The 53,679-nt window shown below is 60.3% G+C and carries 69 protein-coding genes and 1 tRNA gene; 49 read left to right on the plus strand and 21 right to left on the minus strand.

All coding sequences use genetic code 11. The features are described 5' to 3' along the window. The 6 genes from ACR0LD_RS18170 to ACR0LD_RS18195 form a co-directional block, all read left to right on the plus strand. On the plus strand, window positions 1-98 hold a 98-nt coding region (locus ACR0LD_RS18170), incomplete at its 5' end, for an EF-Tu C-terminal domain-related protein (RefSeq protein WP_480636862.1). Between the two features lie 235 nt (window positions 99-333). Next, window positions 334-1,281, plus strand: a complete 948-nt coding sequence (locus ACR0LD_RS18175; RefSeq protein ID WP_480638348.1) for an aldo/keto reductase — start codon at window positions 334-336, stop codon at window positions 1,279-1,281. A gap of 222 nt (window positions 1,282-1,503) precedes the next feature. Beyond that, entirely contained in the window at window positions 1,504-1,818 is a 315-nt protein-coding gene (gene rpsJ, locus ACR0LD_RS18180; protein WP_008756422.1) for a 30S ribosomal protein S10, read from the plus strand. An 18-nt stretch (window positions 1,819-1,836) separates the two neighbouring features. Beyond that, complete coding sequence (gene rplC / locus ACR0LD_RS18185; RefSeq protein WP_170343454.1) at window positions 1,837-2,562, plus strand: 50S ribosomal protein L3; 726 nt, start codon at window positions 1,837-1,839, stop codon at window positions 2,560-2,562. Beyond that, a complete protein-coding gene (gene rplD, locus ACR0LD_RS18190) occupies window positions 2,559-3,176 on the plus strand; it encodes a 50S ribosomal protein L4 (protein WP_170342972.1) in 618 nt (205 codons plus the stop codon). The genes rplC and rplD overlap by 4 nt, the downstream gene beginning before the upstream one ends. Continuing rightward, window positions 3,173-3,469 (plus strand): 50S ribosomal protein L23, encoded by a 297-nt coding sequence (locus ACR0LD_RS18195; RefSeq protein WP_093965341.1) that lies wholly within the window; start codon window positions 3,173-3,175, stop codon window positions 3,467-3,469. Before rplD ends, ACR0LD_RS18195 begins: the two co-directional genes overlap by 4 nt. Window positions 3,470-3,521: 52 nt before the next feature. Here the strand turns inward: ACR0LD_RS18195 and ACR0LD_RS18200 are convergent, their stop codons facing one another. After that, complete coding sequence (locus ACR0LD_RS18200) at window positions 3,522-4,727, minus strand: hypothetical protein (RefSeq protein WP_480638351.1); 1,206 nt, start codon at window positions 4,725-4,727, stop codon at window positions 3,522-3,524. Window positions 4,728-5,305: 578 nt separating this feature from the next. On the opposite strand from ACR0LD_RS18200, the gene rplB reads away from it, so the two are divergent. From rplB to ACR0LD_RS18235, 7 genes are all read left to right on the plus strand, one after another. Then, window positions 5,306-6,148 carry a 50S ribosomal protein L2 gene (gene rplB / locus ACR0LD_RS18205; protein ID WP_480638353.1) on the plus strand — a complete coding sequence of 281 codons (843 nt, stop codon included), beginning with the start codon at window positions 5,306-5,308 and terminating at the stop codon, window positions 6,146-6,148. A 3-nt stretch (window positions 6,149-6,151) separates the two neighbouring features. Then, window positions 6,152-6,430 (plus strand): 30S ribosomal protein S19, encoded by a 279-nt coding sequence (rpsS, locus tag ACR0LD_RS18210; protein WP_005980699.1) that lies wholly within the window; start codon window positions 6,152-6,154, stop codon window positions 6,428-6,430. Between the two features lie 3 nt (window positions 6,431-6,433). Continuing rightward, window positions 6,434-6,814 carry a 50S ribosomal protein L22 gene (gene rplV / locus ACR0LD_RS18215; protein ID WP_039538267.1) on the plus strand — a complete coding sequence of 127 codons (381 nt, stop codon included), beginning with the start codon at window positions 6,434-6,436 and terminating at the stop codon, window positions 6,812-6,814. Then, window positions 6,814-7,524, plus strand: coding sequence for a 30S ribosomal protein S3 (rpsC, locus tag ACR0LD_RS18220; RefSeq protein WP_093965346.1), 711 nt, complete (start codon window positions 6,814-6,816; stop codon window positions 7,522-7,524). Before rplV ends, rpsC begins: the two co-directional genes overlap by 1 nt. A 12-nt stretch (window positions 7,525-7,536) precedes the next feature. Then, the gene (gene rplP, locus ACR0LD_RS18225) at window positions 7,537-7,950 is read left to right on the plus strand and encodes a 50S ribosomal protein L16 (RefSeq protein ID WP_005980704.1); all 414 of its coding nucleotides are present in this window, start codon (window positions 7,537-7,539) and stop codon (window positions 7,948-7,950) included. Between the two features lie 126 nt (window positions 7,951-8,076). Further along, a complete protein-coding gene (locus ACR0LD_RS18230; RefSeq protein WP_170367996.1) occupies window positions 8,077-8,478 on the plus strand; it encodes a YybH family protein in 402 nt (133 codons plus the stop codon). Window positions 8,479-8,552: 74 nt separating this feature from the next. Continuing rightward, the gene (locus ACR0LD_RS18235; protein ID WP_480638355.1) at window positions 8,553-9,173 is read left to right on the plus strand and encodes a 2OG-Fe(II) oxygenase family protein; all 621 of its coding nucleotides are present in this window, start codon (window positions 8,553-8,555) and stop codon (window positions 9,171-9,173) included. Between the two features lie 16 nt (window positions 9,174-9,189). Here the strand turns inward: ACR0LD_RS18235 and ACR0LD_RS18240 are convergent, their stop codons facing one another. After that, window positions 9,190-9,825, minus strand: coding sequence for a thermonuclease family protein (locus ACR0LD_RS18240; protein ID WP_170343459.1), 636 nt, complete (start codon window positions 9,823-9,825; stop codon window positions 9,190-9,192). A gap of 262 nt (window positions 9,826-10,087) precedes the next feature. Between ACR0LD_RS18240 and rpmC the strand changes: the two genes are divergently transcribed. From rpmC to ACR0LD_RS18400, 32 genes are all read left to right on the plus strand, one after another. Beyond that, window positions 10,088-10,294 (plus strand): 50S ribosomal protein L29, encoded by a 207-nt coding sequence (rpmC, locus tag ACR0LD_RS18245; RefSeq protein WP_093965352.1) that lies wholly within the window; start codon window positions 10,088-10,090, stop codon window positions 10,292-10,294. 4 nt (window positions 10,295-10,298) lie between these two features. Further along, window positions 10,299-10,529: a 30S ribosomal protein S17 gene (gene rpsQ, locus ACR0LD_RS18250; protein ID WP_170342963.1), complete on the plus strand. Its 231-nt coding sequence runs from the start codon at window positions 10,299-10,301 to the stop codon at window positions 10,527-10,529. Between the two features lie 76 nt (window positions 10,530-10,605). After that, window positions 10,606-10,974 (plus strand): 50S ribosomal protein L14, encoded by a 369-nt coding sequence (gene rplN, locus ACR0LD_RS18255; RefSeq protein WP_005621870.1) that lies wholly within the window; start codon window positions 10,606-10,608, stop codon window positions 10,972-10,974. A 2-nt stretch (window positions 10,975-10,976) separates the two neighbouring features. Further along, on the plus strand, window positions 10,977-11,288 hold the full coding sequence (rplX, locus tag ACR0LD_RS18260) for a 50S ribosomal protein L24 (protein WP_093965356.1): 312 nt from the start codon (window positions 10,977-10,979) through the stop codon (window positions 11,286-11,288). Continuing rightward, window positions 11,281-11,841, plus strand: a complete 561-nt coding sequence (gene rplE, locus ACR0LD_RS18265) for a 50S ribosomal protein L5 (protein WP_093965358.1) — start codon at window positions 11,281-11,283, stop codon at window positions 11,839-11,841. The genes rplX and rplE overlap by 8 nt, the downstream gene beginning before the upstream one ends. A gap of 19 nt (window positions 11,842-11,860) precedes the next feature. After that, window positions 11,861-12,166 (plus strand): 30S ribosomal protein S14, encoded by a 306-nt coding sequence (gene rpsN, locus ACR0LD_RS18270; protein WP_093965360.1) that lies wholly within the window; start codon window positions 11,861-11,863, stop codon window positions 12,164-12,166. A gap of 13 nt (window positions 12,167-12,179) precedes the next feature. Then, the gene (gene rpsH / locus ACR0LD_RS18275) at window positions 12,180-12,572 is read left to right on the plus strand and encodes a 30S ribosomal protein S8 (RefSeq protein WP_093965361.1); all 393 of its coding nucleotides are present in this window, start codon (window positions 12,180-12,182) and stop codon (window positions 12,570-12,572) included. Between the two features lie 11 nt (window positions 12,573-12,583). Beyond that, window positions 12,584-13,117, plus strand: a complete 534-nt coding sequence (gene rplF, locus ACR0LD_RS18280; protein WP_093965363.1) for a 50S ribosomal protein L6 — start codon at window positions 12,584-12,586, stop codon at window positions 13,115-13,117. A gap of 11 nt (window positions 13,118-13,128) precedes the next feature. Then, a complete protein-coding gene (gene rplR / locus ACR0LD_RS18285; protein WP_010437103.1) occupies window positions 13,129-13,488 on the plus strand; it encodes a 50S ribosomal protein L18 in 360 nt (119 codons plus the stop codon). A 114-nt stretch (window positions 13,489-13,602) separates the two neighbouring features. Beyond that, on the plus strand, window positions 13,603-14,166 hold the full coding sequence (gene rpsE, locus ACR0LD_RS18290) for a 30S ribosomal protein S5 (RefSeq protein WP_093965365.1): 564 nt from the start codon (window positions 13,603-13,605) through the stop codon (window positions 14,164-14,166). Between the two features lie 12 nt (window positions 14,167-14,178). Beyond that, entirely contained in the window at window positions 14,179-14,367 is a 189-nt protein-coding gene (rpmD, locus tag ACR0LD_RS18295) for a 50S ribosomal protein L30 (RefSeq protein WP_093965366.1), read from the plus strand. Between the two features lie 235 nt (window positions 14,368-14,602). Next, window positions 14,603-14,938 (plus strand): ArsR/SmtB family transcription factor, encoded by a 336-nt coding sequence (locus tag ACR0LD_RS18300; protein ID WP_480638361.1) that lies wholly within the window; start codon window positions 14,603-14,605, stop codon window positions 14,936-14,938. Then, window positions 14,931-15,386 (plus strand): SRPBCC domain-containing protein, encoded by a 456-nt coding sequence (locus ACR0LD_RS18305; RefSeq protein WP_480638362.1) that lies wholly within the window; start codon window positions 14,931-14,933, stop codon window positions 15,384-15,386. The genes ACR0LD_RS18300 and ACR0LD_RS18305 overlap by 8 nt, the downstream gene beginning before the upstream one ends. A 150-nt stretch (window positions 15,387-15,536) precedes the next feature. After that, window positions 15,537-15,752, plus strand: a complete 216-nt coding sequence (locus ACR0LD_RS18310) for a DUF1127 domain-containing protein (protein ID WP_170343462.1) — start codon at window positions 15,537-15,539, stop codon at window positions 15,750-15,752. A 184-nt stretch (window positions 15,753-15,936) separates the two neighbouring features. Further along, window positions 15,937-16,767: a hypothetical protein gene (locus tag ACR0LD_RS18315; RefSeq protein ID WP_254429032.1), complete on the plus strand. Its 831-nt coding sequence runs from the start codon at window positions 15,937-15,939 to the stop codon at window positions 16,765-16,767. Between the two features lie 149 nt (window positions 16,768-16,916). Beyond that, the gene (rplO, locus tag ACR0LD_RS18320; protein WP_170342955.1) at window positions 16,917-17,390 is read left to right on the plus strand and encodes a 50S ribosomal protein L15; all 474 of its coding nucleotides are present in this window, start codon (window positions 16,917-16,919) and stop codon (window positions 17,388-17,390) included. 109 nt (window positions 17,391-17,499) lie between these two features. Continuing rightward, window positions 17,500-18,864 (plus strand): preprotein translocase subunit SecY, encoded by a 1,365-nt coding sequence (gene secY, locus ACR0LD_RS18325; protein ID WP_093965375.1) that lies wholly within the window; start codon window positions 17,500-17,502, stop codon window positions 18,862-18,864. Next, window positions 18,861-19,505 (plus strand): adenylate kinase, encoded by a 645-nt coding sequence (locus ACR0LD_RS18330; protein WP_170343464.1) that lies wholly within the window; start codon window positions 18,861-18,863, stop codon window positions 19,503-19,505. Before secY ends, ACR0LD_RS18330 begins: the two co-directional genes overlap by 4 nt. A 199-nt stretch (window positions 19,506-19,704) precedes the next feature. Continuing rightward, entirely contained in the window at window positions 19,705-20,073 is a 369-nt protein-coding gene (gene rpsM, locus ACR0LD_RS18335) for a 30S ribosomal protein S13 (RefSeq protein ID WP_093965378.1), read from the plus strand. Window positions 20,074-20,088: 15 nt separating this feature from the next. Next, complete coding sequence (rpsK, locus tag ACR0LD_RS18340) at window positions 20,089-20,478, plus strand: 30S ribosomal protein S11 (protein ID WP_008757289.1); 390 nt, start codon at window positions 20,089-20,091, stop codon at window positions 20,476-20,478. 116 nt (window positions 20,479-20,594) lie between these two features. Next, a complete protein-coding gene (locus ACR0LD_RS18345) occupies window positions 20,595-21,611 on the plus strand; it encodes a DNA-directed RNA polymerase subunit alpha (RefSeq protein ID WP_170342951.1) in 1,017 nt (338 codons plus the stop codon). A gap of 118 nt (window positions 21,612-21,729) precedes the next feature. Continuing rightward, complete coding sequence (gene rplQ, locus ACR0LD_RS18350) at window positions 21,730-22,155, plus strand: 50S ribosomal protein L17 (protein WP_093965383.1); 426 nt, start codon at window positions 21,730-21,732, stop codon at window positions 22,153-22,155. Window positions 22,156-22,326: 171 nt separating this feature from the next. Then, the gene (locus ACR0LD_RS18355; protein WP_170368008.1) at window positions 22,327-23,712 is read left to right on the plus strand and encodes a trypsin-like peptidase domain-containing protein; all 1,386 of its coding nucleotides are present in this window, start codon (window positions 22,327-22,329) and stop codon (window positions 23,710-23,712) included. A gap of 4 nt (window positions 23,713-23,716) precedes the next feature. Further along, complete coding sequence (locus tag ACR0LD_RS18360) at window positions 23,717-25,030, plus strand: replication-associated recombination protein A (RefSeq protein WP_480638365.1); 1,314 nt, start codon at window positions 23,717-23,719, stop codon at window positions 25,028-25,030. Window positions 25,031-25,126: 96 nt separating this feature from the next. Continuing rightward, window positions 25,127-25,933, plus strand: a complete 807-nt coding sequence (locus ACR0LD_RS18365) for a crotonase/enoyl-CoA hydratase family protein (RefSeq protein ID WP_480638367.1) — start codon at window positions 25,127-25,129, stop codon at window positions 25,931-25,933. A 133-nt stretch (window positions 25,934-26,066) separates the two neighbouring features. Further along, window positions 26,067-27,110: an RluA family pseudouridine synthase gene (locus ACR0LD_RS18370; protein WP_480638369.1), complete on the plus strand. Its 1,044-nt coding sequence runs from the start codon at window positions 26,067-26,069 to the stop codon at window positions 27,108-27,110. Further along, complete coding sequence (locus ACR0LD_RS18375) at window positions 27,107-27,790, plus strand: HAD-IA family hydrolase (protein ID WP_480638371.1); 684 nt, start codon at window positions 27,107-27,109, stop codon at window positions 27,788-27,790. The genes ACR0LD_RS18370 and ACR0LD_RS18375 overlap by 4 nt, the downstream gene beginning before the upstream one ends. Beyond that, window positions 27,783-28,490, plus strand: coding sequence for an ATP12 family chaperone protein (locus tag ACR0LD_RS18380; protein ID WP_480638373.1), 708 nt, complete (start codon window positions 27,783-27,785; stop codon window positions 28,488-28,490). The genes ACR0LD_RS18375 and ACR0LD_RS18380 overlap by 8 nt, the downstream gene beginning before the upstream one ends. Window positions 28,491-28,700: 210 nt before the next feature. Continuing rightward, the gene (locus ACR0LD_RS18385) at window positions 28,701-29,717 is read left to right on the plus strand and encodes an amino acid ABC transporter substrate-binding protein (RefSeq protein ID WP_093965393.1); all 1,017 of its coding nucleotides are present in this window, start codon (window positions 28,701-28,703) and stop codon (window positions 29,715-29,717) included. 126 nt (window positions 29,718-29,843) lie between these two features. Further along, the gene (locus ACR0LD_RS18390) at window positions 29,844-31,076 is read left to right on the plus strand and encodes an amino acid ABC transporter permease (RefSeq protein WP_170361668.1); all 1,233 of its coding nucleotides are present in this window, start codon (window positions 29,844-29,846) and stop codon (window positions 31,074-31,076) included. Between the two features lie 3 nt (window positions 31,077-31,079). Beyond that, window positions 31,080-32,378, plus strand: coding sequence for an amino acid ABC transporter permease (locus ACR0LD_RS18395; RefSeq protein ID WP_480638374.1), 1,299 nt, complete (start codon window positions 31,080-31,082; stop codon window positions 32,376-32,378). Between the two features lie 12 nt (window positions 32,379-32,390). After that, window positions 32,391-33,182, plus strand: a complete 792-nt coding sequence (locus tag ACR0LD_RS18400) for an amino acid ABC transporter ATP-binding protein (RefSeq protein WP_170361666.1) — start codon at window positions 32,391-32,393, stop codon at window positions 33,180-33,182. A gap of 49 nt (window positions 33,183-33,231) precedes the next feature. On the opposite strand, the gene ACR0LD_RS18405 is transcribed toward ACR0LD_RS18400, so the two are convergent. From ACR0LD_RS18405 to rpmH, 15 genes are all read right to left on the minus strand, one after another. Further along, complete coding sequence (locus ACR0LD_RS18405; RefSeq protein ID WP_170361664.1) at window positions 33,232-33,729, minus strand: SixA phosphatase family protein; 498 nt, start codon at window positions 33,727-33,729, stop codon at window positions 33,232-33,234. Continuing rightward, window positions 33,726-34,439: a ferredoxin gene (locus ACR0LD_RS18410; RefSeq protein ID WP_480638376.1), complete on the minus strand. Its 714-nt coding sequence runs from the start codon at window positions 34,437-34,439 to the stop codon at window positions 33,726-33,728. The genes ACR0LD_RS18405 and ACR0LD_RS18410 overlap by 4 nt, the downstream gene beginning before the upstream one ends. Further along, window positions 34,376-35,170, minus strand: a complete 795-nt coding sequence (locus ACR0LD_RS18415) for a sterol desaturase family protein (RefSeq protein ID WP_170442260.1) — start codon at window positions 35,168-35,170, stop codon at window positions 34,376-34,378. The genes ACR0LD_RS18410 and ACR0LD_RS18415 overlap by 64 nt, the downstream gene beginning before the upstream one ends. A 52-nt stretch (window positions 35,171-35,222) precedes the next feature. Next, entirely contained in the window at window positions 35,223-36,086 is an 864-nt protein-coding gene (gene argB, locus ACR0LD_RS18420; RefSeq protein WP_170361663.1) for an acetylglutamate kinase, read from the minus strand. Between the two features lie 155 nt (window positions 36,087-36,241). Then, window positions 36,242-37,645: a PepSY-associated TM helix domain-containing protein gene (locus ACR0LD_RS18425; protein ID WP_480638378.1), complete on the minus strand. Its 1,404-nt coding sequence runs from the start codon at window positions 37,643-37,645 to the stop codon at window positions 36,242-36,244. Between the two features lie 66 nt (window positions 37,646-37,711). After that, window positions 37,712-38,068 carry a DUF2946 family protein gene (locus ACR0LD_RS18430; protein WP_254437162.1) on the minus strand — a complete coding sequence of 119 codons (357 nt, stop codon included), beginning with the start codon at window positions 38,066-38,068 and terminating at the stop codon, window positions 37,712-37,714. A gap of 8 nt (window positions 38,069-38,076) precedes the next feature. Continuing rightward, complete coding sequence (gene yihA, locus ACR0LD_RS18435) at window positions 38,077-38,730, minus strand: ribosome biogenesis GTP-binding protein YihA/YsxC (RefSeq protein ID WP_170361658.1); 654 nt, start codon at window positions 38,728-38,730, stop codon at window positions 38,077-38,079. Then, on the minus strand, window positions 38,727-39,464 hold the full coding sequence (locus ACR0LD_RS18440; RefSeq protein ID WP_170368027.1) for an MOSC domain-containing protein: 738 nt from the start codon (window positions 39,462-39,464) through the stop codon (window positions 38,727-38,729). The genes yihA and ACR0LD_RS18440 overlap by 4 nt, the downstream gene beginning before the upstream one ends. Beyond that, a complete protein-coding gene (yidC, locus tag ACR0LD_RS18445) occupies window positions 39,461-41,287 on the minus strand; it encodes a membrane protein insertase YidC (RefSeq protein ID WP_170372835.1) in 1,827 nt (608 codons plus the stop codon). The genes ACR0LD_RS18440 and yidC overlap by 4 nt, the downstream gene beginning before the upstream one ends. 116 nt (window positions 41,288-41,403) lie before the next feature. Beyond that, on the minus strand, window positions 41,404-42,954 hold the full coding sequence (locus ACR0LD_RS18450) for a putative bifunctional diguanylate cyclase/phosphodiesterase (protein WP_480638380.1): 1,551 nt from the start codon (window positions 42,952-42,954) through the stop codon (window positions 41,404-41,406). Window positions 42,955-43,022: 68 nt separating this feature from the next. Continuing rightward, window positions 43,023-43,916 (minus strand): tRNA 2-thiocytidine(32) synthetase TtcA, encoded by an 894-nt coding sequence (ttcA, locus tag ACR0LD_RS18455; protein WP_170601345.1) that lies wholly within the window; start codon window positions 43,914-43,916, stop codon window positions 43,023-43,025. 42 nt (window positions 43,917-43,958) lie between these two features. Continuing rightward, a complete protein-coding gene (locus ACR0LD_RS18460) occupies window positions 43,959-45,581 on the minus strand; it encodes an acyl-CoA dehydrogenase family protein (RefSeq protein ID WP_480638382.1) in 1,623 nt (540 codons plus the stop codon). Between the two features lie 78 nt (window positions 45,582-45,659). Further along, the gene (gene yidD, locus ACR0LD_RS18465) at window positions 45,660-45,899 is read right to left on the minus strand and encodes a membrane protein insertion efficiency factor YidD (RefSeq protein ID WP_149775064.1); all 240 of its coding nucleotides are present in this window, start codon (window positions 45,897-45,899) and stop codon (window positions 45,660-45,662) included. Then, a complete protein-coding gene (gene rnpA, locus ACR0LD_RS18470) occupies window positions 45,896-46,318 on the minus strand; it encodes a ribonuclease P protein component (protein WP_170342922.1) in 423 nt (140 codons plus the stop codon). Before rnpA ends, yidD begins: the two co-directional genes overlap by 4 nt. A gap of 26 nt (window positions 46,319-46,344) precedes the next feature. After that, window positions 46,345-46,479: a 50S ribosomal protein L34 gene (gene rpmH / locus ACR0LD_RS18475; protein ID WP_005980833.1), complete on the minus strand. Its 135-nt coding sequence runs from the start codon at window positions 46,477-46,479 to the stop codon at window positions 46,345-46,347. Window positions 46,480-46,747: 268 nt separating this feature from the next. Between rpmH and ACR0LD_RS18480 the strand changes: the two genes are divergently transcribed. From ACR0LD_RS18480 to ACR0LD_RS18495, 4 genes are all read left to right on the plus strand, one after another. Beyond that, window positions 46,748-47,506, plus strand: a complete 759-nt coding sequence (locus ACR0LD_RS18480; RefSeq protein ID WP_480638384.1) for a TVP38/TMEM64 family protein — start codon at window positions 46,748-46,750, stop codon at window positions 47,504-47,506. A gap of 3 nt (window positions 47,507-47,509) precedes the next feature. Beyond that, window positions 47,510-48,928: a dihydrolipoyl dehydrogenase family protein gene (locus tag ACR0LD_RS18485; protein ID WP_480638386.1), complete on the plus strand. Its 1,419-nt coding sequence runs from the start codon at window positions 47,510-47,512 to the stop codon at window positions 48,926-48,928. An 18-nt stretch (window positions 48,929-48,946) separates the two neighbouring features. Further along, the gene (locus tag ACR0LD_RS18490; RefSeq protein ID WP_480638388.1) at window positions 48,947-50,329 is read left to right on the plus strand and encodes a sensor histidine kinase; all 1,383 of its coding nucleotides are present in this window, start codon (window positions 48,947-48,949) and stop codon (window positions 50,327-50,329) included. 64 nt (window positions 50,330-50,393) lie between these two features. Beyond that, window positions 50,394-50,470: transfer RNA gene (locus ACR0LD_RS18495), tRNA-Arg, on the plus strand. A 111-nt stretch (window positions 50,471-50,581) separates the two neighbouring features. Here ACR0LD_RS18495 and ACR0LD_RS18500 read toward each other — a convergent pair. From ACR0LD_RS18500 to ACR0LD_RS18515, 4 genes are all read right to left on the minus strand, one after another. Further along, window positions 50,582-50,959 carry a hypothetical protein gene (locus ACR0LD_RS18500; RefSeq protein ID WP_170368052.1) on the minus strand — a complete coding sequence of 126 codons (378 nt, stop codon included), beginning with the start codon at window positions 50,957-50,959 and terminating at the stop codon, window positions 50,582-50,584. A 117-nt stretch (window positions 50,960-51,076) separates the two neighbouring features. Then, window positions 51,077-51,352, minus strand: coding sequence for a hypothetical protein (locus tag ACR0LD_RS18505; RefSeq protein WP_480638390.1), 276 nt, complete (start codon window positions 51,350-51,352; stop codon window positions 51,077-51,079). A gap of 102 nt (window positions 51,353-51,454) precedes the next feature. Beyond that, a complete protein-coding gene (locus ACR0LD_RS18510) occupies window positions 51,455-52,609 on the minus strand; it encodes a Gfo/Idh/MocA family protein (RefSeq protein WP_480638392.1) in 1,155 nt (384 codons plus the stop codon). Then, window positions 52,609-53,664 carry a sugar phosphate isomerase/epimerase family protein gene (locus ACR0LD_RS18515; protein ID WP_170368056.1) on the minus strand — a complete coding sequence of 352 codons (1,056 nt, stop codon included), beginning with the start codon at window positions 53,662-53,664 and terminating at the stop codon, window positions 52,609-52,611. Before ACR0LD_RS18515 ends, ACR0LD_RS18510 begins: the two co-directional genes overlap by 1 nt. Window positions 53,665-53,679: the final 15 nt, after the last annotated feature.

A 53,679-nucleotide genomic window follows, 5' to 3' on the forward strand; every position in this document is an offset into this window, starting at 1 on the left:
TGATCGCCCCGATCGCCATGGAAAACGGTCTGCGCTTCGCCATCCGCGAGGGCGGCCGCACCGTCGGCGCCGGCGTCGTGTCCAAAATCATCGAGTAAGGCGCGCTTGTCGCGCCCGGTTGCGGCAGGCGGTTTTCCAAAGCGAAGCCAGCTGAAAGCTACTTGGTGAGAAACCAAAGAAGGCCGTCCCAAACCGGGGCGGCCTTTTTCGTTAAGTCCCCAAAACATTGGTTGCACACATCTTGGTGTTGCACGCGAATACGCCAAGCTTGCGTTGAGCGGCGCCCCTCGACACAATTGCAGTCAGAATTGTCCAGTAGGGGAGGATGGTGGGATGACCAAGCATGTTGAAATCGGCCGGACTGGGGTCAGGTTGCCGCAAATAGGGTTCGGTTCAACAGGGCTGGGAAGCATTCCACAGATATATGGATACGAAGTAGACGAAAGCCGTGCACTGGATACCATCAGGGCAATTCTACAGCGTCCGGACGGCTTCATTGATACAGCGCGCGGGTATGCGTTGGGCCGAAGCGAAGAACGTATCGGGCAAGTCATTCGCGAATTGGGCGGGTGGCCCGAGGGTCGGGTTCTGTCCACGAAACTGGACCGGGATATGGAGAGCAACAGGTTTGATGCGACACAAGCGCGAAGGTCGCTTGAAGCAAGCCTTGAAGCCCTTGGCGTCGACCAGGTGGATATTCTTCACCTTCATGACCCTGAATACGCCGCAGATCTTTCCGAAGTGACCGGCACGGGCGGCGCGCTTGATGAGCTGTTTCGGATGAAGGAAGAAGGCCTGGCCAAAGCTGTGGGGCTTGCCGGTGGTCGAATTGACGTCCTGATGCCTATGCTACGCGATCGTGAGTTCGACGTCCTTCTGACGCACAACAGGCATACAGTCGTCAACGTGAATTCCGCTCCGCTGATTGAACTCGCGCGTTCCAAGGGAGTGACCGTTCTGAATGCGGCGCCCTATTCCGGAGGAATATTGGCCAAGGGAAGTTCCGCGCATCATTTCTATGTCTATCAGCCGGCGACCGAAGCTGTTCTGGGTCCGGTTCGTGCGGTCGAGAGTATCTGTTCCCGCTACGATGTCCCGTTGGGGGCGCTTGCGTTGCAGTTCTCGGTCAAAAACGCAGATATAGCTTCGACAATCTGCGGCGCGACATGGCCGCAGCACGTGGACCAAACATTCGAATGGTCCGACTGGTCTATCCCGGATGCGGTCTGGACAGAGCTGGCGGAAATGGGGCAATCCCAAAACGATCCTGAAGCCGGGTAGGGTCTTCAAGATTCAGCGCGGCGGCCTATCACTTGTTGGACAATCCGCATTTGGAGCTTGGTGGCATTTCCCCCTTGCCAAACAGCGCCAACCCCACTAAACCGCGCGAGTTCTCGGTGAGAACGTGAAGGCGGGGTGATTCCCGCCTTTTGGGTTCGATGAGGGTTGGCGATGAGCGCCCGTCCTCCTCTCAACTCCAACGCCTGAAAAAAGGCTGTTAATATGCAAAGCCAAAACATCCGTATTCGGCTGAAGGCATTTGACTATCGCGTCCTGGATGCCAGCACGCAAGAGATCGTCAACACTGCAAAGCGGACCGGCGCGAACGTGCGCGGCCCGATCCCGCTGCCGAACAAGATCGAGAAGTTCACGGTTCTCCGTGGCCCTCACGTTGACAAGAAATCCCGCGATCAGTTCGAGATCCGTACGCACAAGCGTCTCTTGGACATCGTAGATCCGACCCCCCAGACCGTGGACGCGCTGATGAAGCTCGACCTGGCCGCTGGTGTGGACGTCGAGATCAAGCTGCAGTCGTAAGATCGGAGGGTATTGATGATGCGCTCTGGTATTATCGCAAAAAAAGTCGGCATGACCCGCCTGTTCATGGAAGACGGCAAGCAGATCCCTGTGACCGTTCTTCACCTGGACAATCTGCAGGTCGTTGCACAGCGTACCGCTGACAAAGACGGCTACACCGCCGTTCAGCTGGGCGCCGGTGCCGCCAAGGCAAAACGCACCTCGAAGGCCATGCGCGGCCACTTCGCCGCCGCCAAGGTCGAGCCCAAGCGCAAGCTGGCCGAGTTCCGCGTGTCGGAAGACGCGCTGATCGAAGTGGGCGCCGAGATCTCGGCAGATCACTTCCTGGCTGGTCAGAAGGTTGACGTTTCGGGCACCTCGATCGGTAAAGGTTTTGCCGGTGCAATGAAGCGCCACAACTTCGGTGGTCTGCGCGCCTCGCACGGTGTTTCGATCAGCCACCGTTCGCACGGTTCGACCGGTCAGTGTCAGGACCCGGGCAAGGTGTTCAAAGGCAAGAAGATGGCCGGTCACATGGGTGCTGCCCGTGTTACCACCCAGAACCTCGAGGTCGTCAAAACCGACGCCGACCGTGGTCTGGTCTTCATCAAAGGCGCCGTTCCCGGACCGAAATCGGGCTGGGTTACCGTCAAGGACGCCGTCAAGAAGAAAGCACCGGAAGGCTTGCCTTTCCCGGCTGCTGTGAAATCGGCTGCAACCGAAGCACCTGCGGAAGAAGCACCCGCGGAAGGTGGTGAAGCATGAAACTTGATGTAATCAAACTGGACGGCAAGAAAGCCGGCAACATCGAGCTGGATGCGGACCTGTTCGGCCTGGAGCCGCGCGCGGACATCCTGCACCGTGTGGTCCGTTGGCAGCGCAACAACGCGCAGGCTGGCACCCACAAGGTGAAGACCCGCTCGGAAACCAGCTACTCGACCAAGAAGATCTATCGCCAGAAGGGCACCGGTGGCGCACGTCACGGTGACCGCAACGCGCCGATCTTCCGCAAGGGTGGCATTTACAAGGGTCCGACCCCGCGTTCGCACGGCCACGACCTGCCGAAGAAGTTCCGCAAGCTGGGCCTGCGCCACGCACTGTCGGCCAAGGCCAAAGCCGGTGAGCTGGTCGTGATCGAAAGCGCCGAAGCCGAAGGCAAGACCGCCGCACTGGCCAAGCAGGTTGCAAACCTGGGCTGGAAGCGCGCTCTGGTCATCGACGGCGCCACCGTGAACGAAGGGTTCGCCCGCGCAGCCCGCAACATCGAAGGTCTGGATATCCTGCCGTCGATGGGCGCAAACGTCTATGACATCCTCAAGCGTGACACCCTGGTGCTCACCAAGGCGGGTGTCGAAGCACTGGAGGCTCGACTGAAATGAGCGCGAAGGCAGAACACTACGACGTGATCCGCAAGCCGATCATCACCGAGAAAACGACCATGGCCTCTGAGAACGGCGCGGTTGTCTTTGAAGTGGCGATCGACAGCAACAAGCCGCAGATCAAAGAGGCCGTCGAGGCGCTGTTTGGTGTGAAGGTCAAGGCGGTGAACACCACCGTGACCAAAGGCAAGGTCAAGCGGTTCCGCGGCCAGCTGGGCAAGCGGAAAGACGTCAAAAAGGCCTATGTGACCCTGGAAGAGGGCAACACCATCGACGTGACCACCGGTCTCTGATCGGACCCGTCCTTGGAGAGAGGTGAGAGCCCCCGCGAAAGCGGGGGCTTTTTTACGATATTATCTCTCGAAATTTCTGGTGAAGAATTTCACCTAGAGCCTCTTCTTCAAGCTTAGACTTTGCTTCTAGTAGCTTTCTGAAATCATCATCTGTTAGAACCAAGATGTAAGCTTGGCCGCCCTTCGCTAAATCCCGCTGACGCTCTAAAAGACGGTCTCTGTCTTGCACTCCGCGGCAAGTGATAATTCCGAAACGGCCTCTGTTATTGTCGAAGCGGCCCAACAATTGGTCGACCTCTGGGTTAGCAATGTCTTTTGTATAATTCTTGCACTCGACAACAACCATGGTAGCAGCGGTATTGTTCGCATCCCTTCGATGAGCAAAAAAACCGTTGTTTGCAGCGTTGGTGAATACAATATCGATACGTTTTCGACCTTGGTTTATTTCCCATTCCTTGTGAGGTTGAATGAGGTCTGGGTAAAAACAAACAGTTAACGCGTGCATGGCCCAGATGTGGTAAGCGTCTGCACCTTTCATTCCGGCTGGAATTTTTTCAAGCTCGGCTATCAGATCTATGCAGGATTGAGAAACAGACTGATCGGTGTCACTTGTGTTGACCATAATTCGGGCTTCGCTGCTTGCTAAGCGTTTGTACAGGTCCAGCAAACCAGGATTTTGGGCAACCAAGTCAGTTATGAGCTTCTTAGACTTTGGATGCTTTTCCCGTACGTCTTTTTTGTAGACCTTAGGCTTGCCCTTCAAAAGTGTTACCAAACTACTGTTGGCTTGAATGTGCTCCGAGACCAAAAAATCGGTAATATGTTTATTGTAAAACTCTTGGCTATCAAGCGACAGCCGTTTTCTAACTATATACTTTGGGATCAGGAGCACTGGTGCGTCTTCTATGAATGGAAGGTCTACGTACTGGCTTCGCCAATTGCGGAGGTTGGCATCCCAAAGTGGAGGCCCATTATACTTATTTGTAGGAATGCTATATAGTGCGCACTGCTCTTGGGTGTATTGCACCAAGCGCTCTCTAATGACGTTGGTGGTCAGGTCAGAAATCTTGTCACGATCCACATGCTCAACGAACAAGGCCATTTCTGAAAGATCGGATAGTAGACCCGATTGAAAGGCAGCGCTGTTTTTGATCGCTGCGATTAGCTGGCGTGACTGTTTTTGCCCTACTCCTTTGCCTTGCGGTTTGGCTGAGGAGACTCCAAGGTAGGTTTCGTAAGGCTCATGCAGATGAGACATCAAGTTCCGTGCCCTGAGGTCGTCTCCTGCTCTAAGCGCATCCAAAACTTCAACAAAGAACGCTCTAATGAGATTCGAAGCTTCCGCAGACCATACATCGTTTCTAATTTCAATGGCGTAGGGGTCTACGTAAACGGGTGTGTCGAAGTCTGTACTGATATCGACAAAATCGAGTTGAGATTGTGGAGCATTAATTTTAAATACTCAGAGAATTTTGGCACAAATGTTCCTTTCAACTTGGTTGTGCCGAAAGCTATCTACTCATTTCTGGATTGCAATAGGTATCTTTGTGACACCTTTAGCTTGCCTTCAAAGCTCGTCAGTCAGGTTGGCCGCTAATTCTGAAGTAAGTCTTGAGATGCCTGTTGGTTCTTAAATTTGGTGGAAAGCACCTAGAGCGCTATAGACACCCACCCCCAACCCTGCTAAACGCTCCCAATCTTGCGGCCTCGGATTCGTTCCGGGGCCTCTGATATTTGAAACCGGGGACCTTCGGGGCCCTATAAACTGGGCACCTACGGGGGCCTCTCACATAGCGGGGATTGATCCTCGCGCTTGCTAAACGGAAGACAGAAAGCATGGCACTCAAGTCGTACAAACCGACGACGCCGGGCCAGCGCGGGCTGGTGCTGATCGACCGTTCGGAGCTTTGGAAAGGACGTCCGGTCAAGTCTCTCACTGAGGGTTTGACCAAATCGGGCGGCCGGAACAACACCGGACGGATCACTTCACGCCGCCGTGGCGGTGGCGCAAAGCGTCTCTACCGGATCGTTGACTTCAAACGGAACAAACTGGATGTGGCGGCAACCGTCGAGCGGATCGAATACGACCCGAACCGGACCGCATTCATCGCACTGATCAAATATGACGATGGCGAGCAGGCCTATATCCTGGCGCCGCAGCGTCTGGCGGTTGCCGACAAGGTCATCGCTTCGGCCAAGGCTGACATCAAGCCCGGCAACGCGATGCCGTTCTCGGGTATGCCGATCGGTACCATCGTGCACAACATCGAGATGAAGCCCGGCAAGGGCGGTCAGATCGCGCGTGCCGCGGGCACCTACGCCCAGTTCGTCGGCCGTGATGGCGGCTATGCCCAGATCCGTCTGAGCTCGGGCGAGCTGCGTATGGTGCGCCAGGAATGCATGGCCACCGTCGGTGCCGTGTCGAACCCCGACAACAGCAACCAGAACCTCGGCAAAGCCGGTCGTATGCGCCACAAAGGCGTGCGTCCGTCGGTCCGTGGTGTTGCCATGAACCCGATCGATCACCCCCACGGTGGTGGTGAAGGCCGGACCTCGGGTGGCCGTACGCCGGTTACGCCTTGGGGTAAGGACACCAAGGGTAAGCGTACCCGCAACAAGAACAAAGCGTCCCAGAAGCTGATCATCCGCTCGCGGCACGCCAAGAAGAAAGGGCGTTAAGACATGTCTCGCTCTGTTTGGAAGGGTCCTTTCGTCGACGCTTACGTGCTGAAAAAAGCCGAAGCTGCGCGCGAGTCGGGCCGCAACGAAGTCATCAAGATCTGGTCGCGTCGTTCCACCATTCTGCCCCAGTTCGTGGGTCTGACCTTTGGTGTGTACAACGGCCAGAAGCATATCCCGGTAAACGTCTCGGAAGACATGATCGGTCAGAAGTTCGGTGAGTACTCGCCGACCCGGACCTATTATGGCCATGCCGCAGACAAAAAAGCGAAGCGGAAGTAAGTCATGGGCAAGGAAAAGAACCCCCGCCGCGTGGCTGAAAACGAAGCAATGGCAAAAACCCGTATGCTTCGCACCAGCCCGCAGAAACTGAACCTGGTTGCGCAAATGATCCGCGGCAAGAAAGTCGAGAAGGCTCTGACCGACCTGACTTTCTCGAACAAGCGTGTCGCGCAGGACGTCAAAAAGTGCCTGCAGTCCGCAATCGCGAACGCCGAAAACAACCACAACCTGGACGTGGACGAGCTGATCGTCGCCGAAGCATGGGTTGGCAAGAACCTGGTCATGAAGCGCGGTCGTCCGCGTGCTCGTGGCCGTTTCGGCAAGATCATGAAGCCGTTCTCGGAGATCACCATCAAGGTGCGTCAAGTTGAGGAGCAAGCCTAATGGGACATAAAGTCAATCCGATCGGCATGCGCCTTCAGGTCAACCGCACCTGGGACAGCCGTTGGTACGCAGATACCAAGGACTACGGTGATCTTCTGCTGGAAGACCTCAAGATCCGTGAGTTCATCAAGAAAGAGTGCAAGCAAGCCGGCATCGCCCGTGTGATCATCGAACGCCCGCACAAGAAGTGCCGCGTCACGATCCACACCGCGCGTCCCGGTGTCATCATCGGCAAGAAAGGCGCGGACATCGAAGTTCTGCGCAAGAAAATCGCGCAGATGACCGACAGCGAACTGCACCTGAACATCGTCGAAGTGCGCAAGCCGGAACTCGACGCGCAGCTGGTTGCCGAGTCGATCGCTCAGCAGCTGGAGCGCCGCGTTTCGTTCCGCCGCGCGATGAAGCGGTCGGTTCAGAACGCCATGCGCATGGGCGCCCTGGGTATCCGGGTGAACGTCGCTGGTCGTCTGGGCGGCGCCGAAATCGCACGGACCGAGTGGTACCGCGAAGGCCGCGTGCCTCTGCACACCCTGCGTGCCGACATCGATTACGCACATGCCGAAGCGATGACCCCCTACGGGATCATCGGGATCAAGGTCTGGATCTTCAAAGGTGAGATCATGGAGCACGATCCGCAGGCACGTGACCGTAAAGCACAGGAACTCCAGGACGGCCCTGCACCTCGTGGTGCTGGTGGCGGTCGTCGCTAAGGAGGGAAAGATATGCTTCAACCAAAGCGTACAAAATTCCGCAAGATGCACAAAGGCCGGATCAAGGGTGAAGCCAAGGGCGGCTCTGATCTGAACTTTGGCACCTACGGTCTGAAGGCTCTGCAGCCCGAGCGCGTCACTGCACGCCAGATCGAAGCTGCGCGTCGTGCCATGACCCGTCACATGAAGCGTCAAGGTCGCGTCTGGATCCGGATCTTCCCGGATACCCCCGTGACCTCGAAGCCTACCGAAGTCCGTATGGGTAAAGGTAAAGGCTCGGTCGACTATTGGGCAGCCAAAGTGAAGCCCGGTCGCGTGATGTTCGAGATCGACGGCGTCAACGATGAGATCGCGCGCGAGGCTCTGCGCCTGGCTGCGATGAAGCTGCCGATCAAGACCCGCGTGGTGGTCCGCGAGGACTGGTAAACCGGTCTTGCCAAGACTTCAGAAAACCCCGCCGAACCGGCGGGGTTTTTTGTTTTTCGGATGGTTTGGGTTAGGCTCCGCTTCAGCTTTTGATATTTTGGAAAAGCCTAGAACAGGGGGCCTCAAATGGTTTCGACGTCAGAGATAGAAAAGATTGACGACGGCTTCTTTGCCGCACTGAACGCTATGTTCGAGGGTGACGTTGTACCGATGGAGGCGCTGTGGTCGCATGCGGACGATGTCATCTATATGGGGCCGTCACCCGATCTGTTCCACGTCGGGTGGAAAGTCACGGATCAGGATTGGGTCGCGCAGGGTCGGGCGCATCTGGGCGGGTCGATCAAAGTGCTGAACCGGCATGTTGTGGTTGGGGATACGCTTGCCACTGTGCACCATGTCGCCGAGGCATCGGGGCAGGGCGATGGGGCCGGTATCCGGATGCGCGGCACGAATGTCTATCGCCTTGAAGGTGGAGCGTGGAAGCTGATCGCGCATCACAGCGACCCGTTGCCCTATATTGACTTGTGACAGCAGCAGGGGTTTCCAAATTCGAAGAAAGTTCCTCTATCGCGCCTGGGCGTCGAATAGGGTAATGGACGCCCATGGCACAGATTGAATCACTCTTCGTTACCCGTCTCTACCGCGCCGCTCTGTCTGAGTTCGATCCAAGGATCGATCCGGAGGAGCTGGAGAACTCGTGCCTTGTCATCGCTGAGGATGACGAGGCCGGGCAGGAGTGGTGCGAAAAAAACGGCTATCCGGGTTACACCAGCTATGCCTCGTTGACTGACCTGCCCTGGCGGTTTCCGATCTTTCAGGACTTGGTGAAGACTTTGGATCAGCACGTGGCTGCATTCGCGAAAGACCTTGAGTTTGATCTCGATGACCGGGAATTGAAGCTGGAGGATCTTTGGATCAACATCCTGCCCGAGGGTGGAATGCATGCCAGCCACATCCATCCGCACAGTGTGATTTCTGGAACGACCTATGTGTCAATGCCGGAAGGCGCCAGCGCGCTGAAGCTGGAGGACCCCCGCTCAGGCCGCATGATGGCCGCGCCGGTGCGCCAGAAGGGCGCCCGACGCGAATTGCAGCCCTTCATTTATATGAAGCCGAAGGTCGGCGACGTTCTGCTGTGGGAAAGCTGGCTGCGCCACGAGGTGCCCATGAACATGGCCGAAGAAGAACGGATTTCGGTGAGTTTTAACTATAAGTGGGAGTGAACTCCTTGGGTCGTATTCAACTGCCGGCATTGTGCCGGTTTGATCTGCGCCCATAGGCGACGACTGTCGTCGTCCTGCGAACCGAAATCGATGCGTGACCGAAAGCCCCATTCCGCAGCCGTTCTCTGGCGCCGGTCGGTTCGAGATGCCTATACCTTCCCTGTGAAAATAAAGGCAGGTCCAGCGCAAGCCCCCTTTTGATCAGCTCCGCGCCGATGTCCTGCCCATTGGGTAGGTATGCAATTCCAACTAACCGGTCATAGGATGTTTCGCCGTTCAGCTTGACGGTAATCTCCTGACCCTTGCAGATTTCGACCATCGTCCACTTTGCCTTTAGGCCCCATGGCATGTCCAGCTCGGGCGCATCAATGCCGGCTAGACGGATCTTTGTTCCACGGACAATGATTGTGTCGCCATCGATCACATAAGCGCGCCCCGTCAGAACGCGGTTGGAGGGAACAACACTCGGCTGTTGTCGCGGGATTGCGCGGTTCCGTGTGGAGGCTTGCGGAGGTTTTTGATGGCCTCTATGACGGGCGACAAGGCGTGGCTTTCTTGATTTTAAAACAACTAGAAGTGCCGCAAACCCAATTAGGACAACCAGTTCCATTTTTTCCACCGTTCCTAAGTCAGCGGGATAAAGATACTTCAAGGGTTTCACGTGTCTTTTGAGTTTCGGCCAAACCCGTTTCCACAGAAGACAACGCGCAAGTGGTCAGGTTCTGACGTGACCCGTTGGTTGCCCGGTTCTGGTTGCAAAACTTCCTCTTGCCACCAACCCACCAAACCCTTATACGGCGGCATCCTGCGGTCTCCCGGCGTTGTCGGGCGATTCGCATGTCTATCATTCATCCACCAGGTCCAAGGTGACCCGTGTACGGGGCCTTCTGGTGTTTTGAGCAAAGGAAAAGGCGATGAACGCCCAAGAACTGCGTGAAAAGACCCCGGACCAGCTCCGCGAGGAACTGGCCAACCTGAAGAAAGAAAGCTTCAACCTGCGCTTTCAACAGGCCACCGGTCAGCTGGAAAACACTGCTGGTATCAAAGCGGCCCGCCGCAATGCTGCCCGCGTCAAAACCATTCTGAACGAAAAGGCCGCTGCCGCGGCATCCGAGGAGTAATCAGATGCCCAAGCGTATCCTGCAAGGCACCGTGACCAGCGACGCCAACGAACAGACCATCACCGTTCTGGTCGAGCGCCGTTTCAAGCACCCTCTACTGCAGAAAACCGTTCGTAAGTCCAAGAAATACCGGGCTCACGACGAAAAGAACGCCTTCAAGGTCGGCGACACCGTACGCATCATCGAATGCGCGCCGAAATCGAAGACGAAACGTTGGGAGGTTCTGGAGGCCTAAGCCTCCGGGACTTTTCCATTTGTCGAAACCCTGGGGGATTTAACAAGACCAGCCCCCACAGGTCGGGAGAAACCACATGATCCAGATGCAGACCAATCTGGATGTCGCTGACAACTCCGGCGCCCGCCGAGTTCAGTGCATCAAGGTCCTGGGTGGTTCCAAGCGTAAATACGCCTCCGTCGGCGACATCATTGTCGTCTCGGTGAAGGAAGCCATCCCGCGCGGCCGCGTGAAGAAAGGTGATGTCCGCAAGGCCGTCGTCGTGCGCACCGCCAAAGAAGTCCGTCGCGAAGACGGCACCGCGATCCGCTTCGATCGCAACGCCGCCGTCATCCTGAACAACAACAACGAGCCCGTCGGCACCCGTATCTTCGGCCCCGTTGTTCGTGAACTGCGCGCGAAGAACTTCATGAAGATCATCTCGCTGGCTCCGGAGGTGCTGTAATCATGGCTGCTAAACTCCGCAAAGGCGACAAGGTCGTCGTGCTGGCCGGCAAGGACAAGGGCAAAGAGGGGACTATCACCTCGGTCGACCCCAAAGCCGGCAAAGCTGTCGTTGATGGCGTGAACATCGCCATTCGCCACACCCGCCAGTCGCAAACGTCGCAAGGTGGCCGCCTGCCCAAAGCTCTGCCGATCGACCTGTCGAACCTGGCCCTGCTGGACAAGAACGGCAAGGCAACCCGCGTCGGCTTCCGCATGGAAGGTGACAAGAAGGTTCGTTACGCCAAGACCACGGGGGACGTGATCGATGCTTGATGCTGCAACCTACACCCCGCGTCTGAAAGCTCAGTACGCTGAAACCATCCGTGCCGCTCTGAAAGAAGAGTTCGGCTACAAGAACGATATGCAGATCCCCAAGCTGGAGAAGATCGTTCTGAACATCGGCTGTGGTGCCGAGGCGGTGAAGGACTCGAAGAAGGCGAAAGCCGCGGTCGAGGATCTGACGGCGATCGCCGGTCAGAAGGCCGTTTCGACCAAGGCGAAGAAGTCGATCGCGGGTTTCCGCGTCCGTGAAGACATGCCGCTGGGCGCCAAGGTGACCCTGCGCGGCGACCGGATGTACGAATTCCTGGACCGTCTGATCACCATCGCGATGCCTCGCGTACGTGACTTCCGCGGTGTGAAACCGTCCTTCGATGGCCGTGGCAACTTTGCCATGGGCATGAAAGAGCACATCGTGTTCCCGGAAATCGACTTCGACAAGGTCGACGAGGTCTGGGGCATGGACATCGTAATTGCCACCACAGCGAAAACCGACGCTGAAGCAAAGGCACTGTTGAAAGCTTTCAACATGCCGTTCAACGCGTAAGCGCCGGGAGGATTGAGACATGGCTAAAAAAGCAATGATCGAACGCGAGAAGAAGCGCGCACGCCTGGTGGCACAGTATGCCGAAAAGCGTGCGGCTCTGAAAGAGATCGCGAATGACGAGAGCAAGCCGATGGAAGAGCGCTTCAAAGCGCGTCTGAAACTGGCGAAACTGCCGCGCAACAGCTCGGCTACCCGTCTGCACAACCGTTGTCAGCTGACCGGTCGTCCCCACGCTTACTACCGTAAGCTGAAGGTCAGCCGTATCGCGCTGCGCGAGCTGGGTTCTGCTGGTCAGATCCCCGGCATGGTGAAATCGAGCTGGTAAGGGAGAGACAGATATGAACGATCCTATCGGCGATATGCTCACCCGCATCCGCAACGCGCAAATGCGCGGCAAGTCCACCGTGATCACTCCGGCGTCGAAACTGCGCGCCTGGGTTCTGGACGTGCTGGCGGACGAAGGCTATATCCGCGGCTATGAAAAGACGACCGGTGAAAACGGTCATCCGGCTCTGGAAATCAGCCTGAAATACTACGAAGGCACCCCTGTCATTCGCGAACTGAAGCGGGTCTCGAAGCCCGGCCGTCGCGTATACATGGGCGTCAATGACATCCCGCAGGTTCGTCAGGGCCTGGGCGTGTCGATTGTCAGCACTCCGAAAGGTGTGATGTCGGACGCAAACGCTCGCTCCAACAATGTTGGCGGCGAAGTGCTCTGCACCGTCTTCTAAGGAGGTCTGCAATGTCTCGTATTGGTAAGAAACCGGTCGAGCTGCCCAGCGGCGTTACCGCCTCTGTGTCGGGTCAGACCATCGAAGTCAAAGGTCCGAAAGGCACCCGCAGCTTCACCGCAACCGATGACGTCACCCTGACGGTCGAAGACAACGTGGTCAAAATCGACCCGCGTGGTTCGTCCAAGCGTGCGCGTCAGCAGTGGGGCATGAGCCGCACCATGGTCGCCAATCTGGTGACCGGTGTGACCGAAGGCTTCAAGAAGGAACTGGAAATCCAGGGTGTGGGTTACCGCGCTCAGATGCAGGGCAACACCCTGAAGCTGAACCTGGGCTACAGCCACGATGTTGATTTCGTTGCTCCGGAAGGTGTCACCATAACCGCGCCGAAGCAGACCGAGATCGTTGTGGAAGGCATCGACCAGCAGCTGGTGGGCGAAACCGCGGCGAAAATCCGCGAGTGGCGCCGCCCCGAGCCGTACAAAGGCAAGGGCATCCGCTACAAGGGCGAGTTCATCTTCCGCAAGGAAGGCAAGAAGAAGTAAGGACGAACACAATGGCAAACAGCAAAAGAACCCTGTTTCTGAAGCGCCGCCTGCGCGTTCGGAACAAACTTCGCAAGGTCAACGCGGGTCGTCCGCGTCTGTCCGTACACCGTTCGAACAAGAACATCTCCGTTCAGCTGATCGACGACGTACGTGGCGTGACCCTGGCCTCGGCCTCGACCCTGGAAAAGGATCTGGGTGTTGTTGGCAAGAACAACGTCGAAGCGGCCACCAAAGTGGGCGCAGCCATCGCCGAGCGGGCCAAGAAGGCCGGCGTCGAAGAGGCTTATTTCGATCGTGGCGGCTTCCTGTTCCACGGCAAGGTGAAGGCAGTTGCCGACGCTGCGCGTGAAGGCGGCCTGAAAATCTAAGGCCTGTGGGCGGGTTTCGATCCGCCCCGATGATCCGGGGGCCTCGGCGTCAGTCGAGGCTCACTTGGATTGAAGAAAACGGCGCCAAGCGCCACATGAGAAAAGGGATGCCAAATGGCAGAACGTGAAAACCGTCGGGGCCGTGGCCGCGACCGTGAAGAAGCACCGGAATTTGCCGATCGTCTGGTCGCAATCAACCGCGTGTCGAAAACCGTAAAAGGTGGTAAGCGCTTTGGCTTCGCCGCTCTGGTGGTTGTTGGCGATCAGAAAGGCCGCGTGGGCTTTGGCAAAGGTAAAGCGAAAGAAGTACCTGAAGCCATCCGCAAGGCGACCGAGCAAGCCAAGCGTCAGATGATCCGCGTGCAGCTGCGCGAAGGCCGGACCCTGCACCACGACATCGAAGGCCGTCACGGCGCCGGTAAAGTGGTCATGCGCACCGCACCGGAAGGTACCGGTATCATCGCCGGTGGTCCGATGCGTGCCGTGTTCGAAATGCTGGGCGTAAAGGACGTTGTGTCCAAGTCGCTGGGCTCGCAGAACCCGTACAACATGATCCGTGCCACCATCGACGGCCTGAAGAAAGAACAGAGCCCGCGTTCGGTTGCCGCGCGTCGTGGCAAGAAGGTCGCCGATATCCTGCCCAAGCGGGATGAAGCACCGGCTGAAGCCGAAGCGTAAGGAGAGCGAGCAATGGCAAAAACCATCGTCGTCAAGCAGATCGGTTCCCCGATCCGTCGCCCCGCCGAACAGCGCGCAACCCTGATCGGTCTGGGCCTGAACAAGATGCACAAGACCCGCGAATTGGAAGACACTCCGTCGATCCGCGGCATGGTCAACAAGATCCCGCATCTGGTTGAGATCATCGAAGAGCGCGGCTAAGCGCCAACTTCGAAAGCCTAATGAACGCCTCCGATTTGATCGGGGGCGTTTTCATTTTTGGCCGTCGCCTGCGCGGAATGTCGGAAGACCGCCTTTTGCGGTGAACTAGGTCAAGGCCTGGCCAGGAATTTGCAGGTAGACACCTTTTTGCCCTCCGTCCTGACCCTGAAATTAAAACATAGCCAAACGGCTAACTTTTTCTTGACGCGGGTGGTGCGTTGAAATACTTAGCCTTATGGCTAACAAACTCGATACTTTTTTTTCTGCGCTGGCCGATCCGACCCGGCGTGCCGTGATCGAGCGGCTGATCACTGGCCCAGCGGCCGTGTCAGAGCTGCACGAAGCGCATGACATGGCTCTTCCTTCGTTTCTGAAGCATCTCGGCAAACTGGAATCCGCGGGAATGATCCGTTCGGAGAAGATCGGTCGGGTTCGCATGTTGCATATCGAAGCCGCCCCGATCGCCGAGGCGGAAGGTTGGTTGAAACAACAACGTCACCTCTGGGAAGGCCGGCTGGATCGCCTGTCCGCACTTGCCGAGCAAATTGGAAAGGAATCCGATGATGGCTGATTACGAAACTTTGATCTTGGAACGCGAGATTGCCTGCGCTCCTGACCGGCTGTTTCAGGTGTTGACCGACCGCGAGTTGCGCCAGAAATGGGCCGCACCAGACGATGAAAGCGTAGTTTTGATCGATGTGTTCGACTGTCGACCCGGAGGCCGTGAGGAAACGCGGTGTGGACCGAAAGAAGCGCCCGAGTTCAATACGACCAGCCTGTTCCACGTAGTCTCGCCGGAGTTTCTTTCATTGACCGAAACACTGGTCATTCAGGGAGAGTTGGTCTCGGTCTCGCTGTGCGGACACGAAATCATGCCGAATGGCCACGGCAGTACGCTGCGCGTCACGTTGCAGATCACAAGCCTGGCCGGGCCAGAACTATTTCAGGACTACAAAGGTGGCTGGTCTGCTGCTTTGGACAACCTGTCCCGGCTTGCGGCCGGTGGCGGTCACTCCTGATTTGCGCCGCTATGCCAAAAATGCATAGCGGCCAGTCCAAAACCATCGTTGTTAGCGATAACTGAACTCCCTATCTCAACCCTGTCCAAGACAGGAACCAAGTAAGTGACATCGGGGAATACGCCCCGACATTCGAAAGGAAATGAGATAATGGCACACACAGCGACCCTGACACATGGCGGCTTCAACCTGACCGCCCGTATCGCAAACCTGATCGAGCGCGTGAAAGAAAACCGCGCCCGGGCCAGCGAATACACCCGCACGTATACCGAGTTGCAGCGTCTGAGCGACCGCGAGTTGAACGACATCGGCATCCGCCGGTGCGACATCGCCGACATCGCCCGCGAGCACGCCTACTGCTCGTAAGATACGGGACGACAACATATGAAGCAGAGGCGCCCAAGTGGCGCCTCTTTTGTGTTTACGGATCCCACACGGGCAGGAAAATAGTTGTTACCACAACTGCGACGTTGCGCGGCGCCGGGAATTGGGTCACTCCAATGCAGGCAAGCCGTCAAGGCATGAACACATTGGGCAGAGAGGGCAGAACATGGCACGGGACTTCCAGATTGCAATGCTGTGGGTCGAGGGGCCGCTCAGCTTTTTGGAACTGCTGTGCATCCAGTCGTACTTGGATATGGGCCACAGCGTGCGGATTTATACCTATAGCAATGTGACGAACATCCCCGAGGGTGTCGAGCACCGTGATGCCCGCGAGATCCTGCCGGATTCCGAATTTATCACTCATGAGCGGACCAATAGCCCCGCGCCGCATTCCGACAAGTTCCGCTACCGGATGCTGGCTCAGGAGCCCGACCTGATCTGGGCCGACACCGATGCCTATTGCCTGAAACCCTATTCAACGGCGAATGGTCATTACTATGGGTATCTCGAGGGTGAGGTGGCGATCGGGGTTCTGGGCCTGCCGCAGGACAGTGAAACTCTGGCCAAGCTGATCGAGTACACGAATGATCCCTACCTTATTCCTCCTTGGTTACCGCCGCGCCACCGCCGACCGCTGGAAGAGGCGCGGGACGCCGGGAACCCGACCAACGTTCCCGAGGCGTTGTGGGGCGTGTGGGGGCCAAAGGCATTCACCTGGGCGCTGAAGGAAACAGGCGAGATAAAATACGCCCTGCCAGAGCATGTTTTTTACCCGATCAACTTTTCGCGGCGCCGGGCCCTTGCCCGGCCGAACGAAAATCTTGACCGGTTTTTTCACGAGGATACCGTCTCGATCCATCTATACGGGCGCCGGATGCGGGCGATCATGCGCAAGAACCATGGTGGAATACCACATCCTGACAGCCTGGTCGGGCGACTTGTGGCCAAACATGGAATTGTGCCCCAAGACGCGCCCATTGCTGGCCGCGACGACTGAGCCGCTGCGGCAGGGCAATCAAAACTTGCAACTCGGGGCGCGAGGCTGTACTGCGCTCCGGTGGCGTGTTTGCCACGAGAATCAAAACCAAGAAATGCCGTGTTTGGCCCATCACGCTTCGGGGTCATATCCGGCTTAGGAGAAGCGACATGAAACTGCACGAATTGCGCGACAATCCCGGCGCCGTCAAGAAACGCACCCGCGTTGGCCGTGGTCCCGGCTCTGGCAAGGGTAAAATGGGTGGCCGCGGTATCAAAGGCCAGAAATCTCGTTCGGGTGTGGCCATCAACGGCTACGAAGGCGGCCAGATGCCGCTGTATCAGCGCCTGCCCAAGCGCGGCTTCAACAAGCCGAACCGCAAGGAATTTGCCGTCATCAACCTGGGCCTGATCCAGAAATTCGTCGACGCCGGCAAACTGGACGTTAAATCGGCCATCACCGAGGACGCACTGGTCGCCTCGGGTCTGGTGCGCCGCAAGCTGGACGGTATCCGCGTTCTGGCCAAAGGCGAAATCAGCGCCAAGCTGAACCTGGAAGTGACCGGCGCCTCGAAAGCGGCGATCGAAGCCGTGGAAAAAGCGGGCGGTTCACTGAAGGTCACAAAAGCCGCTGCGGCAGAGTAAGCGCTTGTGAGCGGGCGCCGACCCGCTTACATAGACCTCAGAGTTTTCCAAGACGCCGCCCGAGCCGGAAAACGGTTCCGGGCGGCGTTTTCATAAGAGAGACCGATTTATGGTATCAGCAGCAGAACAAATGGCAGCCAACACAAGCTGGGCTGCTTTGGGCAAGGCCACCGATCTGCGCAACCGCATCCTGTTCACGCTGGGTTTGCTGATCGTCTATCGTCTGGGCACCTTCATTCCGGTGCCGGGGATCGACGGTCAGGCGCTGCGCGAGTTCATGGAACAAGCGGGGCAGGGCATCGGTGGGATGGTTTCGATGTTCACCGGCGGGGCGCTGGGGCGGATGGGTATCTTTGCCCTCGGCATCATGCCCTATATCTCGGCATCGATCATCGTACAGCTGCTGACCTCGATGGTGCCCGCGCTCGAACAACTCAAGAAAGAGGGCGAGCAGGGCCGCAAGAAGATAAACCAGTACACCCGTTTCGGCACCGTCGCGCTGGCCACCGTTCAGGCCTATGGCCTGGCGGTTTCGCTGGAATCGGGCGATTTGGCGACCGATCCGGGTCTGTATTTCCGCCTGTCGACGATGATCACTCTGGTCGGTGGCACCATGTTCCTGATGTGGCTGGGTGAACAGATCACCGCGCGCGGCATCGGCAACGGCATCTCGCTGATCATTTTTGTCGGCATCATCGCCGAGGTTCCTGCCGCGCTGGCCCAGTTCCTTGCCTCGGGCCGTTCGGGCGCGATCAGCCCGGCCGTGATCGTCGGCGTGATCGTGATGGTGATCGCCGTTATCACCTTCGTGGTGTTCATGGAACGCGCGCTGCGCAAGATCCACATCCAGTACCCGCGCCGCAATGTCGGCATGAAGGTCTATGAGGGCGGCTCGAGCCACCTGCCGGTCAAGGTCAACCCGGCCGGCGTGATTCCGGCGATCTTCGCCAGCTCGCTGCTGCTGCTGCCGGTCACGATCTCGACCTTTTCGTCGGGCGCTGCAAACGGACCGATCATGTCGTGGCTGCTGGCCAATTTCGGACCGGGACAGCCGCTTTATCTGCTGTTCTTTGCGTCGATGATCGTGTTCTTTGCCTACTTCTACACGTTCAACGTGTCGTTCAAACCGGATGACGTGGCGGACAACCTGAAAAAGCAGAACGGCTTTGTGCCCGGCATTCGCCCTGGCAAAAAGACCGCCGAATATCTGGAATACGTCGTCAACCGCGTGCTGGTGCTGGGTTCGGCCTATCTTGCGGCGGTCTGCCTGCTGCCTGAAATTCTGCGCGGCCAGTTCGCCATTCCGTTCTATTTCGGCGGCACCTCGGTTCTGATCATCGTCTCTGTGACCATGGACACGATCCAACAGGTTCAGAGCCACCTGTTGGCGCATCAATACGAAGGGCTGATCGAAAAGTCCCAGTTGCGCGGTAAAGGCAAGAAACGCGGCAGGAAGGGACCCGCTCGTCGATGAATATCATTCTTCTGGGCCCCCCGGGGGCAGGCAAGGGTACGCAGGCACGTCACTTGGTTGAAACGCGGGGCATGATCCAGCTCAGCACCGGTGACATGCTGCGCGAGGCCCGCAGCTCGGGAACCGAGATGGGCAAGAAGGTGGCCGCGATCATGGACGCGGGAAAGCTTGTCACCGACGAGATCGTGATTGGCCTGATCGAAGAGAAACTGACCACCGAAAAGGGCGCAGGCTTCATCTTCGACGGCTTCCCGCGAACCTTGGCCCAGGCTGACGCCTTGTCGGCCCTTCTGACCAAGCTAGGCCAGTCGCTGCACACCGTGATCGAAATGCGCGTGGATGACGAGGCCCTGGTTGATCGGATCACTGCCCGGTCGACCTGTGGCGGTTGCGGCGAGGTCTACAATGACAAGACCAAACCGATCCCGGCCGATGGTAAATGCACCAATTGCGGCAAGGAAAACGACTTCGTTCGTCGCGCCGACGACAACGAGGAAAGCCTGCGCACCCGGCTTATGGAATATTACAAGAAGACCTCGCCGTTGATTGGCTATTACTACGCCAAGGGCGATCTTCGACCGGTGAACGGGCTGGCGGACATCAAGGAAGTCCGGGCCTCGATCGCAGCCATATTGGGTTAAGCTTGCAAAGGGCTTGACGCCAAGCCCAAAAGCCCATATCGACCCCCATCCCTTTGGGGAATCAATCGCGCACGCGGGATTCGTTCCGCATGTATAGACCACCTCGAATAATGCTGAACCCTCTGGCCACACTGCCACGGTTAGGCGTTGTGAAAAAAGGTTCTGGAACTACGGAACCGCAACGAAAGGAAAGTGACACGTGGCACGTATTGCCGGCGTAAACATCCCGACTGCAAAGCGGGTACCAATCGCCCTCACATATATCACCGGTATCGGCAACACCTCGGCCAAAGCGATCTGCGAAGCCGTTGGCATCGACACGACCCGTCGCGTCAATGAACTGTCGGATGCCGAAGTTCTAGCCATCCGCGAATACATCGACGCCAACTTCACCGTCGAAGGTGACCTGCGTCGCGAAGTTCAGATGAACATCAAGCGTCTGATGGACCTGGGCTGCTATCGCGGTCTGCGTCACCGCCGCAACCTGCCGGTTCGCGGTCAGCGTACCCACACCAACGCTCGTACCCGCAAAGGCCCCGCAAAGGCCATTGCTGGTAAGAAGAAATAAGGGAGGGTCTGACTGATGGCACGTGACAAGACTCGCGTTAAGCGCAAAGAGCGTAAGAACATCGCATCGGGCGTCGCCCATGTGAATTCGACCTTCAACAACACCAAGATCCTGATCTCGGACGTGCAGGGCAACGCCATTTCGTGGTCGTCGGCCGGCACCATGGGCTTCAAGGGATCGCGGAAATCGACCCCCTACGCCGCTCAGATGGCTGCAGAAGATGCAGGCAAGAAAGCGCAGGAACATGGCGTCAAGACGCTGGAAGTCGAAGTTCAGGGCCCCGGTTCGGGTCGTGAATCGGCTCTGCGTGCGCTGGCTGCCGTGGGCTTCAACATCACGTCGATCCGCGATGTGACCCCGATCGCCCACAATGGCTGCCGCCCGCCGAAGCGCCGCCGCGTCTAACCGATCGAATTACCAGGCTGGGGCCGTGTTTTTACACGGCCCCGGTTCGCCGTTTTGAAACCTCGGGCGTCTGCACCTGATTGGTCATGGGGCGCAGACAGGAATGGAGGGATTACATGATCCACAAGAATTGGGCAGAATTGATCAAGCCGACCCAACTGGAAGGCAAGCCGGGCAACGATCCCGCGCGGCAGGCAACCCTGGTTGCGGAGCCGCTTGAGCGTGGCTTTGGTCTGACCCTGGGCAACGCGCTGCGCCGTGTTCTGATGAGCTCGCTGCAAGGCGCCGCCATCACCAGCGTCCAGATCGACAACGTACTGCACGAGTTCAGCTCGGTCGCAGGCGTTCGTGAAGACGTCACCGACATCATCCTGAACCTCAAGCAGGTCGCTCTGCGCATGGAAGTCGAAGGGCCCAAGCGCCTGTCGATCAATGCCAAAGGCCCCGCAGTTGTCACCGCCGGTGATATCAGCGAAAGCGCCGGCATCGAGGTTCTGAACCGTGATCACGTCATCTGCCACCTGGACGATGGCGCCGAGCTGTTCATGGAACTGACCGTCAACACCGGCAAAGGCTATGTCTCGGCCGAGAAGAACAAGCCCGAAGATGCACCCATCGGCCTGATCCCGATCGACGCGATCTACTCGCCGGTCAAGAAAGTCGCCTATGACGTTCAGCCGACCCGTGAAGGCCAGGTTCTGGACTATGACAAGCTGACCATGAAGATCGAAACCGACGGCTCGATCACGCCCGAGGACGCGCTGGCCTTCGCCGCCCGCATCCTGCAGGATCAGCTGTCGATCTTCGTCAACTTCGACGAGCCGGAATCGGCCGGTCGCCAGGACGAGGACGATGGTCTGGAGTTCAACCCGCTGCTGCTGAAGAAAGTGGACGAGCTGGAACTATCGGTCCGTTCGGCAAACTGCCTGAAGAACGACAACATCGTCTACATCGGCGACCTGATCCAGAAGACCGAAGCCGAGATGCTGCGCACCCCGAACTTCGGCCGCAAGTCGCTGAACGAGATCAAGGAAGTGCTGTCCGGCATGGGTCTGCACCTCGGCATGGATGTCGAGGATTGGCCGCCCGACAACATCGAAGATCTGGCCAAGAAATTCGAAGACGCGTTCTAAACGCGTCTTCGCCAATGCCCGGGCTGCCGGGGACCGTATGGGCATTTCCGCCCCAAGGAGAGCCGGTGACACGCATCGCCGGCCAGACAAAGCAAAACGCGAAAGAAGGAATTGAAAAATGCGTCACGCACGTGGTTACCGCCGCCTGAACCGTACTCATGAGCACCGCAAGGCCCTGTTCTCGAACATGGCCGGCTCGCTGATCGAGCACGAACAGATCAAGACGACTCTGCCCAAGGCAAAAGAACTGCGCCCGATCGTTGAAAAACTGATCACCCTGGGCAAGCGCGGCGACCTGCACGCCCGCCGTCAGGCCGCAGCTCAGCTGAAGGAAGACAAGGACGTCGCCAAGCTGTTCGAGGTTCTGGGCCCGCGCTACAAGGACCGTCAGGGCGGCTATGTCCGTATCCTGAAAGCTGGCTTCCGCTATGGCGACATGGCTCCGATGGCGATCATCGAATTCGTTGATCGTGACATCGACGCCAAAGGCGCAGCCGACAAGGCCCGCGTCGCCGCTGAAGAAGTGGACGTTGACGAAGAATAAGAACCGGCTGCATTGCCGTTTCATGGCCCCTGTCCGGATATCCCGGTCAGGGGCTTTTTCTTATGGATCGCCACGCTTGCGGCGGACATGGCAGCGGTAAGGTTTCGCGTGCTCTATTGCATTCGCGTGCCGACCTCCGCATATCTTCGGCGGATGATGAACGGAGCTGTCATGATACGCACGATCCTGGCCGTATGCCTGATGACACTGGCCACCCATGCCGGTGCCGAGACACGGGTTCCTCAGTCACAGGTCGAGATTTCCATGGGTTTTGCCCCGGTGGTCAAAAAGGCTGCCCCGGCGGTGGTGAACATCTATGCCAAGATCGTCCGGCCTGGGCGCAGCAGCCCGATTTTCACGGATCCGTTCTTTCGCGACTTTTTCGGCGGTGGGTTCGGTGCACCGCGGCCGCGGGTTCAAAACTCGCTGGGGTCGGGCGTCATCCTGACCGAGGACGGCTATGTCGTCTCGAACTATCACGTTGTCGGGACCGCGACCGAGATCCGGGTCGTGACCACGGATCGTCGCGAGTTCCAGGCCGAGGTCGTTCTGGGCGACGAGGAAAGCGACATCGCCATCCTGCGCCTGCAGGATGCCCAAGGACTGCCGTTTCTGCGTCTGCGGGATTCTGACCATGTCGAGGTGGGGGAACTGGCTCTGGCCATCGGCAACCCGTTCGGCGTCGGGCAGACCGTGTCGTCTGGCATCATCTCGGGGTTGGCGCGGTCTGGCACCGCCACCGGCAATGCACGGGGCTATTTCATCCAGACAGACGCGCCCATCAACCCGGGCAATTCCGGTGGCGCCCTGATCGACGTGAATGGTGACCTGATCGGCATCAACACCTCGATCCTGACGCGGTCGGGTGGGTCCAATGGGATTGGCTTCGCCATTCCGGCCAATCTGGTCGCAGAGTTTCTGCGGCAGGCCCAGGAAGGAAACGAAGGTTTCGTCAGCCCTTGGGCAGGTATGGCCGGACAGACCATGAGCGCCGACATCGCCGAATCCCTTGGGCTTTCGTTGCCGCAGGGAGTTGTGATCTCGGACCTCCATCCGCTCAGCCCGTTGGCCGAGGCCGGGTTGCGGGTTGGCGATATCGTGACCCATGTGGATGGCGAGGAGGTGAATTCTCCGGCTGAGATGAAGTTCCGCATGTCTGTGGCGGGTGTTGGTGGGACATCCGTTCTGACCCGGCTCCGCGGCAGCGAACGTGCTGAGGTCGCCGTCGATCTGGTGCCCGCGCCCGAGACGCCTCCGGCCGAGGAAACCACTCTGGACGATCGCACGGTTCTTCCGGGAATGACGGTTGCGCGCATCAACCCGGCAATGATTGCCAAGATGGGTCTGCTGCTGTCGCAGACCGGTGTGGTCGTGGTCGACCCCGGCCCCTATGGCGCGCGGGCCGGGTTGCGGCCCGGCGATGTCATCAATGCCGTGAACGGGCGAAAGGCTGAACGCCCGCGTGACGTCGTTCGGGCGCTGCGCGATCCGGGTCGGCGGGTGCAGATCGACCTGGTGCGCGGCGGCAAACCCGTGTCGTTGCGGTTCAGGCTGTGACCGCATGAGTGACCTGTTCGACACCGAAGGCCAGGCCTCGGAACCGGCCCCGAACCGCCCGCTGGCCGACCGGCTGCGGCCCCAGGCGTTGTCCGAGGTGATCGGGCAGAAACAGGTTCTGGGCCCCGAGGCGCCGCTGGGGGTGATGCTGGCGTCGGGCAGCCTGTCCAGCCTGATCTTCTGGGGACCGCCGGGGGTGGGCAAGACCACCATCGCGCGGTTGCTGGCCAAGGAAACCGACCTTCATTTCGAACAGATCAGCGCGATCTTCACCGGCGTTCCCGACCTCAAGAAGGTGTTCGAGGCCGCCAAGTTGCGGCGGCGGAACGGTAAGGGGACACTGTTGTTCGTGGACGAGATCCATCGATTCAACAAGGCCCAGCAGGACGGGTTCCTGCCGCATATGGAGGACGGGACGATCCTTCTGGTGGGCGCGACCACCGAAAACCCCTCGTTCGAGTTGAACGCCGCCGTGCTCAGCCGCGCGCAAGTGCTGGTGCTGGAACGGCTGGATCTGGCCGATCTGGAACGCCTGACACAGCGTGCCGAAAAAGAGCTGGGCAAGGTGCTGCCCCTGACACCCGCGGCGCGGGACGCGCTGCAGGAAATGGCGGATGGCGACGGTCGGGCGCTGTTGAACCTGATCGAACAGATCGCGGCCTGGTCGGTGGACGCGCCACTGGACCCGGACGCGCTGGCCAAGCGCCTGATGCGCCGCGCCGCGAAATACGACAAGTCGGGGGACGAGCACTACAATTTGATCTCGGCGCTGCACAAATCGGTGCGCGGGTCCGACCCGGATGCGGCGCTGTACTGGTTCGCCCGGATGCTGACTGGGGGCGAAGATCCGCGATACTTGGCCCGCCGCATCACCCGAATGGCGGTCGAGGATATCGGCCTGGCCGACCCGCAGGCCCAGTCGATCTGCCTGCATGCGTGGGAGGTGTACGAGCGGCTCGGGTCGCCCGAGGGTGAGTTGGCGCTGGCGCAGGCGGTCGTGTATCTGGCGCTGGCGCCCAAATCCAACGGAGCCTATGTGGGCTACAAGGCGGCGATGCGCCTGGCCAAACAGTCGGGCAGCGAGCCGCCGCCCAAACACATCCTGAACGCGCCGACCGGGTTGATGAAGGATCAGGGCTACGGCGCGGGCTATGCCTATGACCACGATGCCGAGGACGGGTTCTCGGGGCAGAACTACTTTCCCGAGACCATGAAACGCCCGGTCCTGTACCAGCCGGTCGAACGCGGGTTCGAGCGCGAGTTGAAAAAGCGTCTGGACTACTTTTCGAAACTGCGCAGTCAACGCAAGGGGTCGTGACGCAAGGTCAGATCAGGCCGTGCCGTCGCGTTTTGCGCGACACTCAAGGCGGGCCCGGGTTTCCCTTAGGTAACATGCCGCCAAGGAGGAGCGCAGATGCCCGTTTCCATCGACAAGACAGACGACGTGTGGACCATCATCCACGACCGGTCCCAGGCCAGAAACGCCGTGGATGCCGAACATGCAGCCGCCTTGGCCGAGGCCTTCATTGCCTTCGAGGACAGCGCGGCCAAAGCCGCCGTGTTCTGGGGCAAAGGCGGTAATTTCTGCGCGGGCTGGGACCTCAAGATGGCAGCCACGCTGTCCGACCCGGACCTGCGTGAGCCGTATTTCGACAAGCACGCCTTTCCGGTCGGGGCGGCGCCGTCGTTGCTGGGGCCGATGGGTCCATCGCGGCTGGAATTGTCAAAGCCGGTCATCGGCGCGATCGAGGGTGCCGCAGTGGCCGGCGGCATGGAACTGGCCCTGTGGTGCGACATCCGGGTGATGGCCGAGGACGCCTATATGGGCGTCTATTGCCGCCGCTGGGGGATCACGCTGATGGATGGCGGTTCGGTGCGGCTGCCGCGGCTGGTCGGGCAGGGCAAGGCGCTCGAGATCGCGCTGACAGGGCGCAAGGTCAAGGCTGACGAGTGCGAACGGATCGGACTTGCCGAGAAAATCGTGCCGCAGGGTGAAACCCGAATGGCGGCTGAAGCGATGGCGCAAGAGATTGCCCGGTTCCCGCAGGAGGCCGTCCGCGCCGACCGCCGCTCGATCATCGAAACCCGGGGGATGCCGATGCACGAGGCGTTGAAGGTCGAATGGGCCAACGGGCTGGACGCCATCCGCCGCGAGGGCACATCCCTTGCGGCTCGGTTCCGCGATGGGGCCGGGCGGCACGGGGATTTCACCGATATATGAGCGGCCTTGGCCGGCGAACCCGTCAGCCTGCTTGACTCTTGCCGTGCGGCGCGCGACAGACGCGGATGTTTTCTGAGGCACTGACACGGGCGATTTTCCGGGCGCGCAGCATCCGGTCGCAAGGGGTATTGGCATGAGCGGCGTACAGATGATCACGGTCGAGCCGGGCGACGGGGAACAGCGGTTGGACCGCTGGTTGCGGCGCCTGTTCCCGCATGTCAGCCAGGGCCGGATCGAAAAGATGTGCCGCAAGGGTGAACTCCGCGTGGACGGCGGACGGGTCAAGGGCTCTACGCGGTTGCAGGCGGGGCAGGTGGTGCGCGTGCCGCCCCTGCCGGACCCGGATCACAAACCGGCCCCGGCCCGCCCCCGCGTGACGGATGCCGATGCGAAAATGATCCAGTCCTGCGTGATCTATCGCGACGACCACGTGCTGGCACTGAACAAGCCCCATGGCCTGCCCGTTCAGGGCGGCAGCGGCCAGGCCCGGCATGTGGACGGCCTCGCCGAGGCGCTGCGTTTTGGCTATGACGAGAACCCGCGGCTGGTGCACCGGCTCGACAAGGACACCTCGGGCGTTCTGCTGATGGCGCGTACGCGCGAAGCGGCCAAGGGGCTGACCGCGGCCTTCCGGCATCGCAACACGCGCAAGATCTATTGGGCGCTGGTGGCTGGTGTGCCGACCCCGTATCTGGGCGAGATCAAGACCGGGCTGGTCAAGGCCCCCGGCCATGGCAAGCAGGGCGAGGGCGAAAAGATGATCGCCGTCCACCTGAACGAGATCGACAGCACGCCGGGTGCCAAACGGGCCCATACGCTTTATGCCACGCTGTATCGGGTGGCGGGGCGCGCATCTTGGGTCGCGATGGAGCCTGTCACCGGCCGCACGCACCAGCTGCGCGCGCATATGGCGGCCATCGGGCACCCGATCGTCGGCGATGGTAAATATGGCGGCTCGGGTCAGGAAAACCTGGGCGACGGCTGGGGCGCACAGTTGGGCGGGGTCATCAGCAAAAAGCTGCATCTGCACGCCCGAACCGCGTCGTTCAAGCATCCGATGATCGGCAAGCAGGTCACGATCAACGCTCCGTTGCCTCCGCACATGAAGGACAGCTGGGATACTTTGGGCTGGACCGAAGATCTGGCCGCCGAGGACCCGTTCGAGGAGTTGCAATGACCGCGCCTCTGCGCCTGGTTCTGTTCGATGTCGACGGGACGCTGGTGGACAGCCAGGCCAGCATCGTGTCAGCCATGACCGCCAGTTTTCAGGCTCTGTCCCTTCCGGTGCCAGATCGCGCGGCGATCCTGTCGATCGTGGGGCTGTCCTTGCCGATTGCAATCGCACGCCTCGCGCCGGATCAGTCGCAGGCAACTCAACACCGGTTGGTCGAGGGTTACAAAGAGGCGTATCACGCTCATCGGCTTGAGATGGGGGCGGCAAGTTCTCCGCTCTATCCCGGCGCGCGCGAGGTTATCGGATCGTTGCAGGCCGTGCCCGAGATCCTTCTTGGCGTGGCGACGGGTAAATCGCAGCGGGGGTTGGATGCCTTGCTCGAGGCGCACGGTTTGGATTCGGTCTTCGTTACCCGTCAGGTGGCGGACTATCATCCATCCAAGCCGCATCCCTCGATGATCGAAACGGCGCTTTTTGAAACAGGGGTGTCGGCCGGTGATGCGGTGATGATCGGCGACACCAGCTTTGACATGGAAATGGCGCGGGCCGCCGGGGTTGCAGGGATCGGTGTGGGCTGGGGCTATCATGATCGGTCGCAGCTGGCTGCGGCGTCCGCGGTGATCGACCGGTTCGAGCAGCTGCCCGGCGTCTTGACCGAAGTCTGGGGACAACGACATGAGTGAGTGGAAACCGAAACGCTTTTGGACAGCCAGTGCAGTGGTCGCGACCGATGGCGGCTATACCGTCGAGTTGGACGGCCGCCGGGTACGGACACCGGCCAAGGCTGCTCTGGTCCTGCCCACCCGGGCCATGGCCGAGGCGGTGGCCCGCGAATGGGATGCGCAGGAAAAGGAAATCGATCCGGCGACGATGCCCTTCACCCGCTCGGCCAACGCGGCAATCGACAAGGTGCAGCATCAGCACGCGGAAGTTGCCGACATGTTGTCGGACTATGGCGATTCGGACCTGCTGTGCTATCGCGCAACCCACCCTGAAGCCCTGATCGAACGTCAGCGCTGCGAATGGGACCCCGCGCTGGACTGGGCCGCGGAAACGCTGGGCGCCAGATTGATCCCGGTCGAAGGCGTCCGGCATCAGCCTCAGGCCCCCGAGGCGCTGGACCGGCTGCGTCGGCGGGTTCACGACCTGGACGCGTTCCGTCTGGCGGCGTTTCACGACCTTGTGAGTCTGTCGGGTTCGTTGATTCTGGGTTTTGCCGCTGCCCAAAACTGGCGCAACCCGGACGAGATATGGCGCATTTCTCGGCTGGATGAATCGTGGCAGGCCGAGCAATGGGGGGACGACGAAGAGGCGGTCCAAGCCGCCGAACTCAAGAAGATCGCCTTTTTGCACGCGAAAACCTTCTATGATCTATCGGTTTGAGCCTTTCTGGTCCTGATTTGAGAGGCTTGGGCAGTTGCCTTGCCGGGAACATATCGTTTTCACTGATCCGACCCTTGACGTTTGTTTATGAATGCGCCCAAACTCGGGCGCACTAAAGGGGAGACACCTTTGGGGTAACCTATCCGGCTACCTTTGTGTGTCGGACAAGATCCGTCCCGGGATGGGGCGGGAAATCAGGAAGAGGTAAAAATGAAAAAATCCGTAATCTTGGGCGCGGCGACGATTGCCGGTCTTGCTGCCGGCGCGGCCGCGGCAGGAACCATGGACGACGTCAAAGCGCGCGGCAAGCTGAACTGCGGTGTAACCACCGGTCTGGTTGGCTTTGCTGCACCTGACGCGAATGGCGAATGGCAGGGCTTTGACGTTGCTGTATGCCGCGCAGTAGCCGCCGCCGTTCTGGGTGACGCGAACGCTGTTGAATTCGTTCCCACCACCGGCAAGACCCGCTTCACCGCTCTGGCTTCGGGCGAAGTTGACATGCTGGCCCGCAACACCACCTGGACCTTCAGCCGCGACGTCGACCTGAAGTTCGAATTCGTGGGTGTGAACTACTACGACGGTCAGGGCTTCATGGTTCCCAAGGCACTGGGCGTCAGCTCGGCCAAGGAACTGGACGGCGCCACTGTCTGCATCCAGACCGGCACCACCACCGAGCTGAACCTGGCGGACTTCTTCCGCTCGAACAACATCAGCTACGAGCCGGTTCCGATCGAAACCAACGCCGAAGCGCAGCAGCAGTACCTGGCAGGTGCCTGTGACGTTTACACCACCGACGCTTCGGGCCTGGCCGCAACCCGCGCCACGTTCGAAAACCCCGGTGATCACGTTCTGCTGCCCGAAATCATCTCGAAAGAGCCGCTGGGCCCGCTGGTCCGTCACGGCGACAACGAGTGGGGCGACATCGTTCGCTGGACCCTGAACGCTCTGATCTCGGCCGAAGAGCTGGGCATCACCTCGGCGAACATCGACGAGATGGCTGCAGGCACCGAGAACCCGGAAATCAACCGTCTGCTGGGTAGCGAAGGCACCCTGGGCGAGATGCTGGGCCTGGACGCACAGTGGGCCATGCGCGCCGTCAAGGCGGGTGGTAACTACGGCGAAGTGTTTGCCAAGAACATCGGTGAGGAAACCCCGATCGGTCTGGCACGCGGTCTGAACGCACAGTGGACCGATGGTGGCCTGCTGTACTCGCCGCCGTTCCGCTAAAATCCACGGAAAAGGGCGCAGGGCAACCTGCGCCCTTTTTTGCAAAACAGAATGCTACGGGCTGCTCGGGAGCGGGGAAAACCCTGCCGGGAAGGAAGCGTCCGAAAAGCACGGGGATCCCAAAATATGTCGACTATGACTGACCCACCGAAGGCTGACTTTCGGTTGTCGATGCTCATAAACGATACACGCTATCGCTCTCTTACATTTCAGGTGATCGCGGCAATCGTTATTGCGCTCAGCATCTGGTATCTTGGTAACAACCTGATCCAGAACCTTAGGGCCGCAGGGCTCAACATTTCTTATTCTTTCCTGGGCGATCCGTCCGGGTATGACATCAACCAACGTTTGATCGAATATGACAGCCAGTCCTCGCATGGGCGTGCGGCTGTCGTCGGCATTCTCAACACGCTTTTGGTTGCATTCCTGGCTTGTATCACTGCGACGGTGTTTGGCGTGATCGCAGGCGTTTTGCGGCTGTCAAACAACTGGCTTGTATCCAAGCTGATGGCGGTCTACGTGGAAATCTTCCGGAATATTCCGGTTCTGATCTGGATCATCATCATCTTCACGATCATGACAGCCGTGCTGCCGGGACCGAGGGAGTTCCGGGGCGATAACCCAACATCCAGCATGCTGTTTGATCTGTTCGCCTTTACCAACCGCGGCGTCTATGTCCCGCGCCCTGAGTTTGCGAATGGGCTGTTCGGTTCGACCTTTCTGAATTGGCTGCTGGTCATCGCGGTTTTGGTCGCTTCCTGGTTTGCGTCTCGTGAAATTGAGAAACGCGCCACGCTCAAACAGGAACAGACGGGCGAGCGTCCAAAGACTGGCCTTGTGAAACTTGCAGTTTGGCTCGTGCCTTTTGCACTGCTGATGATTTTGATGGGCCTGACCTGGGATGTCCCCGCTCTGAAAGGTTTCAACTTCAGCGGTGGTATCAAGGTCGGCGGTCCGCTGATCGCATTGTGGTTCGCTTTGTCGATCTATACCGGCGCCTTCATCGCAGAAAACGTACGTGCGGGTATTCAGGCGATTTCAAAAGGTCAGACCGAGGCTGCGGCCGCGCTGGGCCTGCGTCCCGGTCGGATCATGAATCTTGTGATCCTGCCTCAGGCGCTGCGGGTCATCATCCCGCCGTTGATCTCGCAATATCTGAACATCACCAAGAACTCGTCTCTGGCGATTGCAGTCGGCTATGCGGATATCACCGCAACGCTGGGTGGCATCACGCTGAACCAAACCGGTCGCGCGATCGAGTGCGTCTTGCTGCTGATGCTGTTCTATCTGACAGCCTCGCTGCTGATTTCGATGGCGATGAACATCTACAACGCATCCGTCAAGTTGAAGGAGCGCTGAGCCATGGCTGATCAAACAACAAATCCGATCGCATTTGTGGCCGACGGCACCATTCCTCCGTCGCCTCCGCCGGCAAACCAGACGGGTATCGTCAAATGGCTGCGCGAGAACCTGTTCTCGGGCGTCACAAACACGATCCTCACCCTTCTGTCGATTCTGCTGATCTATGTGCTTCTCAAGAACACCTTGCCGTGGATTCTGAACGGCGTTTGGAATGCGGACTCGCTGGCGCAATGCCGCGAGATTCTGGACGGCAAGACCGGGGCCTGTTTCGCAGTTCTGTCCGAGCGCTGGCATCAACTGATCTACGGTTTCAAATATCCAGTAGAAGCGTATTGGCGCCCGAACTTGGCGTTTGTGCTGATGCTGGTCGCTGTGGCACCTGTTCTGTTCTTCGACCTGCCTCGTAAGTTGCTGCTGTTTACGGCGCTCTACCCGTTTATCGCTTTCTGGCTGATTTGGGGTGGAACCATCATGGTGCCCATCGTGGCTCTGCTGGGCTGTGTCGCGGCAGGCGTGGTGTTCCAGAAATTTGGCCGCAACAGCTTTGCAGCCGGGTTCTTTGGGGCCATTGTCGTGGCGCTGGTCGTGTGGAATGTCGGCGGGGCACTCATTCCCGAAGACGCCAACGAAGGTGCGCTGCTGACTGCGGTGCCCAGCCGTGACCTGGGTGGTTTTATGCTGAACCTGATGCTGGGCGTGACCTGTGTGTCACTGTCCTTGCCCCTAGGTATTGCACTGGCTCTGGGTCGTCAGTCCGATATGCCGCTGATCAAGTGGGTTTGCGTCATCTTCATCGAATTCATCCGTGGCGTGCCTTTGATCACGCTGCTGTTCGTGGCTTCGGTGATGCTGGCTTATTTCTTCCCGCCTGACAGCACGGTCGACCTGTTCCTGCGCGTCGTGATCATGATCACCATGTTCTCTGCCGCCTACATCGCCGAGGTGATCCGCGGCGGTCTGGCGGCGCTTCCGCGCGGTCAGTATGAGGCAGCAGACAGTCTGGGTCTGGACTACCCGCAGGCGATGCGTCTGATCATCCTGCCGCAGGCCTTGAAGATCTCAATCCCTGGTATCGTGAACGTGGCCGTTGGTCTGTTCAAAGATACAACGCTGGTTTCGGTCATCTCGATGTTCGATCTGGTGGGCATGATCCGGGGTCCCATCCTGGCGTCGACCGAATGGAACGGCGTCTATTGGGAGCTTCTGGGCTTTGCCGCGCTTCTGTTCTTCGTCGTCTGCTACGGCATCTCTCAATATTCCCAGTGGCTCGAGCGTCGCCTTGCCACGGACCATCACTAAGGAGTTCAACACATGTCTGAACTTGCAATCGACCGCGAAATTGACCGCTCTAAAATGCAGGTGAGCGACGAGGTCGCCATCGAAATCACAAACATGAACAAGTGGTACGGGTCCTTCCACGTGCTGCGCGACATCAATCTGACCGTCAATCAGGGCGAGCGGATCGTGATCGCGGGGCCGTCGGGGTCGGGCAAATCCACTCTGATCCGCTGCCTGAACGCGCTGGAAGAACACCAGCAGGGCAAGATCGTGGTGGACGGCACCGAGTTGTCGAACGATCTGAAGAACATCGACAAGATCCGGTCCGAGGTTGGCATGGTGTTCCAGCACTTCAACCTGTTCCCGCATCTGACAATTCTGGAGAACTGCACGCTGGCCCCGATCTGGGTGCGTAAAACGCCCAAGAAAGAGGCCGAAGAGCGCGCGATGCATTTCCTTGAGAAGGTGAAGATCCCCGATCAGGCGTTGAAGTATCCGGGACAGCTGTCCGGTGGTCAGCAACAGCGTGTGGCGATTGCCCGCTCGCTGTGCATGATGCCGCGGATCATGTTGTTCGACGAGCCGACCTCGGCGTTGGACCCCGAGATGATCAAAGAGGTGCTCGACACGATGATCGAACTGGCCGAGGAAGGCATGACCATGCTCTGCGTGACGCACGAGATGGGCTTTGCCCGCCAGGTGGCGAACCGGGTGATCTTCATGGATGCCGGTCAGATCGTTGAACAGAACGAGCCGGAAGAGTTCTTCAACAACCCGCAGAGCGAACGCACCAAGCTGTTCCTCAGCCAGATTCTGGGTCACTGAGGCGGGTTGAAAGCGACGTTGGAAAGGGCGGGATCACCCCGCCCTTTTTTCATTCCAGCAACGCGCGCGGCGTGACGAATTCGATCACCTGGCCGCCGTGCCAACCTATTCCGGACCAGTCCGACAGATCAAAACGAAGAACCGTGGTCGCACAGGTCGGATAGTCGAGGAACCGCGGGTGCTTCGGTGCAAACTGAGCAATACGTTCCGCGAATTCCGCGATCCCCGGATTGTGGCCCAGCAGCAGGACCGTTTGACCCGTTGCCCTGTACAGCGCCTGCCGGATCTGATCGGGCGAGGCATGATAGAGTTCGGAGAGGAACCGGATGTTGGACGCACTCAGCCCCATCCGAAGCCAGGTCTCGCGCGTGCGTTCGGATGAAGAACTCAGGACCTCGTCTGGCAAGTACCCCTTGCGCCGCAGCCAATCGCCGATGGCAGATGCCGAAGCTCGGCCGCGCTTGTTCAACGGTCGGTCATGATCGGGCAGGCCGGGATGGTCCCAACTGGATTTTGCGTGACGGGTCAGGATAAGCGTGCAGGTCATTCCGGGTGAAAGGCTTTCATGTGATGGGCGGATTGCTCGGCCCGACGTCCGGCCCCCGCGCTGAGCGGACAGGCCAGCCGGGCCGCGCATCCCTGTGTCTTGCAGGCCTGACCAGGCGGAGTTCTCAAGTAGCCGTGGCAGGCGTCGACGTCGTAGAACGTCTTGGCGTTCAAGGCCCCGACCGGGCAGGCCGATGCGCAGGGCGCAGGGCAATTGATACATGGTGACGGGTTGCCTGCGACGGGAATGTCGAACTCGTGATCAAAATGCAGGGCCCCACGGAATGAAATCATCATTCCCACCGTGTCGTGCACCAGCGCGCCCACCGGGCTTTGAAACGTACGTCCCGATTTCAACGCCCAATCTATGAATGGCGAATACGGGGGGCCGCCGAACGGATACCACGCCTGGGCGCCCAGGTTTTCCGCAAGGGTGCCGACCACTCGGAGCGACCAACGGTCGACCGGGTCCGGCTTGCCGTCCAACCACTCGGCCGAAGCGGTAAGGACCGGCCAAAAGCTGCTGCCTGCCCCGAGCAGAATAAGCGTGCCACTATCCAACTGTTTGGCGCCACTCACCCGCGGGTGTTGCGCGCCCATGAGGACCAGGCCGGCGGCCTCGAATGTGGACACCACTTGATCATAGGTCACTTGCGCCGAAACGGCAGAGCGAGGCTCCACCCCAGCTTCGTCGGTCGATCGTCCTGCCATTCCAGCCCCACCGTCATGTCGTCGTGGCCGGCCTCGGGCTGTGCCACATACGTCCCCATCAAACGATCCCAGATGGATAATGCAAAGCCATAATTGCTGTCATGTTCCCTGCGCAGCACCGAATGGTGGACCCGGTGCATGTCCGGTGTGACCAATATTCGGCGCATGGTGGCATCCACGGCGGAGGGCAGGCGGATGTTCGAATGGTTGAACAAAGCGGTGCCGTTCAGCAGGACTTCGAACAGGATGACCGCCAGCGCGCTGGGTCCCAGCAGGTAGACGAGACCGATCTTCAAACCCATCGACAAGGCGATCTCGACCGGGTGAAAGCGAACGGCCGTGGTGACATCCATATCCCGGTCTGCGTGGTGCACACGATGAAGACGCCACAGGATCGGTACCTTGTGGGTGATCAGATGTTGTGCCCAGATGGCGAAATCCAGCACCAGGACACAAAGGGTGACCTCGACCCATTTGGGCCAGTCCAGAGTGTTGAAAACTCCGACGCCCAACCGGCCGGCATCCAAGGCGGCCCCGACGGCCAGCAAAGGGAACCCGATCGCCATCGCCCGCAGTGTCAGTGTGTTCAAAAGGGTGACCGACAGGTTGGTCAGCCAGCGGCGCGATCGAGGCACGCGTAGCGGGCGGCGCGGGGCAAGCCTTTCGGCCAATGCGAAGGCCAGAAACAGCGTCAGAAAGATTCCCAAGCGGATGATGAGTTCACGCTCCATGCATTCAAATTTAAGCATGTGAATGTGAACTGCAAGGGCGGGCTTGCTCGCTTCAGTCGGGGCGGATCAGAGACCCCGCACCATGTTCGGTGAACAATTCCAGCAGCACGGCATTGGGGGCACGGCCGTCCAGAATGACCACGGCGCGCACGCCGCTGTGCAGCGCGTCCAGCGCGGTTTCGGTCTTAGGGATCATACCGCCGGCAATGGTGCCGTCGCGGGTCATTTCCCGGATCTGGCCCGCCTTCAGTTCGGTCACGACCTCTCCGGCGGCGTTCTTGACGCCCGATACGTCGGTCAGCAGCAGCAGGCGGTCGGCCTTCAGCGCCGAGGCAATCGCTCCGGCAGCGGTATCACCGTTCACGTTGAACGTCTCGCCATTGCGGCCCGCCCCCAGCGGAGCGATCACCGGGATTACGTCGTGCGAGAACAGGTCGTGCAGGATCTTGGGGTTCATTTCGGCGGGCGTGCCGACATAGCCCAGCGACGCATCGGTCTGCTCACAGGTCATCAGGTTGGCATCCTTGCCCGACAGGCCGACGGCCGTTCCACCCTGGGCATTGATGGCCTGCACGATGCGCTTGTTGACCACGCCGGACAAAACCATCTCGACCACTTCGACCGTGGCGGCATCGGTGACGCGCTTGCCGTTCACGAAGTCCGACTGGATGTCCAGCTTGTCCAGCATCGCGTTGATCATCGGCCCGCCGCCATGCACGACCACCGGGTTCACGCCGACCTGACGCATCAGCACCACGTCGCGGGCAAAGCTCTCCATCGCTTCGTCGCTGCCCATGGCGTGCCCGCCCAGCTTGATCACGACGATTGCCCCGTCATAGCGCTGCAGATAGGGCAGGGCGCTGTTGAGCGTGGCGGCGGTTGCTATCCAATCCCGGTTCATGTCCTGTTTCTTCATGGCTGTCGTCCCTCTGGCCTTCCCTGTTAGGGCCTTTGGCCGGACCTGCCAAGCCCGGAACGGGTAGGCCGCAGGTTTTGTTGCGTGGCGCGCCAAAAGGGGGACGCTGTCGCGCCACGCAGACGGGCGGACCCCAGGGGCACCGCCCGAACCGGTCAACTGAATGCGCGCCGAACCGCGGGGATGTTGCTGACCACCAGCAGGTCGACGGCCAGCACCGCAAGCAGCGTCAGCCCGACCAGCGGAAAGGCCATGGCCGTGAACAGCCCGACCAGCACCGCGCCCTTCCACAGGGGCATCTCGGCCGGCATCGGCGGCGCCGCCAGACGGCTGGCGCCGGAGGGCCGCCGCTTGATCCACATGACAACGCCGGACACGCAGACAAAGATCACCGACAGGCAGAACACCACGTTCAGGACAAAGTTCCACAGACCCGCCAGACCCATATGCAGAGGAATGCCCACCGCCATTGCCTTGCCCATCAGCGAGTAGTCCTGAAACCGCACGTCGGCCAGAATCTTTCCGGTGTACTGGTCGATATGGACGGTGCGGTCCTCGGTGGCGTCGGTCGAATCGCCGCTCATGCTGTCGCGGTTCAGGGTCCACACGCCCGTGTCACCGTTGGGATAGGCGACGCGGAACCGGTTCTGCATGCCCAGGGACTCACCCAGCGCAACCATCGCATCGATATTGACCGCAACGCCCGCCGGTATCCCGGCCACGCCCGCTTCCGAACCCGAGGCCGGCATCGGTGTCTGTTCCAGCGCCCAGGGCACGTCGTTCTGGCTGCCGTGGTTCATGCTGGCATGCAAATCGTCCGACAGTGGGACATTGTCCCATTTCTCGGCCGGAAAGCTGCTCCAGGCCTGCACGAACTTGCCGCCCCAGATCCCGGTCCAAGACATGCCCGAAATCAGGAACCCGACCAGCAGAAGCGACATCCAGAACCCGGTGACCGCGTGCAGCGATTTCCACAGGTTCCGGCCCCGCGCCCGCAGGTCGGGCACCAGGGCCGACACCACGTTGCCGCGCGGCCACCACATGTAAAGGCCGGTGAACACCAGCAGCAGCGCCATCCCGGCCGCGATTTCCAGAATGCGATCGCCGGTATCGCCCATCAGCAGGGTGGAGTGGATGTTGTCGGCCAGATCGTACCACCCCGCGCGACGGTCCCAGACCTGGATCACCTCGCCGGAATACTGGTCGATCGCCACCATGCGCTGGCCGGTTTCGGCCTTGACTCGGAACACGGTTGCCAGATCCGGCGCCTTGGGGCCGATCCATTCGACTACGCGGCCCGGAACGCGGGCCTGCACTAGATCGGCCAGTTCGGATGCGGGCATCGCCTGGCCCGTGATCTCGACTGCGATCTTTTCTCCGTCGCGGCCATCGGCTTGGGTAATGAACATCATCATCAGGCCGGTCACTGCCAGGATGATCAGGAAGGGGACAACAAAAAGCCCCGCATAGAAGTGCCACCGCCAGGCGGCCCTATAGAATTTTTGCGCGTGCTCGCGCCGGGCCGCCTGCGCGACCCCGGTTTGGCGGTCTTGTGCCATTTCAGTCTCCAGAAATTCGGAACATCCCCGGCCGGGCGGCCGAGGTTTCAGGTCTTGTTCGCGGATTCAGGAGACGTGGGGCGGACCCCGGGCATCATACCGGGCGTGGAACCCGGCGCTGCGATGAGTGAAATCCACATGCGCCCAACGCGCGGCAATCGGCCAGTCGGCAGGCAGTACCGTTCCCACTTCGGCCAATTGGCCTGCCAGAACAATCCCGCCATAGGGGCAGGCGCTGCGTTCGTCGGTGTCGTTGTGGTCCGGGGCGTCCTCGCCCGGGTCGATCCAGCGCTCGACCGGGCCGTCGCCGGTGCAGATCACCATCAGAATCGCCCCGTCCGAGTTGCGCGTGGGCATCCAGCCCATCGGGATTGCACCGGATACCATCACGGCAACCAGCGTCAGCACCGAAATGACGCGCATCAGCAGCATCATTCCAGATTGGCGATGATCGAACGCAGCGTCGGGATGCCGTCGCCCTTCTCGGACGAGGTCAGCACGATCTCGGGATAGGCAGCGGGGTGTTTGGACAGGGCGCCCCGCACCTGTTCCAGAATCTTTTCGCGGTCCTTGGCCTTGACCTTGTCGGCCTTGGTCATCACGCATTGAAAGGTCACGGCGCTGGTGTCCAGCAGCTTCATGATCTCGTCATCCACGGGTTTCACGCCGTGGCGGGAATCGATCAGCACGAAGGCCCGGCGCAGGGTCTGCCGCCCGCTCAGATACTGTTTCAGAAGGCGTTGCCATTTCTCGACCACCTTGACCGGCGCATTGGCATAGCCATAGCCGGGCAGATCAACCAGATACAGTTCGGGGCCCTGGGTGAAAAAGTTGATCTCTTGCGTGCGGCCCGGCGTGTTCGAGGCGCGGGCCAACCCCTTGGTGCCGGTCAGAGCGTTAATCAGGCTGGATTTACCAACGTTCGACCGGCCGGCGAAACAGACCTCAAGCCGGTCGGGGGCGGGCAGGCCGTTCATCGCCACCACGCCCTTGACGAACTCGGACGGTCCGGCAAACAGCTTGCGGCCGGCCTCTTTTGCGTGGTCGTCGGGATCGGCCGCCAGGGGAAATGGCAGAGCTGTCATAGAACCTGCACCTTGTCTCCGGGGCGGATCGTGCCTTGGCGAATGACTTCGGCGTATACTCCGAAATCCTGATGGTCCCAGCTGCGCAGAGCGCCTAGCGTATCCGCGTCCCGCACTCCGGTGTCGGGGTTCGCAGTCGTTGCCATGCAGCGCGTAATCCGTTCGCGCACGTGAAATACGGCCTCGCCGATCTGCACATCCTTATCCAGCCAATCGAATTCTTCCCAAAGAGGAAGGCCATCGAACCAGATGTTGCCACGCCAGCGGCAAATCGACAGTTCGCGGCCCAGACGCTGCTCGACCGCCCGGTGCGAGGCTATGTTGCACAGGCTGACCGAGGGATAGTCACTGTCGGTCATACCACGGCCGGGAACCCGGACGATCCGTGCAGATGCGGCGCGGTCGGTGGGCATCAGCGGGCGGACCCACTCCAGAAACAGGTCTTGTTCTGTGTCCGGGCGAAAGATCAGTTCGGGCCGATCCGGGTGGCTGAGGGTCACGCGATCCCCGTCCAGAACGGCCGATATCGCCATCAGCTGGGGCGCCTTCGAGCCGCGGCTGAAATTGGCGCAGGGCGCCCACTCGGATCCGTCGGCCTTGGACATCTCATGCGCCACCGCCCAAACGCGATCCCCGGGCATGGTCTGCCCGGGGATAACGGTGACTTCCTGCAGAGATTCTCTGCCATGGCTTTTGATCGGATGGCGCCAGATCTGCGTGACTTGCCCGGTCATTTCTTGTCCGTCTTGGGGGTTTTCTTGAACCCCGACTTGATGTTGCCAAACACATCCGGCGTATAGCCCTGGCTGCGCATGATCAGGTATTGCTGGGTGAACGTGATGGTGTTGTTTGCGATCCAGTAAACGACCAGCCCGCTGGCAAAGCTGCCCAGCATGAACATGAATACCCATGGCATCCAGGCAAAGATCATGGCCTGGGTCGCGTCGGTGGGCGCCGGGTTCAGCTTTTGCTGCAGCCACATCGAGATCCCCAGCAGCAGCGGTAGGATGCCGATGAAAATCGTCGCCATCAGCGTGCCCGGCTCAGGTCCGGCCCACGGCAGCCAGCCGAAGAAGTTGATGATCGAGGTCGGATCCGGCGCACTCAGGTCCCGGAAAGGACCGAACCAGGGGGCTTGCCGAAGTTCGATGGTGACGAAGATCACCTTGTAGAGAGAAAAGAAGATCGGGATCTGCAGCAGGATCGGTAGACAGCCGGCGGCCGGGTTGACCTTTTCCTTTTTGTACAGCTCCATCATGCCCTGCTGCATCTTCTGACGGTCGTCGCCGGCAGCTTCTTTCAGGGCTTCCATCTGTGGCTGCAATTCCTTCATCTTCGCCATCGAGACGTAGGATTTGAACGCCAGCGGGAACAGGATTGCCTTGATGATCAGGGTCAGCCCGATGATCGACCAACCCATGTTGCCGATCAGGGCGTTGATGTTGTGCAGCAGCCAGAAAATCGGCTTGGTCAGGAAGAAGAACCAACCCCAGTCAATGCTGTCGATAAACTTCTGAACGCCCTGGGCCTGATATTCGCGGATGGTCTCCCATTCCTTGGCCCCGGCAAACAGTCGGGTGGTAACCTCGGCGGATTCGCCGGGGGCAACCGTCATCGTCGGCAACACCGTTTCCGCCTGGTAGATCTTCCGACGCGCGTCATATTTCGCGGCCGCCTTGAAAGCCGACCCCGGATCGGGGATCAGCGTGGTCATCCAATAATGGTCGGTAAAGCCGATCCAGCCGTTTTCCTTGACCTGATAGACCTCGGCCTGCGCCCGTTCGTTGGGGTCGATGTCGAAATCGCGGACGTCGCCATAATCGACCTCGGACAGGGTCCCGTCGGCCATGCCGATCACACCTTCATGCAGGATGAAGAAGTTTTTCAACCCCGGCAGATCGCCATCCTCGCCGATGCCGTGGCGGGCCAGAATGCCGTACGGGGCCATTCCGACCTCGGCTCCGGTGCCGTTTTCGACGGATTGGGTCACGGTGAACATGTAATCCGCATCCACACCGATCGTGCGGCGGAATGTCAGGCCCGCGCCATTTTCCCATTTCAGGGTTACGGGGCTGTCTACCGACAGAGTCTCGCCCTGTTCCAGCGTCCAGATGGTATTCGGGCCCGGCACGTCCGAGCCAGCCAATCCGGCACCGGGCGCCCACCCGTAGAGGGCGTAATAGGCCGAATTGGACCCAACGGGCGACAGCAGTTCGACGATCGGCGCGCCTTCGTCGATCGAGACCTTGTAGTCTTTCAGATACAGTTCGTCGATCCGTCCACCCGAAAGCGACAGGCTACCCGACAGACGCGGCGTGTCGATTTGGATCCGCGGCGCGGTGGCTTCCGGCAGGGTTTCCTCTGCGGTGGCGGTTGCCTCGCCGACAGTCGTGCTTCCGGCGCTGGGCGTCTGAATCTCTTCCCCCTCCGAGGCGCTGATTTCAGCCTGCTCAGGCGTTGTGGTCGGTTCCGGTGGGGGGAACAGCACAAACCAGACCAGGATCACAAGGAAACTAAGCGCGGTTGCAAGGATAAGATTCTTGTTCTGATCGTCCATCTGGGACAGCCACCTTGAGCAGTGAAAGACACCGCAGGGTTCAACAGAGTGCAGCCCAAAAGGTCAAGCGGAATCGCCCCGGAAATCGTGAGTGTAGGGCAATCCAGTCCCCGAAATCAGGATTTCCGGCCCATTTCGCGGCCAATCCGCGGTGCGCCTCCCAGTTTCGCGCGGCGGTCCTTGATCCAGTCGAGCGTATGCTCGACCGGCATCGGCTTGCCGATCCCAAACCCCTGGACATGGTGACACCCCAATTGCGCCATCAGCGCGTGCTCGCCGGGGGTTTCCACCCCCTCGGCCAGGGTTTCAAGGTTCAACCTCTCGGCCATCATCAGAATGGCGCTGACCATTTGCTGCTGGGACGGATCCCGGTCCGCATTGGACACGAAAGACCGGTCGATCTTGATGCGGGAGACATCAAAGCGTTTGATCGACGAAAATGATGCGTGACCAGTGCCGAAATCGTCCAGATCGATGCAACAGCCGAGCTTGGACAACTGGGTCACGTTGCGGGTGATGACATCATCGGGGCGGCGCGAAAAAACGGTTTCAAGGATTTCCACGGCCAGCCGGTCCGGCGAAAGGTCGAACTGGTCCAACTCCCATCGCACCCGGTCAACAAGTGAGGGGTCCCGCAATTCGTCCGACGAAAAGTTGATGCCGATCCGAGGAATGACGGCACCAGCGCAGTCCCAGTCACACATCGCGCGAAAGGCTTGGTGGCGGATCGTCTGGCCCAGCTTGGGCATCAGCTTGGCCTGTTCGGCAAAAGGCAGAAACACCTGCGGCCCGACAACTCCCTTGGAAGGGTGTTCCCATCGAGCAAGGGCCTCAAACCCGGTGATGTCGCCGGTGTCCGTTGAAACCTGTGGCTGAAACCAAGGGCGAATCTGACCGGTTTCCAGCGCGGTCTCCAACTCCTTGCGGAAATTGATATGGACGACTGATCTGCGTCGCGTGGCCTCGGAGTAGGCGCGGATCGTGGAAGGCCCGTTCCGCTGTGCTTCGGCCAGCGCGGCCCGAGCGGCCTCGATCCAGCTGTCCGGCGCTTCATCGGCAACGGCAGAGTGCAGGCAAAATCCAGCAGAGCAGGACAGATAGAGGCTGGCATTGTCCAAAGGGATCGGTTCCTCCACCGTGCTTTGTATGCGTCCCGAGGTTTGGATGCAGCTTTCCAGGTCCAGATGCCGTGAGGGGCGCAACCCGATCAGGAACGTGTTTCTAGATAGGCGTGTTGCAATATCCTCGCTTCGGATCACCGCCAGAATGCGGTCGCAGAAGCGCCCTGCCACATAGTCGGCTGCCGCAGTGCCGTGCAGCTCTTCGACATCGTCGAAATCATCAAGTGACACAACGATGCAGGCTGAATCCTCTCCGGTTGCCCGCGATGTGCTGTGCAGGTACTCCATCTCGGCGTAGAAGGCATCACGTGGCAACAGTCCCCTGGGCCGCATGTGCGTCGCCGAACCAAGACCTGCACCCGGTTGAAGCCGTTGGGCAGCCGAAAGCAACAAGGGCAGCCCCAGGGCGACAACGACCAATGCCGTGTCGCCGCCCAGCCAGAAAGCAGCCAGGCACAATGCAGGCACGAATGCCAGAACTTGCGGCATTGCCAGAACGGTCAGCAGAGCATTCTGAAAACTCTGGGGTGAGAACCTTTTCAGCATCGATTCCGGCCTTCCAATTGGGCGAACTGCGTCCAATCGGAGGCTAGGAAATCATTCTGAGTCAGACGTTAACGCAGAAGCGGAATTTCTTCCGAATTTTCGCCGTTTTTGCCGGGGTCCAGCATCAGGCCGGCAAAATCGAACAGCTTGGGATCCAGCAAGTGCGAGGGCCGGGCATTGGTCAGCGCGCGGAACATCACCTGCCGGCGGCCGGGGCTGTTCTTTTCCCATTGGTCCAGAATCTGTTTGACCTGCTGTCGTTGCAGGCCGTCCTGACTGCCGCACAGGTCGCAGGGGATGATCGGATAGTTCATCGCCTTGGCGAATTTCTCGCAATCGGCCTCGGCCACATGGGCCAGCGGGCGATAGACGAACAGGTCGCCTTCTTCGTTCACCAGTTTCGGAGGCATGGTCGCCAGACGGCCGCCGTGGAACAGGTTCATGAAGAAGGTTTCCAGGATGTCATCGCGGTGATGCCCCAGCACCACGGCCGAGCACCCTTCCTCGCGCGCGATCCGGTACAGGTTGCCACGGCGCAGGCGCGAGCACAGTGCGCAATAGGTGCGGCCCTGCGGTACCTTGTCGACCACGATGGAGTAGGTGTCCTGATACTCGATCCGGTGCGGCACGCCCATGCGTTCCAGAAACTCGGGCAGCACGGTGGCCGGAAAGCCCGGCTGCCCCTGATCCAGATTGCAGGCCAGCAGGTCCACGGGCAGCAGGCCGCGCCATTTCAACTCGTACAGAACGGCCAGCAGGGTATAGCTGTCCTTGCCGCCCGACAGGCAGACCAGCCAGCGCGGCGGCTTGCCGTCCTTGTCGTGGGCCGACGGGTCAACCATGCCGTATTGCTCGATCGCCTCGCGCGTCTGGCGCACGATGCGTTTGCGCAGCTTCTTGAACTCGGTGGTCGAGGGCGCACCGGCAAACAGCGGATGGATATCGTCGGCTTCGTCGAACATGCGCAGCCCCTACCGCAGATGCGCTGACCGGGCAAGGCCCGCCTAGCCGGACAGCCGGCCCAGCAGGGCGTCAGTGTCCAGCCCCGAGACCGATCCGGGTACGCGCCCGCTTTCGCCCAGAACCCGGGTGGCGATGTATCCATCGGCCACCGCACCGGGCGCGTGGCGCAGCAGCAGTGCGGCGGTGAGCAGATGCGCGGTGGCCTCGGCGAACCAGCGGGCCTCGGCCTCGGGGGGCAGGGTCGGCCAACGGTCGCGATGCGCCTTCAGCGCGGCGTCATAGCGGCGGTCGGCTCCGGTTGCCGCGTCCAGTTCGGCCTGCACGGTCTGGGCGGCCAGCGGGTCGCGCGCAAGGCTGCGCAGAATGTCCAGGCAGATCACGTTGCCAGACCCCTCCCAGATGCCGTTCAGGGGCGCTTCACGATAGATCATCGGCATCGGCGTGTCGTCGACATAGCCCATGCCGCCCAGCACCTCCATCGCCTCGACCGCAACGACGGGGCAGCGCTTGTTCGACAGGAACTTGGCAAGCGCCACCCCGATCCGGGCAAAGGCGCGGTCTTCAGCAGTGTCCCCGTCAAAGGCGCGGGCCACGCGCAGGCCGAGGGTCAGCGCGCCTTCCCAGTCCAGTACCAGATCGGCCAGAACGGCGCGCATCAGTGGCTGGTCGATCAGGCGGCGCTGAAAGGCGCTGCGATGGCTGACCCAGTGATGTGCTTCGGACAGGGCTGCGCGCATCAGACCGGCGGGGGCCATCGCGGTGTCGAGCCGGGTGTGATGCACCATCTCGATGATCGTGCGCACGCCGGCCCCCTCATCCCCCAGCTGATAGGCCAGCGCGTCATGGAACTCGACCTCGGACGAGGCATTGGCGCGGTTGCCCAGCTTGTCCTTGAGGCGCATCAGATGGATGGCGTTGCGCTCGCCTTCCAGCCATCGGGGCAGCAGAAAACAGGTCAGGCCGCCCGGCGCCTGCGCCAGCGTGAGGAACCCGTCGGACATCGGGGCCGAGCAGAACCATTTGTGGCCGCGCAGCCGCCAGGCATCGCCGTCGCGGGTGGCGGTGGTGGTATTGGCGCGCACGTCCGAGCCGCCCTGTTTCTCGGTCATCGCCATGCCCAAGGTCGCCGAGCGTTTTTCTCCGATCGGGCGGGGGGCTGGGTCATAAGTGGCGGCGGTCAGTTTCGGGCGCCAGATTTCGGCCAGTTCGGGGTTGGCGGCCAGTGCCGGCACGGCGGCATAGGTCATGGTCAGCGGGCAGCAATGGCCCGGCTCGACCTGGCTGGCCAGATAGACCATCGCGGCATGGGTGGCGTGACCGCCCGGTGCTCCGTCCCAGGCAAGCGCGGCATAGCCTGCCGATTGGCTCAGATCCATCATGTGATGATAGGCCGGGTGGAACCGCACCTCGTCCAGGCGGCGGCCGCCCCGGTCGAAGAGGCAGAGTTCGGGCGGGCGCAGGTTGGCGTCGCGCCCGGCGTCGCGCGTTTCGGCTCGGCCCAGAGCGGCCCCGTAGGCGGCCAGCGAGGCCGCCCGCGCCCCGGCGCGCGTGGCGCAGTCCCTCAGAACCGGGTCCGAGGTCCACAGGTCAACGTCGTTGCGCTCGGGCGGTTGGTTCGTCACCTCATGCGTGGGCAGAGACTGGCGGGCGTTGGATCTGGACATGGGCGCCTCGGAGAGTTGTTGCTGAAACCGATGTTCAGCGGCGCACCCCCCTTGGGTCAAGCGTGACGGGGTGTCAGATCAGGGCGCGTCGGGGGTGTCGTCGGGCACCGGGTCATAGCCGTCGCCGCCCCAGGGATGGCAGCGCCCGATGCGGCGCGCGGCCAGCCATGCGCCCTTGATCGGGCCGTGCTTTTCCAGCGCTTCCAGCGCATAGGCCGAGCAGGTCGGCTGATAGCGGCAGTTGAACCCCACCCACGGGCTGAAGATCAGCCGGTAGGCCCGAATGGGCAGCGCGAGGATATGGGCAAGCAGGGTCATTTGCGCGGGCTGTGGATCTTGCGCAGGGCTTGGCGCAGATCGTCCAGCAAAGCGTCAAAGGGGCGGGCGGCGGTCACCTCGGCCCGTCCGATCAGGACGTAATCCCATCCGTCCCGGCCATGGTCCGGCAGAACGGCGCGGGCCGCCTCGCGCAGGCGGCGCTTGGCCCGGTTGCGGGCCACGGCATTGCCGACCTTTTTCGAGCAGGTGAAACCGACGCGAATGCCCTCGGCCTCATCCGGCGCGCGCTTGCGGGCCTGCACCATCATGGAAGGCGTGCCCTGTCGTCGGGCCCGTGCGGCCCTGAGGAAATCGCTGCGCTTGCGCAGCACCGACAGAGCAGGCGCGCAAACGGACGCCGCCGGGGGCATATCCCCGGGGTGGTCAGTGCCATCCACAGGGGCCTCCGGCGGCGTCATGTTCAAAACCTGAAAGGTCGCGCGGTTTATGCGCTCAGCGACTTGCGGCCGCGGGCACGGCGAGCGTTCAGGATCTTGCGGCCGGCCTTGGTGGCCATGCGCGCGCGGAAACCGTGGCGGCGTTTGCGAACCAGGTTCGAAGGCTGATAGGTGCGTTTCATCGCTCCGTCTCCAATCTTTGGCGGTCGGGTGCGGCGCGGATTCGCCTGCCCGTGGTGTTCGAAGCCCGTCCTCTACTGGGAACCGGCGGGCAAGTCAAACCCCATCGCATGGGTTTTCGTGCCTTTTGCAACAATTCTGTCGGGCGACCGGGCAAAAGTTTCAGAATCAGCCCGAGGACGGCGGATTTCTCACATTGAACCGGTGCGTGTTCAACCCGGCGTGAAGACCCTGTTGCACAGGAGGCCCAACGCGCATCTTGTGAGGCAGATGAAGCATTCGAACCCGGACGACAAGATGACCGAAACCACCCAGGTGCCGCGCAGTGGGCTGGCGCGACATATTCCCTTGATTGTGATCCTGATGGTTGCCGCTGTCGGATTCTTTGCGCTGGGCGACTACCTGACCTTTGAAACCCTGCGCGACAATCGCGAGGCGCTGTTGGCCTGGCGCGATGCCAATTACTGGTCGTTGGCGGGCGTTTTCATCTTGGTTTACGTCCTGATCGTCACGTTTTCTCTGCCCGGTGCGGCCGTCGCCTCGATGACGGGCGGATTCCTGTTCGGCTTGCTCGCGGGCACCGTGTTCAACGTATTTGCCGCAACCGTCGGGGCGTTGGCAATCTTTCTGGCGGCCCGCTGGGGGTTGGGCGAGGCGTTGACCGCGCGGCTCGAGGCCTCGGAAGGTACCGTCAAGCGAATCAAGGACGGGCTGCGCGAGAACGAGATCCCGGTGCTGTTCCTGATGCGGCTGGTGCCGGTGGTGCCGTTCTTCGTCGCCAATCTGGTGCCGGCGCTGGTGGGGGTGAAGTTCCGGAACTTTCTGCTGACCACGGCGCTGGGCATCATTCCGGGCGGCATTGTCTATACTTGGATCGGCGTCGGTCTGGGCGGTGTGTTCGACCGGGGCGAGACGCCGGACCTGTCGCTGCTGACCGAGCCCTTCGTGATCGGCCCGATCCTGGGCCTGTGCGCGCTGGCGGCTCTGCCGATTCTCATCAAACTCATTCGCGGCCGAAGGGGCCTTTGATCCATGCAAGAGCTCAAGACCGACATCCTGGTGATCGGGGCCGGGTCGGGCGGCCTGTCGGTGGCTGCCGGGGCCAGCCAGATGGGCGCCGACGTGATCCTGCTGGAAGGGCACAAGATGGGTGGCGACTGCCTGAACTATGGCTGCGTCCCGTCCAAGGCCCTGCTGGCCAGCGCCAAGCTGGCCCATGCACAGAGCCATGCCGCGCCATTCGGCGTTGCCGACCACGCGCCGCAGGTGGACTATGCCGCCGCCAAGGATCATGTGCGGGACGTGATCGCGCAGATTGAGCCCATGGACAGCCAGGAACGGTTCGAAGGTTTCGGCGTGCGCGTCATTCGCGACTGGGGGACGTTTCTGTCGCCCACGCAGGTTCAGGCCGGCGATTTCGTCATCACCCCCCGCCGCGTGGTGCTGGCCACGGGCTCGTCCCCGCTGGTTCCGCCGATCCCGGGGCTGGATGGCGTGCCGTTTGAGACCAACGAGACCATCTTCGACCTGCGCGACAAGCCCGACCACCTGCTGATCATCGGCGGGGGACCCATCGGCATGGAAATGGCGCAGGCCCATGTCCGGCTGGGCTGCAAGGTGACGGTGATCGAAGGCGCGCGGGCGCTGGGCAAGGATGACCCCGAGGCGGCCGCAATGGTATTGGAGGCTCTGCGCGCCGAAGGGGTCGAAATTCTGGAACATGCAATGGTGGCCCGGGTGCGCGGGAAGGCCGGGGCGGTCGAGGTCGTCACCGAGGACGGCGTGGTCCATGCAGGCACGCACCTGCTGCTGGCGGTGGGCCGCAAGGCCAACACCGACCGCCTGAACCTGCAGGCTGCCGGGATCGACCGGACGCACACGGGCATCAAGGTGGATGACAGCCTGCGCACCACCAACCGAAAGGTCTATGCGATCGGCGACGTCGCGGGCGGGCTGCAGTTCACCCATGTGGCGGGGTATCACGCCGGGGTCATCATCCGTTCGGCCCTGTTCGGGCTGCGGTCCAAGGCCAAGACGGCGCACATCCCCTGGGCGACCTATACCGACCCCGAACTGGCCCAGGTCGGCCTGACCGAGGCGCAGGCGCGCGACCGCCACGGCGACAGGGTCAAGATCGCCCGGTTCGACTATGCCCACAACGATCGCGCCGTGGCCGAACGCAAAACGACCGGGTTCATCAAGGTCATGGTCGTCAAGGGGCGCCCGGTGGGGGCCACAATCGTGGGGCATCAGGCCGGCGAACTGATCAACTTGTGGTCTCTGGCGCTGGCCAATAACCTGAAGATGAGCCAGATCGCGGCGATGGTGTCGCCCTATCCCACGATCGGAGAGCTTAACAAACGGGTGGCGGGCGCCTATTTCTCGCCAAGACTGTTTGAGAATCAGATGGTTGAACGAGTGGTCAGGCTGGTCCAGCGCTGGATCCCCTGATCGGGAAAGGAGCGCCACTTGAACTCGCTGTCGGGTCGTTTCCTGATCTTGACGACGGTCTTCGTGATGTTGGCCGAGGTGCTGATCTTCGTGCCGTCGATCGCGCGATTCCGCGAGGATTTTCTTCTGAACCGGCTGGAACGCGCCCAGATCGCCTCGCTGGCGCTGCTGGCAGACGACATGCTGGCCGACGAGCTGGAGGCCGAGCTTCTGGCCAATGCCGGGGTCTACAACGTGGTGCTGCGCCGGGACGAGGTGCGCCAGCTGATGCTGTCTTCCCCTATCCCAGACCAGGTTGCCAAGACCTATGATCTGAGGGGCGCCGGGCCCTGGGTTCTCATTCGGGACGCGATGATCCGTTTCTTCACGCCCGAGAACCAAGTCATTCGCGTCATCGGGCAGCCTGTGCGGGATGCGGGTCTGCTTATCGAAGTCACCATGGACAGCGCGCCCCTGCGTATGGCGATGATCGACTATGGCCTGCGCATCCTCGGCCTGTCCTTTGTCATCTCGATCATCACCGCGTTTTTCCTGTTCCTTGCGGTGCGGGTGGTTCTGGTGCGCCCGATCAAAAGCGTGGTGGGCTACATGCAGCGTTACGCCCGTGCACCCGAGGATGCGCGCGGCATCATCTCCCCTCAATCCAAGGTGACCGAACTGCGCGAGGCTGAAGAAGCCCTGCAGATGCTGCAGACCGACCTGACCCAGGCCCTGAAACAGCGCGAGAGGCTGGCACAATTGGGTGGCGCTGTGGCCAAAGTCAGCCACGATCTGCGCAACATCCTGACCTCGGCCCAGCTGTTCACTGACCGGATTGAAGCCAGCGACGACCCGTTGGTCCGACGGATGGCGCCCAAGCTGGTCAACTCGATCACCCGGGCGGTGTCCCTGTGCGAAAGTACGCTGGCCTTCGGGCGGGCGGAAGAGCCCGCGCCCACCCTGACCATGGTGCGGTTGCGCGATATCGCTGCCGACGTAGCGTCCAGCGAGGCTCTGGCCGTAGACGGTGGCTGTATCGAAATTGCCAACGACGTTCCGGACGATCTGGTCGTTCGGGCCGATCCGGAACAGATGTTCCGGGTCATCATGAACCTTGTGCGCAACGCACGCCAAGCACTGATGACATCCGGCCAACCGGGAAAAATCACGATCTCGGCCTCCGAAGATCAGGACGCATGGGTCATCGAGGTTCGGGATACCGGCCCCGGTTTGCCGCCACGAGCGCAGGAGAATCTGTTCACGCCGTTTCAGGGTGGTGTGCGCAAAGGTGGCTCGGGCCTGGGTCTGGCGATTTCGCAGGAACTGGTGCGCGGCCACGGGGGAGAATTGGTGCTGACCAGCACCGGCCCGGAGGGCACGGTCTTTAAAATAAGGCTCCCACGGGGGGAGATGGGTTTTTGAAATATTTTTGAAGAATCGGGTTGCACGTCCCGAACGCCGGGTCTAAATACCGCCTCACCAACGCGGACCGATAGCTCAGCTGGATAGAGTACTTGACTACGAATCAAGGGGTCGGGGGTTCGAATCCTCCTCGGTCCGCCACTGGTAACTCCCGAAAAACAGTGTTTTCGTCAGTATTGCCCATGTGGTGAATCCGAGGTGTTCTGTCTCAAGACAACTTCGAGGCAACCGCGCTGGGTTTAATGGGGTGTTTCACCCCATTCCATATGGTCCGCCTTCCTGTAGTTCGCCGAATGCCGCCCAAACCTCGTGGCAGGCGCGTTCGAACGCCACATCATCTTTTGGGATGCTGGCCTTGAAATTTGGGTAAGACATGTGGTTGCCCAAGTTCATCAGCACGGTCACGAGGTGGTTGCGCGGTATGAATGCCCGGAAACGGTAGTCGCCGCCCGGTGTTTCGATCACCTGACCGTCCATGCCATAGTCGCGCAGCAATTCGGCATCCTGTGCGCGGCGAAACCGCAGGCAGACGCGGGATCCCATGTGCGGCCCGCTGGTGTTGCCGTCCTCATCCATGGCAACGGCTGAGAAAAAGCCCGAACCCTCGGGCGTCGAGAATGCTACCCACATCTGCAGGTCCTCCTATTTTTGGGAAAGGGCGCGCGGTCTATCAGAAAAAATACGGGGTCGTCAAATCGAGGGGGCTTCCGCGCTGGGTTGCTTGGCCTGGAGGCGCAAACCGAGACCTCAAAATCCGGCAGTGGATACGTGGTGGTTGGAGGCTATTCGACCCATCCAGTTTTGCCGTGATCGCCTCCTGTTGCGGCGATCTTTCTGAAAGCGGTGGCTGACATCATTGAGCTGCTGTGCTGAACAGACGCTCATACCGATGGTTCCTTTGTGGGCCGGTTCGGGCCATTTGTACTTGCCGGCCGCGTTGGTGGCTTCGTCCGCAGAGCGGCCATTGGTGGACGATGCGGCGAAGAGTTGCTTTGCCCGGCGGGCTATGATTTTGGCGGCCACAGAGTTTCAATACTGCGGCGAACTGGTGGTTGGACGAGCCGAGGGGCAGGGAAGGGTTGGCTGGCTCAGTATCCGGTGCCTACCCTATGCCCACAGCCAGACTTACTCCAACTTGACCCAAGCCGCGTTTCTGGACGAGCTTTGCACACAAGCGGCTACAAATTTGACGCCGTCTAGCCCGTCGTGCACGGTTGGGTAAACAACGGACGCCTCAGGTGAAATCCCATTTCGGAAAGCCTGGATCGCCTCAGCAGCCTCTCCGTAAATATTGGCGAACCCTTCAAGATATCCCTCGGGATGGCCCGGAGGAACTCTGCTCAAGCGATTGGCAGCGTCACCAGCTCCAGCGCCATTGCGGGTGATCAGACGCTTTGGTTCGTTGTAGGGCGTGAACCAGAGATAGTTCGGGTCTTCCTGAGCCCACTCCAGCCCACCTTTTTCGCCGTAGACCCGCAACCGAAGTGCGTTTTCGTTGCCGGGAGCCACCTGAGAGGACCACAGCATACCCCGTGCTCCGCCTTCGAAGCGAAGCAAGACATGTGCGTTGTCATCGACTTGGCGCCCCGGGACGAAGGCCTGCAGATCCGCCGCAAGGCTTTCCGCCCTCAGCCCGGTCACAAAACAAGCGAGGTTGTAGGCATGGGTCCCGATGTCACCGGTTGATCCGCCCGCGCCCGAGCGTTCCGGATCGGTTCGCCACTCCGCCTGTTTGAAATCCTGCTGCTCGGTCAGCCAATCCTGCGGGTATTCAACCTGGACAACGCGGATTTTGCCAATATCACCGTTGGCAACCATTTCACGCGCCTGCCGAACCATCGGGTAGCCCGTGTAATTGTGGGTTAGTATGAACAGGGCATTCGCGCTTTCCGCCGCTTTGACCAGTTTTTTTGCATCGGCAAGGGTCGAGGTGAGTGGCTTGTCGCAAATGACATGAATCCCGCGTTTCAGGAATTCACGCGCGGCGGCATAGTGGACGTGATTTGGCGTGACGATTGAGACCGCCTCGATCCCGGTTTTGAGCCGGGCTTCCCGGATCGCCATTTGTTTGAAGTCTTCATAGACCCGTTCGAGACCCAATGCCCGGCCGCTTTCAATGGATTTTTCAGGCGTCGAAGACAAAGCGCCTGCAACCAGCTCGAACCTGTCGTCCAATCGTGCTGCTATGCGATGAACGCCGCCTATGAAGGCGTCATTTCCGCCGCCGACCATGCCAAGCCGAATGCGACCCGAGGCTTCTTCACTGCGTCCAGTAACCATTATTCGATCCCCAGCATTTTGCGATTGGCGGCTTCGTCAGTGCCACCGTCCGCGAAATCATCAAAGGCTTTCTCGGTCACACGGATGATGTGATCCGACACAAACTGAGCGCCCTCACGCGCTCCATCCTCGGGGTGTTTGAGACAGCATTCCCATTCGACCACAGCCCAGCCATCAAAGTCGTTCGCCGCCATTTTTGAGAAGACTGCCCCGAAATCCACCTGGCCATCACCAAGCGACCGGAACCGGCCGGCACGATCCACCCAGCTTTGGTATCCTGAATAAACCCCTTGCCGCCCGGTCGGGTTGAACTCGGCATCTTTGACATGGAACATCCGGATCCGATCCTTGTAGATGTCGATATTGTCCAGATAGTCGAGGCATTGCAGTACGTAGTGCGACGGGTCGTACAACATGCAAGCCCTTGGGTGATTGCCTGTCCGTTCGAGGAACATCTCGTAGGTCACGCCGTCGTGGAGGTCCTCTCCGGGGTGAATTTCATAGCAGACATCAACGCCGCATTCCTCGGCGTGATCAAGGATTGGCCCCCAGCGGCGGGCGAGTTCATCAAATGCCGTCTCAATCAAGCCGGCAGGGCGCTGCGGCCAGGGATAGACGTAGGGCCACGCCAACGAGCCCGAGAATGTCGCATGCGCCGAAATGCCCAGGTTCTTCGAAGCGGACAATGCTTTTTTTACCTGGTCTACGGCCCATTCTTGCCGGGCTTTCGGGTTTCCTCTGACTCTCTCGGCGGCAAAGCCATCAAAGGCGCTGTCATAGGCCGGGTGAACGGCCACAAGTTGACCCTGAAGGTGCGTTGACAGTTCAGTGACTTCGACGCCATTTTCCCTGGCTTTGCCTTTGAAGTCATCGCAGTAACCGGTGCTGGACGCGGCCTGTTCTAGGTCGAACAACCGGCCATCCCAACTGGGAACCTGGACGCCCTTGTATCCACAGTCAGCCGCCCATTTGGTAATCGCGTCCCACGAATTGAACGGTGCTTCGTCCCCTGCGAATTGTGCAAGAAATAATGCTGGACCTTTGATCGTTTTCATAAGTTTCCTCCCCAA

The organism is Ruegeria sp. BF8, from assembly GCF_056538625.1.

Coding starts and splice junctions, on each gene's coding strand:
- ACR0LD_RS18175 (WP_480638348.1), top strand. CDS start 334: ATGACCAAGCATGTTGAAATCGGCCGGACTGGGGTCAGGTTGCCGCAA.
- rpsJ (WP_008756422.1), top strand. CDS start 1,504: ATGCAAAGCCAAAACATCCGTATTCGGCTGAAGGCATTTGACTATCGC.
- rplC (WP_170343454.1), top strand. CDS start 1,837: ATGCGCTCTGGTATTATCGCAAAAAAAGTCGGCATGACCCGCCTGTTC.
- rplD (WP_170342972.1), top strand. CDS start 2,559: ATGAAACTTGATGTAATCAAACTGGACGGCAAGAAAGCCGGCAACATC.
- ACR0LD_RS18195 (WP_093965341.1), top strand. CDS start 3,173: ATGAGCGCGAAGGCAGAACACTACGACGTGATCCGCAAGCCGATCATC.
- ACR0LD_RS18200 (WP_480638351.1), bottom strand. CDS start 4,727: ATGTCTCATCTGCATGAGCCTTACGAAACCTACCTTGGAGTCTCCTCA.
- rplB (WP_480638353.1), top strand. CDS start 5,306: ATGGCACTCAAGTCGTACAAACCGACGACGCCGGGCCAGCGCGGGCTG.
- rpsS (WP_005980699.1), top strand. CDS start 6,152: ATGTCTCGCTCTGTTTGGAAGGGTCCTTTCGTCGACGCTTACGTGCTG.
- rplV (WP_039538267.1), top strand. CDS start 6,434: ATGGGCAAGGAAAAGAACCCCCGCCGCGTGGCTGAAAACGAAGCAATG.
- rpsC (WP_093965346.1), top strand. CDS start 6,814: ATGGGACATAAAGTCAATCCGATCGGCATGCGCCTTCAGGTCAACCGC.
- rplP (WP_005980704.1), top strand. CDS start 7,537: ATGCTTCAACCAAAGCGTACAAAATTCCGCAAGATGCACAAAGGCCGG.
- ACR0LD_RS18230 (WP_170367996.1), top strand. CDS start 8,077: ATGGTTTCGACGTCAGAGATAGAAAAGATTGACGACGGCTTCTTTGCC.
- ACR0LD_RS18235 (WP_480638355.1), top strand. CDS start 8,553: ATGGCACAGATTGAATCACTCTTCGTTACCCGTCTCTACCGCGCCGCT.
- rpmC (WP_093965352.1), top strand. CDS start 10,088: ATGAACGCCCAAGAACTGCGTGAAAAGACCCCGGACCAGCTCCGCGAG.
- rpsQ (WP_170342963.1), top strand. CDS start 10,299: ATGCCCAAGCGTATCCTGCAAGGCACCGTGACCAGCGACGCCAACGAA.
- rplN (WP_005621870.1), top strand. CDS start 10,606: ATGATCCAGATGCAGACCAATCTGGATGTCGCTGACAACTCCGGCGCC.
- rplX (WP_093965356.1), top strand. CDS start 10,977: ATGGCTGCTAAACTCCGCAAAGGCGACAAGGTCGTCGTGCTGGCCGGC.
- rplE (WP_093965358.1), top strand. CDS start 11,281: ATGCTTGATGCTGCAACCTACACCCCGCGTCTGAAAGCTCAGTACGCT.
- rpsN (WP_093965360.1), top strand. CDS start 11,861: ATGGCTAAAAAAGCAATGATCGAACGCGAGAAGAAGCGCGCACGCCTG.
- rpsH (WP_093965361.1), top strand. CDS start 12,180: ATGAACGATCCTATCGGCGATATGCTCACCCGCATCCGCAACGCGCAA.
- rplF (WP_093965363.1), top strand. CDS start 12,584: ATGTCTCGTATTGGTAAGAAACCGGTCGAGCTGCCCAGCGGCGTTACC.
- rplR (WP_010437103.1), top strand. CDS start 13,129: ATGGCAAACAGCAAAAGAACCCTGTTTCTGAAGCGCCGCCTGCGCGTT.
- rpsE (WP_093965365.1), top strand. CDS start 13,603: ATGGCAGAACGTGAAAACCGTCGGGGCCGTGGCCGCGACCGTGAAGAA.
- rpmD (WP_093965366.1), top strand. CDS start 14,179: ATGGCAAAAACCATCGTCGTCAAGCAGATCGGTTCCCCGATCCGTCGC.
- ACR0LD_RS18300 (WP_480638361.1), top strand. CDS start 14,603: ATGGCTAACAAACTCGATACTTTTTTTTCTGCGCTGGCCGATCCGACC.
- ACR0LD_RS18305 (WP_480638362.1), top strand. CDS start 14,931: ATGGCTGATTACGAAACTTTGATCTTGGAACGCGAGATTGCCTGCGCT.
- ACR0LD_RS18310 (WP_170343462.1), top strand. CDS start 15,537: ATGGCACACACAGCGACCCTGACACATGGCGGCTTCAACCTGACCGCC.
- ACR0LD_RS18315 (WP_254429032.1), top strand. CDS start 15,937: ATGGCACGGGACTTCCAGATTGCAATGCTGTGGGTCGAGGGGCCGCTC.
- rplO (WP_170342955.1), top strand. CDS start 16,917: ATGAAACTGCACGAATTGCGCGACAATCCCGGCGCCGTCAAGAAACGC.
- secY (WP_093965375.1), top strand. CDS start 17,500: ATGGTATCAGCAGCAGAACAAATGGCAGCCAACACAAGCTGGGCTGCT.
- ACR0LD_RS18330 (WP_170343464.1), top strand. CDS start 18,861: ATGAATATCATTCTTCTGGGCCCCCCGGGGGCAGGCAAGGGTACGCAG.
- rpsK (WP_008757289.1), top strand. CDS start 20,089: ATGGCACGTGACAAGACTCGCGTTAAGCGCAAAGAGCGTAAGAACATC.
- ACR0LD_RS18345 (WP_170342951.1), top strand. CDS start 20,595: ATGATCCACAAGAATTGGGCAGAATTGATCAAGCCGACCCAACTGGAA.
- rplQ (WP_093965383.1), top strand. CDS start 21,730: ATGCGTCACGCACGTGGTTACCGCCGCCTGAACCGTACTCATGAGCAC.
- ACR0LD_RS18355 (WP_170368008.1), top strand. CDS start 22,327: ATGATACGCACGATCCTGGCCGTATGCCTGATGACACTGGCCACCCAT.
- ACR0LD_RS18360 (WP_480638365.1), top strand. CDS start 23,717: ATGAGTGACCTGTTCGACACCGAAGGCCAGGCCTCGGAACCGGCCCCG.
- ACR0LD_RS18365 (WP_480638367.1), top strand. CDS start 25,127: ATGCCCGTTTCCATCGACAAGACAGACGACGTGTGGACCATCATCCAC.
- ACR0LD_RS18370 (WP_480638369.1), top strand. CDS start 26,067: ATGAGCGGCGTACAGATGATCACGGTCGAGCCGGGCGACGGGGAACAG.
- ACR0LD_RS18375 (WP_480638371.1), top strand. CDS start 27,107: ATGACCGCGCCTCTGCGCCTGGTTCTGTTCGATGTCGACGGGACGCTG.
- ACR0LD_RS18380 (WP_480638373.1), top strand. CDS start 27,783: ATGAGTGAGTGGAAACCGAAACGCTTTTGGACAGCCAGTGCAGTGGTC.
- ACR0LD_RS18385 (WP_093965393.1), top strand. CDS start 28,701: ATGAAAAAATCCGTAATCTTGGGCGCGGCGACGATTGCCGGTCTTGCT.
- ACR0LD_RS18390 (WP_170361668.1), top strand. CDS start 29,844: ATGTCGACTATGACTGACCCACCGAAGGCTGACTTTCGGTTGTCGATG.
- ACR0LD_RS18395 (WP_480638374.1), top strand. CDS start 31,080: ATGGCTGATCAAACAACAAATCCGATCGCATTTGTGGCCGACGGCACC.
- ACR0LD_RS18400 (WP_170361666.1), top strand. CDS start 32,391: ATGTCTGAACTTGCAATCGACCGCGAAATTGACCGCTCTAAAATGCAG.
- ACR0LD_RS18405 (WP_170361664.1), bottom strand. CDS start 33,729: ATGACCTGCACGCTTATCCTGACCCGTCACGCAAAATCCAGTTGGGAC.
- ACR0LD_RS18410 (WP_480638376.1), bottom strand. CDS start 34,439: ATGGCAGGACGATCGACCGACGAAGCTGGGGTGGAGCCTCGCTCTGCC.
- ACR0LD_RS18415 (WP_170442260.1), bottom strand. CDS start 35,170: ATGGAGCGTGAACTCATCATCCGCTTGGGAATCTTTCTGACGCTGTTT.
- argB (WP_170361663.1), bottom strand. CDS start 36,086: ATGAAGAAACAGGACATGAACCGGGATTGGATAGCAACCGCCGCCACG.
- ACR0LD_RS18425 (WP_480638378.1), bottom strand. CDS start 37,645: ATGGCACAAGACCGCCAAACCGGGGTCGCGCAGGCGGCCCGGCGCGAG.
- ACR0LD_RS18430 (WP_254437162.1), bottom strand. CDS start 38,068: ATGCGCGTCATTTCGGTGCTGACGCTGGTTGCCGTGATGGTATCCGGT.
- yihA (WP_170361658.1), bottom strand. CDS start 38,730: ATGACAGCTCTGCCATTTCCCCTGGCGGCCGATCCCGACGACCACGCA.
- ACR0LD_RS18440 (WP_170368027.1), bottom strand. CDS start 39,464: ATGACCGGGCAAGTCACGCAGATCTGGCGCCATCCGATCAAAAGCCAT.
- yidC (WP_170372835.1), bottom strand. CDS start 41,287: ATGGACGATCAGAACAAGAATCTTATCCTTGCAACCGCGCTTAGTTTC.
- ACR0LD_RS18450 (WP_480638380.1), bottom strand. CDS start 42,954: ATGCTGAAAAGGTTCTCACCCCAGAGTTTTCAGAATGCTCTGCTGACC.
- ttcA (WP_170601345.1), bottom strand. CDS start 43,916: ATGTTCGACGAAGCCGACGATATCCATCCGCTGTTTGCCGGTGCGCCC.
- ACR0LD_RS18460 (WP_480638382.1), bottom strand. CDS start 45,581: ATGTCCAGATCCAACGCCCGCCAGTCTCTGCCCACGCATGAGGTGACG.
- yidD (WP_149775064.1), bottom strand. CDS start 45,899: ATGACCCTGCTTGCCCATATCCTCGCGCTGCCCATTCGGGCCTACCGG.
- rnpA (WP_170342922.1), bottom strand. CDS start 46,318: ATGACGCCGCCGGAGGCCCCTGTGGATGGCACTGACCACCCCGGGGAT.
- rpmH (WP_005980833.1), bottom strand. CDS start 46,479: ATGAAACGCACCTATCAGCCTTCGAACCTGGTTCGCAAACGCCGCCAC.
- ACR0LD_RS18480 (WP_480638384.1), top strand. CDS start 46,748: ATGAAGCATTCGAACCCGGACGACAAGATGACCGAAACCACCCAGGTG.
- ACR0LD_RS18485 (WP_480638386.1), top strand. CDS start 47,510: ATGCAAGAGCTCAAGACCGACATCCTGGTGATCGGGGCCGGGTCGGGC.
- ACR0LD_RS18500 (WP_170368052.1), bottom strand. CDS start 50,959: ATGTGGGTAGCATTCTCGACGCCCGAGGGTTCGGGCTTTTTCTCAGCC.
- ACR0LD_RS18510 (WP_480638392.1), bottom strand. CDS start 52,609: ATGGTTACTGGACGCAGTGAAGAAGCCTCGGGTCGCATTCGGCTTGGC.
- ACR0LD_RS18515 (WP_170368056.1), bottom strand. CDS start 53,664: ATGAAAACGATCAAAGGTCCAGCATTATTTCTTGCACAATTCGCAGGG.